The organism is Actinoallomurus sp. NPDC052308 (genome assembly GCF_040679195.1).
GTDB classification, from domain to species: Bacteria; Actinomycetota; Actinomycetes; order Streptosporangiales; family Streptosporangiaceae; genus Actinoallomurus; species Actinoallomurus liliacearum.
On record NZ_JBFAUM010000039.1, the window covers coordinates 1 to 42,807 of the forward strand.

General features: G+C 69.2%; 36 protein-coding genes and 3 pseudogenes. 29 read left to right on the forward strand and 10 right to left on the reverse strand.

Translation table 11 applies throughout. From position 1 onward, the window contains the following. The first annotated feature begins 453 nt into the window (after positions 1-453). Both AB0L00_RS42055 and AB0L00_RS42060 read left to right on the forward strand, forming a co-directional pair. Positions 454-1,110, forward strand: a complete 657-nt coding sequence (locus AB0L00_RS42055; protein WP_364443337.1) for an NUDIX hydrolase — start codon at positions 454-456, stop codon at positions 1,108-1,110. A gap of 34 nt (positions 1,111-1,144) precedes the next feature. Continuing rightward, positions 1,145-2,413, forward strand: a complete 1,269-nt coding sequence (locus tag AB0L00_RS42060; protein ID WP_364443339.1) for an MFS transporter — start codon at positions 1,145-1,147, stop codon at positions 2,411-2,413. Positions 2,414-3,275: 862 nt separating this feature from the next. Here AB0L00_RS42060 and AB0L00_RS42065 read toward each other — a convergent pair. Beyond that, a complete protein-coding gene (locus tag AB0L00_RS42065; protein ID WP_364443340.1) occupies positions 3,276-3,839 on the reverse strand; it encodes a TetR/AcrR family transcriptional regulator in 564 nt (187 codons plus the stop codon). Positions 3,840-3,891: 52 nt separating this feature from the next. Between AB0L00_RS42065 and AB0L00_RS42070 the strand changes: the two genes are divergently transcribed. Together AB0L00_RS42070 and AB0L00_RS42075 are read left to right on the forward strand one after the other, a co-directional pair. Next, positions 3,892-4,713, forward strand: coding sequence for an NAD(P)H-binding protein (locus AB0L00_RS42070; RefSeq protein ID WP_364443342.1), 822 nt, complete (start codon positions 3,892-3,894; stop codon positions 4,711-4,713). A 5-nt stretch (positions 4,714-4,718) separates the two neighbouring features. Beyond that, a complete protein-coding gene (locus AB0L00_RS42075) occupies positions 4,719-5,624 on the forward strand; it encodes an MBL fold metallo-hydrolase (protein WP_364443344.1) in 906 nt (301 codons plus the stop codon). Between the two features lie 195 nt (positions 5,625-5,819). Here AB0L00_RS42075 and AB0L00_RS42080 read toward each other — a convergent pair whose 3' ends face one another. Continuing rightward, entirely contained in the window at positions 5,820-9,488 is a 3,669-nt protein-coding gene (locus AB0L00_RS42080; RefSeq protein ID WP_364443345.1) for a glycoside hydrolase family 3 C-terminal domain-containing protein, read from the reverse strand. Between the two features lie 1,079 nt (positions 9,489-10,567). Between AB0L00_RS42080 and AB0L00_RS42085 the strand changes: the two genes are divergently transcribed. From AB0L00_RS42085 to AB0L00_RS42100, 4 genes are all read left to right on the forward strand, one after another. Beyond that, on the forward strand, positions 10,568-12,199 hold the full coding sequence (locus AB0L00_RS42085; protein WP_364443347.1) for a PHB depolymerase family esterase: 1,632 nt from the start codon (positions 10,568-10,570) through the stop codon (positions 12,197-12,199). Between the two features lie 769 nt (positions 12,200-12,968). Then, positions 12,969-14,084 carry a ricin-type beta-trefoil lectin domain protein gene (locus AB0L00_RS42090; RefSeq protein ID WP_364443348.1) on the forward strand — a complete coding sequence of 372 codons (1,116 nt, stop codon included), beginning with the start codon at positions 12,969-12,971 and terminating at the stop codon, positions 14,082-14,084. A 108-nt stretch (positions 14,085-14,192) separates the two neighbouring features. Beyond that, positions 14,193-15,551 (forward strand): ricin-type beta-trefoil lectin domain protein, encoded by a 1,359-nt coding sequence (locus AB0L00_RS42095; RefSeq protein WP_364443350.1) that lies wholly within the window; start codon positions 14,193-14,195, stop codon positions 15,549-15,551. Between the two features lie 513 nt (positions 15,552-16,064). Then, positions 16,065-17,888 carry an RICIN domain-containing protein gene (locus tag AB0L00_RS42100; protein WP_364443351.1) on the forward strand — a complete coding sequence of 608 codons (1,824 nt, stop codon included), beginning with the start codon at positions 16,065-16,067 and terminating at the stop codon, positions 17,886-17,888. A gap of 358 nt (positions 17,889-18,246) precedes the next feature. Here the strand turns inward: AB0L00_RS42100 and AB0L00_RS42105 are convergent, their stop codons facing one another. After that, entirely contained in the window at positions 18,247-19,266 is a 1,020-nt protein-coding gene (locus AB0L00_RS42105; RefSeq protein ID WP_364443352.1) for a LacI family DNA-binding transcriptional regulator, read from the reverse strand. A gap of 497 nt (positions 19,267-19,763) precedes the next feature. Between AB0L00_RS42105 and AB0L00_RS42110 the strand changes: the two genes are divergently transcribed. The 6 genes from AB0L00_RS42110 (at position 19,764) to AB0L00_RS42135 (ending at position 25,921) form a co-directional block, all read left to right on the forward strand. Continuing rightward, the gene (locus AB0L00_RS42110; RefSeq protein WP_364443354.1) at positions 19,764-21,020 is read left to right on the forward strand and encodes an extracellular solute-binding protein; all 1,257 of its coding nucleotides are present in this window, start codon (positions 19,764-19,766) and stop codon (positions 21,018-21,020) included. Beyond that, positions 21,017-22,048 (forward strand): sugar ABC transporter permease, encoded by a 1,032-nt coding sequence (locus AB0L00_RS42115; protein WP_364443355.1) that lies wholly within the window; start codon positions 21,017-21,019, stop codon positions 22,046-22,048. Before AB0L00_RS42110 ends, AB0L00_RS42115 begins: the two co-directional genes overlap by 4 nt. Next, positions 22,045-22,863 (forward strand): carbohydrate ABC transporter permease, encoded by an 819-nt coding sequence (locus AB0L00_RS42120; RefSeq protein WP_364443356.1) that lies wholly within the window; start codon positions 22,045-22,047, stop codon positions 22,861-22,863. Before AB0L00_RS42115 ends, AB0L00_RS42120 begins: the two co-directional genes overlap by 4 nt. Before the next feature lie 54 nt (positions 22,864-22,917). After that, on the forward strand, positions 22,918-24,645 hold the full coding sequence (locus AB0L00_RS42125) for a hypothetical protein (RefSeq protein WP_364443358.1): 1,728 nt from the start codon (positions 22,918-22,920) through the stop codon (positions 24,643-24,645). Between the two features lie 231 nt (positions 24,646-24,876). Then, a complete protein-coding gene (locus AB0L00_RS42130) occupies positions 24,877-25,014 on the forward strand; it encodes a hypothetical protein (RefSeq protein WP_364443359.1) in 138 nt (45 codons plus the stop codon). 355 nt (positions 25,015-25,369) lie between these two features. Further along, the gene (locus tag AB0L00_RS42135; protein ID WP_364443361.1) at positions 25,370-25,921 is read left to right on the forward strand and encodes an EF-hand domain-containing protein; all 552 of its coding nucleotides are present in this window, start codon (positions 25,370-25,372) and stop codon (positions 25,919-25,921) included. A 320-nt stretch (positions 25,922-26,241) separates the two neighbouring features. On the opposite strand, the gene AB0L00_RS42140 is transcribed toward AB0L00_RS42135, so the two are convergent. Continuing rightward, positions 26,242-28,554, reverse strand: coding sequence for a molybdopterin-dependent oxidoreductase (locus AB0L00_RS42140; protein WP_364443362.1), 2,313 nt, complete (start codon positions 28,552-28,554; stop codon positions 26,242-26,244). A 3-nt stretch (positions 28,555-28,557) separates the two neighbouring features. Next, positions 28,558-29,190, reverse strand: coding sequence for an alpha/beta fold hydrolase (locus tag AB0L00_RS42145; protein WP_364443363.1), 633 nt, complete (start codon positions 29,188-29,190; stop codon positions 28,558-28,560). 385 nt (positions 29,191-29,575) lie between these two features. Here AB0L00_RS42145 and AB0L00_RS42150 point away from each other — a divergent pair, with 385 nt between their 5' ends. The 14 genes and pseudogenes from AB0L00_RS42150 to AB0L00_RS42215 all read left to right on the forward strand — a co-directional run bounded on the left by AB0L00_RS42150 (position 29,576) and on the right by AB0L00_RS42215 (position 39,306). Continuing rightward, the gene (locus AB0L00_RS42150; protein ID WP_364443364.1) at positions 29,576-29,953 is read left to right on the forward strand and encodes a hypothetical protein; all 378 of its coding nucleotides are present in this window, start codon (positions 29,576-29,578) and stop codon (positions 29,951-29,953) included. A gap of 160 nt (positions 29,954-30,113) precedes the next feature. Continuing rightward, positions 30,114-30,803 carry a YcnI family protein gene (locus tag AB0L00_RS42155; protein WP_364443365.1) on the forward strand — a complete coding sequence of 230 codons (690 nt, stop codon included), beginning with the start codon at positions 30,114-30,116 and terminating at the stop codon, positions 30,801-30,803. Next, the gene (locus tag AB0L00_RS42160) at positions 30,800-30,967 is read left to right on the forward strand and encodes a hypothetical protein (protein WP_364443367.1); all 168 of its coding nucleotides are present in this window, start codon (positions 30,800-30,802) and stop codon (positions 30,965-30,967) included. The genes AB0L00_RS42155 and AB0L00_RS42160 overlap by 4 nt, the downstream gene beginning before the upstream one ends. Beyond that, positions 30,964-31,938: a copper resistance protein CopC gene (locus tag AB0L00_RS42165; RefSeq protein ID WP_364443369.1), complete on the forward strand. Its 975-nt coding sequence runs from the start codon at positions 30,964-30,966 to the stop codon at positions 31,936-31,938. The genes AB0L00_RS42160 and AB0L00_RS42165 overlap by 4 nt, the downstream gene beginning before the upstream one ends. 27 nt (positions 31,939-31,965) lie before the next feature. Continuing rightward, entirely contained in the window at positions 31,966-32,628 is a 663-nt protein-coding gene (locus AB0L00_RS42170) for a CopD family protein (protein ID WP_364443371.1), read from the forward strand. A gap of 105 nt (positions 32,629-32,733) precedes the next feature. Next, entirely contained in the window at positions 32,734-33,726 is a 993-nt protein-coding gene (locus AB0L00_RS42175) for a cytochrome c oxidase assembly protein (RefSeq protein ID WP_364443411.1), read from the forward strand. Positions 33,727-33,728: 2 nt separating this feature from the next. Continuing rightward, positions 33,729-34,226, forward strand: coding sequence for a DUF5134 domain-containing protein (locus AB0L00_RS42180; protein WP_364443372.1), 498 nt, complete (start codon positions 33,729-33,731; stop codon positions 34,224-34,226). 28 nt (positions 34,227-34,254) lie between these two features. Continuing rightward, positions 34,255-34,461 carry a hypothetical protein gene (locus tag AB0L00_RS42185; RefSeq protein WP_364443373.1) on the forward strand — a complete coding sequence of 69 codons (207 nt, stop codon included), beginning with the start codon at positions 34,255-34,257 and terminating at the stop codon, positions 34,459-34,461. Then, positions 34,458-35,783, forward strand: a pseudogene (locus AB0L00_RS42190) (HAD-IC family P-type ATPase); the annotation flags it as partial. The gene AB0L00_RS42185 and the pseudogene AB0L00_RS42190, both read left to right, overlap by 4 nt. 64 nt (positions 35,784-35,847) lie before the next feature. Then, the gene (locus AB0L00_RS42195; protein ID WP_364443413.1) at positions 35,848-36,042 is read left to right on the forward strand and encodes a copper chaperone PCu(A)C; all 195 of its coding nucleotides are present in this window, start codon (positions 35,848-35,850) and stop codon (positions 36,040-36,042) included. Positions 36,043-36,335: 293 nt separating this feature from the next. Then, positions 36,336-37,175, forward strand: a pseudogene (locus AB0L00_RS42200) (ABC transporter substrate-binding protein); the annotation flags it as partial. Continuing rightward, entirely contained in the window at positions 37,168-38,403 is a 1,236-nt protein-coding gene (locus AB0L00_RS42205) for an iron ABC transporter permease (RefSeq protein WP_364443375.1), read from the forward strand. The pseudogene AB0L00_RS42200 and the gene AB0L00_RS42205, both read left to right, overlap by 8 nt. Next, positions 38,289-38,990: pseudogene (locus AB0L00_RS42210) on the forward strand (ABC transporter ATP-binding protein). Before AB0L00_RS42205 ends, AB0L00_RS42210 begins: the two are co-directional and overlap by 115 nt. Positions 38,991-39,027: 37 nt before the next feature. Further along, entirely contained in the window at positions 39,028-39,306 is a 279-nt protein-coding gene (locus tag AB0L00_RS42215; protein WP_364443376.1) for an ATP-binding protein, read from the forward strand. A gap of 28 nt (positions 39,307-39,334) precedes the next feature. On the opposite strand, the gene AB0L00_RS42220 is transcribed toward AB0L00_RS42215, so the two are convergent. From AB0L00_RS42220 to rpmB, 5 genes are all read right to left on the reverse strand, one after another. Further along, positions 39,335-40,021 (reverse strand): class I SAM-dependent methyltransferase, encoded by a 687-nt coding sequence (locus tag AB0L00_RS42220; protein WP_364443378.1) that lies wholly within the window; start codon positions 40,019-40,021, stop codon positions 39,335-39,337. Between the two features lie 225 nt (positions 40,022-40,246). Next, positions 40,247-40,498 carry a type B 50S ribosomal protein L31 gene (locus AB0L00_RS42225; RefSeq protein WP_364443379.1) on the reverse strand — a complete coding sequence of 84 codons (252 nt, stop codon included), beginning with the start codon at positions 40,496-40,498 and terminating at the stop codon, positions 40,247-40,249. A gap of 11 nt (positions 40,499-40,509) precedes the next feature. Beyond that, positions 40,510-41,634 (reverse strand): GTP-binding protein, encoded by a 1,125-nt coding sequence (locus tag AB0L00_RS42230; RefSeq protein ID WP_364443380.1) that lies wholly within the window; start codon positions 41,632-41,634, stop codon positions 40,510-40,512. A gap of 25 nt (positions 41,635-41,659) precedes the next feature. Continuing rightward, complete coding sequence (gene rpsN, locus AB0L00_RS42235) at positions 41,660-41,965, reverse strand: 30S ribosomal protein S14 (RefSeq protein WP_364391008.1); 306 nt, start codon at positions 41,963-41,965, stop codon at positions 41,660-41,662. After that, positions 41,965-42,201 (reverse strand): 50S ribosomal protein L28, encoded by a 237-nt coding sequence (gene rpmB, locus AB0L00_RS42240; RefSeq protein WP_252783140.1) that lies wholly within the window; start codon positions 42,199-42,201, stop codon positions 41,965-41,967. Before rpmB ends, rpsN begins: the two co-directional genes overlap by 1 nt. A gap of 296 nt (positions 42,202-42,497) precedes the next feature. On the opposite strand from rpmB, the gene rpmF reads away from it, so the two are divergent. Beyond that, complete coding sequence (gene rpmF, locus AB0L00_RS42245; RefSeq protein WP_364443381.1) at positions 42,498-42,680, forward strand: 50S ribosomal protein L32; 183 nt, start codon at positions 42,498-42,500, stop codon at positions 42,678-42,680. Positions 42,681-42,807 lie beyond the last annotated feature (127 nt).

The following is a 42,807-nucleotide window of genomic DNA, read 5'->3' on the forward strand; positions in this document are numbered from 1 at the left end:
CTCCGCTTTCGCGGCCGGCCGCCCCGGTCATAGACCACGCTCGACCGTCTCGGCCACCGCACCGAGGTCGTCGGCTCGAAGGGAGGCAGTCTACGGCCATCAGAAAACCTCACCCATTTGGAGATCATCGACCCGTGTCGCCGTCACCAACCTCCGTGGTCAGTACAGCTAGCGCTCGAGACGGGCGACCGGGGTCGCCCCGTCAGGTTGGCGATCTCGCCCCACGTGCGGAACAGCACCGTCCTGCCGTGGCCGCTGCACCTCGCCGCACAGATCGAGGAATACCCCTTGCCGACGATGATCACCGATTCGTCCTGGGGGACGTGATCTTGACGCGGATGGGTCAGTCGCGTCACGGGTGGGTCGCGTGTAGGTCTACCCACGAGCGGTAGAGATCGCCGATGCTCTGGTGGCCGCGGCCGGTTTCTGATCCGCCTGGTAGAAAGAGGTTCCATGCCTGCCAGCAGGTCCGATATGCGCCAGACCGCCGCGTTGCTCCTCAACCGGCACGGCGAGTACCTGCTCCATCTGCGCGATGCGCACAAGCCCATCTGCGATCCTGGGACCTGGTCTATGCCGGGTGGCGCCTGCGAAGGTGATGAGACCCTTCACGAGACGATCAGGCGTGAGCTCTTAGAGGAGACCGGCCTGGTAGTCGACGGCCTTGCCCCCTTCACGGTCGTCGAGTGCACTGTGCCCGACGGGATCACGAGGGGGCGTATCCAGGTCTACCTCGGCCACTGGGACGGTGATGCCTCAAAGCTGCCCGTCACCGAAGGCGTCATGTCCCACCATTTCGACGCCGCGACCATCGGCCGGCTGACGATGTGTTCGTGGGCGGCCGATGCCATTGCCCGACACCAGGCCGGCACCGCTAGGCGCCGGCCGTCGGCTCAGCGCACCGACACCACTCCCGTGGCCGGTGGCCGGAGCGTGCTGAACGTCATCGGCGCCCACCTGTATCTGGAGGACGCTGACGGCAGGGTCCTGCTCGGGCTGCGACACCCCGGCTCGGCCTTCGCTCCCTCAACGCATCACTTCCTTGCCGGACATTGCGAGCAGGAGTCCGCCATCGCATGCAAGCGGATCGCCGAACCACCGGCACGATAAAGCGATGCGGCGCTTGCGCGGGCACGTCGCCGAGATGGCGGCCCAGCTGACGAACCGGCAGTTCCGCGTCTTCTTCGCAGCGCAGGTCATCTCATCGGCCGGGGGAGCTGTCGCGCCCATCACCCTCGCCTTCGCGATCTTGCAGCTGGGCGGCCGGGGCACGGGCATCGCCGTTGTCTTAGGGGTTGAGTTCAGCGTCTACATAGTGCTGCTCCCGGTCGCCGGCGTCATCGCAGACCGCATGCCTGGCAAACCGCTGCTGATCGCTTCCCAGATCCTCCTCGCGTTCTTCCAGCTGGCCGAGGCCACCTTGATCCTGTCCGGCGTGGCGAGGGTGTGGTCGCTGGCCGCGGTCTCCGGCGGAGGCGCTGCCGGGGCGGCACTGTTCACCCCGGTCGGGCGGCGTCTGCTCGCCCAACTACTGCCTGGGGCGGCCCTCGCCCGTGCGAACGCGCTCACGCAGGCCACCAAGCACGGGATCGCCGCCCTCGGGCCTGTGGCCGGCGGCGTGCTCATCGTCACGATCGGCGCGGGCTGGGGCATCATGTGGGACTGCCTCACCTACATCGCCGCCGCCGTCTTGTTCACGCGCCTGCCCACCGTACGGGCAACGGGGGAGCAGAACCTGGGCCGACCGGCCGGCGTACGTCTCGCTGAGCTCAGCGACGGCATCCACGCGATCACCAGCAGAACCTGGCTGTGGACCACGACCCTCGCCGACTGCGTCACCGGCGGCGCGTTCGCCGCCGCCATGCTGATCGGCCCGCTGTACGCGCGCGAGCATCTGCACGGCGCTCTCAGTTGGGGAACAATCACCGGCACGCTCGCAGCCGCGACCTCGATCGGCAGCATCCTCGCCGCCCGATGGCCAAGCCACCGGCCCGGCATCCTCATGAGCCTCGGCACCGCGTCTACAGCGGCCGGGTTCGCCGCGATGAGCGCCGACCTGCCCCTGCCGATCACAGTGGCAGGCACCCTATTGGCCGGCATAGCCTTCGGGCCCTCCCAGGTCGCCCGGGTGACCACACTGCAACAGCACATCCCGGTCAACCAACTCGGACGAGTGGCCGCCTGTCAGGAACTCGCCACCGTACTACCCACCCCGATCGTCTACGCCGTCGCGGGCGCCGTCGCCGACACGCTCGGATCCCGAACCGTCCTTGCGGTCTGCGCCGCCCTCATCGCCGGGCCCGCGCTCCTACCGCTGACGGTCCCAAGCGTGCGCCACCTCACCACCGGGACCATGCCCGGCGGCCGAGCCACTGCCAGGCCACGCTCGCCAGAAGCGCGAAAACGTCGTTGACCTTCATGCGACGGCTCTCGGGCGGGCCGATGAAGACCGGTTCGGCGGGGCCGGGTTCAGCACCGACCATCATCCGGGCCCGACTTACTTTGGCGGCCTCGTCGCTCTGCGCCGGGACCTATACAGGTGGGACCAGGACGGCCCGACGAACCGGGCCGGGTGCGGACCCGTACGTCCGGTGGCTCGTAGAGGGCCGAACGACCCGGCCGCCTACTCGACTGATCGATCACCACCAGTCGAATGGATGGTGTCAGGGGCACTCTGTTCGCGATTGTTAGCACCACATCGGCTGTCAACGACGCTACTAAGTCGCCAGCGCCTGGCCGCCAAGCCGGAATTGTCGGTGGGTGACGTTCTCGGCCGGGAGCCTGCCGGTGGGTGGCCGCGACGCGTTCTTGTGCAGCGCGGTGTGGGCCTCGATCGGACATTCGGTCGCCGCCGTCGGCGCATCGTTCGGATCGAGCCGACGGCCGCTGGTCATCTGCGGCGATGGCGGCTTCCACATAACGGCGCAGGCCCTCTCAACGATGGACTTCGTCGAATTCGCGAACGGGCTCGGTGTCCAGTTCGCCCAAGCGGTCGACACCGCGGCGGCGTTCGACTCACCGATGCCCGATCACAGCCACAATTGCGGTGACGAACCAGCGGACGGCCGACCACGCGTCGATGCTCGTCACCATCGTCGGGCTCTACCCAAGAATCGACCTTCGACATCGAGGGCGCGGCAGCCGAGCCGAAATGGCCGAAATCGATTCCCGCGAGGTCTGCTGACCAGGCTCGCCGTTGTTGAGCTCGTCGGCTCGGACCTCGGCAGACCCCGGTGCGCGCCGGTTAGAACCTCAGTACGGCCACCGGCGGTTCCTCAACGGGCCTCGCTGAGCAGGGCCTCGACGAGCCCGCGTGCCTGGCGCGCGGGCCCGGCGGCGCCGTGTGACTGCACGGACGCGTAAACGCCTTCCATGACGAGGAAGATCTGGTCGGCGAGCACCGCAGGATCCTTGATGGCCAGTTGGGCGGTCAGCTCGCCGATCTTCTCACGTACCCACGCCTTGGTCTCGACGGCCAGCGCGTGTGCCTTCGCCGACGCGTCCGGCAACTCGGCCATCGCCATCAGGAACGGACAACCACGGCAGTGTTCCGGCTGTACCTGCTCGATGAGCGCGTCGAACAGTGACGTGATCCGATCAGCGGGCGTGCCATCGGCCGTCGCCTCGATGAACCATCGCTTGTAGAGCCCACTGGCGCGCTCGATGTACGCGGCGACGAGGTCGTCCTTCGACGCGAACAGGCGGTAGAGGGTCGTCGGCGCGACACCGGCCGTCGCGGCGATGGTGTCGACGCCGGTGCCCTTGATGCTGTGCCAGTAGAAGAGGTCGTGCGCCACCGCCAGGATGTGCTCCCTCGTCTCCTTGGCAGTGCGTCTCATGATCGCTTAGTCTACACGTTAGGGAACGATCCCTAACATTCTGGGAGTGAATATGATCGTCGTGGCTGGGGCCACCGGGAACGTCGGGCGTGAAGTGGTCCGCCTGCTGGTCGAGGCTGGTCAACCGGTACGTGCCCTGACCAGGGACCCGGCGAAGGCGACGGTGCAGGCCGGTGCCACGGCCGTGGCGGGCGACCTGACCGACCCCGCGACGCTGCGGCCCGCGATCGCCGGGGCCACCGCGTTGTTTCTGCTCAGCGGCTACTCGCCGGACATCTTCACTGAGGCTTCACGAGCCGGCGTGCGGCGCGTCGTACTGATGTCCGGCGGCTCGGCCGAGACCGGCGACCGGTCCAACGCGGTCGCCAAATACATGATCGAGACCGAGGACGCGCTGCGCGCGTCCGGCCTGGGCTGGACGATGGTGCGACCGCGGATGTTCATGACCAACGCACTGCAGTGGGCTCCCCAGGTCAAGTCTGGTGTGGTGCGGGCACCGTGGCCGGACGTGCCGTCGGCGGTGATCGACCCGGCGGACATCGCGGCCGTTGCCGCGAAGGCGCTGATGTCGGCGGACCACGAGGGCCGCGAGTACCCGGTGACCGGCCCGGAGGCGCTACGGCCGGGGGATCGGGTGCGGATCCTGGCCGAGGCACTCGGCCGCGAGATCCGATACGAGGCGCAGCCCGACGACGAGGCCCGCACGGAGATGCTCACGCAGATGCCGGAGCAGTACGTCGACGCGTTCTTCAGCTTCTACTCGGACGGAAAGCTCGACGAGGCAACGGTCTTGCCGACGGTTCTCGAAGTGACCGGCTGTCCGCCGCGGACGTTCGCGGAGTGGACCCGGGCCAACGCGGGGCGGTTCCAGTGAGAAAGGTGACCGTCGCGCTCCTGCTGCTGATACTGGTCGCCGCGCCGGCGTCGGCCTCCCCTCTTCCGGTCGGGCGGTACGCGTCGCCGAACCCCGGCTCGGTCAACGTGCTGTGGATCTCCGCGCCACGTGGTCTGATCGTGGTCGACTCGGGCCGCACACTGTCCGAGGCGCACAAGACGGTCGCCGCGATCCGTGCCGTGCACCGTCCGGTGGTCGGGATCCTGATCACGCACGCGCACCCGGACCACGTCGGCGGCCTGGGCGTGCTGCACGAGGCGTTCCCACGCGCGCCGATGTACGCGACGGCCGCGACCAGCGAGGAGATCAGGACCGACTCGAAGGGCTTCTACGCGCTGACCAGGCAGATCGACGGCGACGACTACCCGGCCGTGATGACCACGCCAGACCACGTGCTCCAGCCGAACAAGCCGATCACGATTGGCGGCCTGCGCTTGGAGACGGCCGAGTTCGGCCCAGGAGAAACGGACGCGGAGACGGCGTTCTACGAGCCGACCCACCACACGCTGTTCACCGGGGACATCGTGGCGAACCACATGACGCCGGCGCTGCTGGAGGAGCACACCTGCGGCTGGTTGTCCGACCTCGACCGGCTGCGCACGCGCTTCGCCCGGGCGTGGACGCTGTACCCGGGGCACGGCGCACCAGGCTCCCGCGACCTGATCGACAAGCAGGAGCGGTACATCCGCGACTTCCGCGCGTTCGTGGCACCAGCCGCGGCCGTGGACTCACCGGGTGGTGCGACGGTCACGCCCGAAGAGTTGGCGGAGGTCAAGGCCGAGGTGGCGGCGAAGTACCCGGACTACCCGAATGTGGCGTCTCTGCCAACCCTGATGGACGTCAACGTCACCGCGGTGGCACACGAGATCGCGACCGGTACGCCCTGCTAGTTGTGCTGACCCGTGAGGCTGGGCACGAGGCATCCGAGCAACCATCGAGCGACCACGGTCGCCGAACCATCCGAAATGGACACTGGGCGTTCCCGGTCGTTACCGAGAACGCCCAGGTCCGGGCGGGTGCGCCGCTAGGGACTCGAACCTCGCACCCGCGGATCAAGATTCCGCTGATCGCAGGAACGACTCCGGTCAGCCGATGGCGACGGTGAAGATGTGCATCGCCGCTGTGCCGGCGACCGCGCCGTCGCTGATGTCCGGCAGCGTCAGGTATCGCACCGTTTTGCCTGTCTGGAGTGGTATCGCGGCGTAGTACAGGCTCACCTGTTGGTTCTCCCGTCCGCCGGCGGTGTTGATGTACGGGACCGTGGTGACGATGTCGCCGCCGATCGCTGCGTTGGCCCACCAGTCCGCGAAGCTGATGGTGTGTGAGTCGGTGGTGCCGTCGGTGTAGGTCACGGTCGCGGTCCCGGTCGAGCTGCCGTAGTCACCGGTGCCGATCAGGCCGAGTGTGTGGCCGGAGCCGGAGATCGCGATGGTCTGCCCGCCGGCCGCTCCGCCGGCGACCACGTTGTCCGGGGTGCCAGGTTTCGCGTTCGGCCAGGTGAAGGTCAGTCCGTCATGGGTGAATGTGGCGCCTGGGGTGAGGCTGGGCGTCGCGTTCGCCAGCGCCTGGGCGGAGAGGCTGGCGCCGCCGCCGTCGATGTCGCCCGCACCGGGGTCGGCGTCATCGCTGACGGCCACGTTGTTGTACGCCGCCGGGAACGATGGGTACGGCGGATGCGGTAGCAGCGTGGTGGTCGCGTCCATGGAGGTGCTCCGCCCGTTGACGGAGGTGAATGTCGCCTGCGCCGACATGGCGAACTTGCCGGGTTGAGCCGAGACCGGCACGCCCACGCGCCAGGTCGTGCTGACCGTCTGGTCGGCCGCCACGGTGGTGAAGGTGGACGGTGAGGTGGCCTGGGAGGTCCAGCCGCTGGGCACGGTCAGCGCAAGGCTCACGTCGCGCAATGGCCGAGCACCCGCCGGGTTGGTCAGCGTGGTGGTGGCGGTGAATGCCGTCCCCGGCTGCACCTGGGTCGGTGCGCTGAGCGTGAACGGCTGCTTGACCACGACCGGGGTGGAGCCGGTCACCCCGTTCACCGTGACGCTGATGGTCGCCACGCCGGGGGCGACCAGGGCGACCTTGCCGGTGGGGCTCACCCGGGCCACCCGCGGGTTGCTGCTGCGGTACCTGACCCGAGTGTGCGCCAGGTCGACGAACGACTCGTCGTTGTTCACCGCCTCGACGATGTGGTCGGCCGGGACGTGCTGGGATGCCTGTGCCGTGTCATCGGCTATCCACGGGTTCTTGCCGGTGAGGTCGATGCTCTGGCCCGGTGCGAACACCACGTGATCGGGCTGTACGGTCACGTACCGCGTCCTCGGGGTGATGGTCCCGGTGACCTTCACCGTGCTGGTGGCGACGATGTGGTCGGCGTCGGTGCCCACCCTGAACCGGTAGGGACCGTCGTACACCACGTCGCGGTGCCGACTTTCGTCCCAGAGCGCCAGATCGCTGATGCGCACCGGAATGCTCAAGTGCTGGGTCTGGCCGGGCGCCAAGATGATCGTCTTCTGGAATCCGGCCAGTCGTTCGCGCGGGAGTTCCACGCCGGGCACGGTGAATGGCGTGGCGACGTAGAGCTGGGCGACGGTGGCACCGGCTTTCCTGCCGGTGTTGGTCACGTCCAGCCGTACGGTCACCTCCCCGTCCGCGCGGACGGTCCTGGTGTCGGTACGCACGTGCGAGTAGGCGAAGCGGGTGTAGGAAAGGCCGTAGCCGAACGGATACGTCGGTGTGCCGGTGAAGTACTGGTAGGTGCGGCCGATGCCACCGGTCTGGGACGGGGTGAGGCCGTAGTTCTTCATCCCGGGCAGTTGCGCGTCGTCGGCGTACCAGGTGAAGTCCAGGTGCCCGCTGGGGTTCTGCTTGCCGAACAGCACGTCGGCCAGCGCGGTGCCTTGGCTTTCCCCGTTGTAGGCACTGAACACGATGGCCGGGAAGTCGTTCTTGATGTTGTCGATAGTGACCGGGCCGTCTGCCTGGACGGCCAGCGCCGTGCGAGGATTGCCTACCGATTTGACCTGGTCGATCAGCGAGTCGTAGTTGCCCGGCATGGCGATCGTGGTGCGGTCCTTGCCCTCGGTGGCCAGGTTCGTGTCCGTGCCGGCGAACACCACGACCAGGTCGGCGGTTCGGATCCCCGCCAGGGTCTGCGCCGGGCATTTCGCGGGAGTGGTCGCGCTGGTGGACGTGCCGCACGCGTCGAACGTGACCGTGGCCTTCGGGTTGGCCGCCTTGATCGCGGATGTGATGCCCTGGACCGCGCTCACCTGGAGCGCCGGTTCGCCGGAGTAGTCGCCGAGGTTGACCGTGCCGGCCAGGTCACCGACGACGACCACGTTGTTGAGCGTGGCCGGATCGGCCGGTAGCAGCGGGGCACCGGTGTGGGGCACCGGGTCGTTCTTCAGAAGTACCAACGAGTTCGCCGCGACCTTCTCGGCCAGCGCCTGGTGTGCCGGGCTCTGGATCTGATCCTTAGTGATCTTCGTGTAGGCCACCTTGCTCGGTGGGTCGAACTCGCCGGTCTGCATGCGCATGGTGAACAGGTGCACCAGTGCGTCGTCGATCACGCCCTCGGACAGCACTCCGGCCTGGATTGCCTCCTTGATGTTGGCGCCGGTGTCCTCCGAGCCGGTGCAGTTAAGCTGGGTGCCCGCGCGCAACGCGTACGCCTGGCCACCGGCGGCGCCGGAGATCTGTCGGCCGGTCGCGGTGTTCGTCCACTGTGGCGTGCCGTTGGTGGTGGCCGCGGTCCAGCCCGGCGGTGCCCAGTCGTGGCTGCCCGGCGCGTAGATGTCGCCGACGGCGCCGCAGTCGGACGTGGTGTAGCCGTTGAACCCGTAGGTTCGCTGCGCCAACTCGTTCGCCGTGTAGGTGTCGGCCGGGGCCGGCGTGCCATTGATCGCGTTGTACGAGGTCATCAGGCCGGACACGTGGGCGTTCTGGATCAGATCCCGGAACTGCGTGGTGTAGTAGTCACGGATGTTGGCGTCCGTGGTGTTCGAGGAGTCTGCGTGCCGGTCGTTCTCCACGTCGTTGAGCGCGTAATGCTTGGCTGTGGCGGCGACCTTGAGGTAGGGCGTCATCGGCCGGCCGGATTGGGTCTCGCCCTGGTATCCGTCGACGAACGCACCGGCCATCCGGCCGACCAGGTACGGGTCCTCGCCGAACGCCTCGTCGGTGCGGCCCCATCGGGGGTCGCGGTCCATGTTCACGGTCGGGGCCCAGTAGGTCAGCGAACCGTAGTCGCTCGCAGAGGGGCCGATGTTGTTCTGCGCGACACCCCACAGCGACTTGTCCAACATGCCGCGGGCTTCGTCGGAGATCGCCGTGGTCTCCTGGTAGATCAGGTTCGGATCCCAGGACATGGTGCTGGCCAGGTTGGTCGGGAAGCTCGTCGCGTGCACCCCGCCGCCGACCGTGCCGTGGTCGGTGTTAGCGCCAAGCGTGTTGAGCCCGTGCTGACCCTCGCTCCAATACGTGTACTGCTGTATGCCGAGTCGGGGAATGGCCGGAGCGCTGTTCGTGTGCAGCTGCTGTACCTTCTCGTCGAGCGTCATGCGGGAGACGAGGTCGGCGGCCCGCTCGGCGAAGCTGTAGTGGGTATCGCGGTAGTTCGGGAGCACCGACGCGGTCGGCCGGGCCGCTGTGGCCCCGGACGCGGACGGGACGAGCGTGGCCGTGGTCATCGCCGCGACGAGCAGAGAGGCGGCGATGAATCGTGTGCGCCGCCGGCCGGGGGAGGCTGAGGACATCGGGATCTCCGTCGGGGTTCGGCGGCACGTCGGCTGCGGCAGTCATACGTTCGCCGGTGCCCCAGCCGGTACCGCGAAGAGGCTGTTGACGGTCTGGTCGCCGGCAGCGCGCGCGCCACCGGGCGTGGAGGTGGTGGTGGGCGCCGAGGTCGGCGGCGCGACGCTCTGGAATCGCGTGACAGAGTTCCACGCCACGTCCGAGGTCCAATCCACGAAAGCGGCTCTACGTTTCAACGCCACCCCCCGCCCGAGGAGCCGTGAGGTTTGCTCAAGGAAGCCGGGCATATGCATTGCTTATAGCCCGATCTTGCGCAAATGTTTGCGATCTCATCGATAGCAGCTGATCGGCCGTGCGGCAAGCAGCCGAATTCGAGTTCGTGTCGGGGCGGTGACGGACTATGGGCCGGGAGAGGCGTCTCGAAAGCAGGAGGAATGCTGCTCTTGCATCGATGCGTATATCGTCCCCTGCGAGGTTCGTACTGGAGTTCGTGGATCACCTTAAGTCGTGGTTCTTCCTGCTGTAATGAGGATGTTCTATCGTCGGACTGAACTCGGCCGGTGAGTTGTCTGAGCCCGGCAGCGGACGGGCGGCGGTCGGCGGCTTCCGCGATCGCGATTCCCCGGTGCGGTGGCACGCTCATGACATCGCAGCAGCTGAAAGTTTCATGGGACCGCCATGGGCGGAACGCGCGGCGGTCTTGCGCAGGATGCCGCGTCCGCAGCGGCCTCGGCGCGGCAGACCTTGCCGGGCAGCCGCGGTGACACCGGCGGCGAAAGCCCAGATGATCGCGGGTGCCATGAGCTTCGACAAGCGCCTTGCGGTCGGCCTGGCTCTCAGGCCGACCGGCTCGTGCAATGAACAGATGTAACTTTCACTGCGTATGGCCGGGTCTTCGCCGCTGCCGGGCGGCGAATCGGCAGGCTGCTCGGCTGCTCTGAGACGGTGCCGGGCGGATCTGCCGTTCCTACCCGGGCGGGCCGTTGACGCGCTGGACCGGCAGGATGAATATCTGGGGATTCGCCGGTAGCGGCGCTAACTGGTGGTTGCGCTAACAATGCCCGCCGGGCGAGGAGGTCCCATGCTGCGATGCCGGTCCCTGAAGTCCTGCCTGCTCGGCATAGTCCTGGCGATCGCGGCTGCGGTCGGTGTGAGCCTGCCCGCCGCACCCCAGGCCGCCGCCGCCTCCTTGCTCCAGATAACGAACTTCGGCACGAACCCTAGCAACCTGCTCATGCACCTTTATGTGCCGGAAAGCGGCAAGCCCAATCCGCCGATCCTGCTGGCTTTGCACGGTTGTCAGGGCACTGGGCCCTACCTGTACTCCAGCACCGATTTCGGATCACTGGCCGACAGGTATGGGTTCATCGTCATCTACCCCTCGACCAATCCCAGCGGCAGTTGCTGGGACGTCTCGTCCAACCAGGCGCTGACGCGTAACGGCGGCAGCGACCCGGTCGGGCTGATGTCGATGATCACGTACACCGAGCAGCACTACGGCGGGAACCCCAACGCCGTGTACGTCACCGGCGAGTCATCGGGCGGGATGATGACCAACGTCATGCTCGCCGACTACCCCGACGTGTTCAAGGCGGGCGCGGCGTTCATGGGCGTGCCCTACCACTGCTTCTACACCGGAACGGTCCGCGGATGGAACGGGGCCTGTGCCGGCGGCCAGGTCAGCATGAGCCCGCAGCAGTGGGGCGATCTGGTGCGCAACGACGCCTACCCCGGTTACACCGGTCCGCGGCCGAGGGTGCAGTTGTGGCACGGCACCGCCGATACCACCCTGAACTACAACAATCTTGGTGAAGAGATCAAGCAGTGGACGAACGTGCTCGGGGTGAGTCAGACCCCGTCGTCGAGTGACATCCCAGTCACCAACTGGAACCGGGCCCGCTACAACGACGGCTCCGGCACCACGCAGGTCGAGGCGTACAGTATCGCCGGCGCCGGGCACCAGCTGCCGGTCCAGGGCACACAGATGGCCGCCTACGCCATTCACTTCATGGGTCTGGACGGCAGCGGCTCGACCGGCGGCAACACGGTCACCGTTACCAATCCCGGCAACCAGACCGCCGCTTCCGCCGCCCCGATCAACGCGCTGCAGATCCACGCCACCGACTCGGCGAGCGGGCAGACGCTCACCTACAGCGGCACCGGCCTTCCGCCCGGCCTGTCGATCTCCTCCAGCGGCCTGATCACCGGCACTCCCAGCAGCGGCGGTAGCTTCTCCACCACCGTCAGGGCCACCGACACCACCGGTGCCGCCGGCTCCACGTCGTTCACCTGGACCGTCAGCGGCGCCGCCGCCGGCAGCACCGGTGCGCTGCATGCGGTGGGCGCGGGTAAATGCTTGGATGATCCGAACTCGACCACCACGCTGGGAACGCAGCAGCAGATCTACTACTGCAACGGTGGGGCGAACCAGACCTGGACGCACAACTCCTCCAAGGAGTTGACGGTCACGGTCGGCGGCAGCAGCCTGTGCCTGGACGCCAACGGCCAGGGCACCGCCAACGGCACCAAGGCGGTGATCTGGTCCTGCAACGGCCAGGCGAACCAGCAGTGGAACTTCAACTCCAACGGCACGATCACTGGCGTCCAGTCGGGCCTGTGCCTGGATGTGACCGGCGCGGGAACCGCCAACGGCACCCTGGTCGAACTCTGGTCGTGCAACGGCGGCAGCAACGAGCAGTGGAGCCTCGGATAGTCGAGGCCTGACGCAGACCTCCTGGTGGAAAGGGGCAGCAGCATGCCCGTACCGACAGGACGCACCGGTCGCCGCAAAGGAGATTCCTGCGTGGGAGGGGCACCTTTGCCGAGTGTGCGGTACGGCCCCTGCGGCCCGCCGGGACGTGTCCAGTTAACGGGCGTGCGGTGTGAAACTCTCGCGGTACCGCATGGTCGGGGAGGAATTTGCCCGCGTTCACCGGCATGCAGGAAGGAAACGCACACCGACGCGTGTACCGGAGCCTCCCCGTCGGTGACTGGGCCTCGCCGGTACCCGCTGCATAGTCGGTATGCCGATGGCCGGCGGCCCGCCGCCCGGCTTACATGCGTTTTCATCGGCGCGACGTCGAAGCCGCCGCGCTGCTGACCACCCGCGCGGCGCCGAGCGGGGGCCATCGCGGGGGTCGGTGCGGGAGGCGTTGCGGCCCCGATGAAAACCGCGGTGAAAGAACGCCGACGCCCGGGGGCGGTCGCTGGACGCGGTTCGGCCGACTCACCAGGGCGAATAGATGGTGCGCGACTTTCCGTCTCCTTCTGTATGGAAGGGCCTTGGAAGCGGCATTGACCTGGTTCGACCCCCGGTCGTAGCCTCCGGTCGAATCGATTCGACACATCAGCGACACCGCCGAAGAGATGCGGCGACCGGGAGCGCGGCCGTCCCATCTCCCACAGTGCGCGAGCGCTGAAGGGCGAAGGGATGAGCCGATGGTAGGCACCGCGTCGCCGAATGTACTGCTGAGGGGTGAGTGATGCGCAGAGCCTTCCTGCTGTGGGCCGGCCTTCTCGCAGTGATGGTCCTGGCGGCCGCCGGCGCCTTCGTCGGTGTCGGCACCGCCTACGCCGAGTCGAACGGCGGCGTGCGGGTCATGCCGCTCGGCGACTCGATCACCAATGGCGAGACGGTGCCTGGCGGGTACCGGATCGGTCTGTGGCAGCGGTTCGTCAACGCCGGTTATCGGGTCGACTTCGTCGGCTCGCTGTCCAACGGGCCGGCGAGCCTGGGTGACCACGACCACGAGGGACACTCGGGCTGGCGCATCGACCAGATCGACGCGAACATCGCCGGCTGGCTGCACACCTACACGCCGCACACCGTCCTGCTGCACATCGGCACCAACGACGTCCTCCAGAACCACGACCTGGCGAACGCCCCCGTCCGGCTGTCGGCGCTGATCGACCACATCACCGCCGCAGTGCCCACCGCCGAGGTCTTCGTCGCCACGATCATTCCCGTCGGTAACTCCAGCCAGGAGGCGAATGTCCGTACGTTCAACGCCGCGATCCCCGGCATCGTCCAGAGCAAGGCCGGCGCGGGCGAGCACGTGCATCTGGTGGACATGCACGCCGCGCTGACCAGCGCGGACCTGGTCGACGGCGTCCACCCCAACGCCGCCGGATACGACAAGATGGCCGCCGCCTGGTACACCGCCCTGAAGTCGGTCCCAGGCAGCATCGGCGACGCGGGAGGCGGGGGCACCACCTCCGGACCGATTCACGCCGTCGGGGCGGGCAGGTGCCTGGACGTTCCAAACGCCTCGCAGACCAACGGGACGCGGGCGCAGATCTGGGACTGCAACGGCGGTTCCGGCCAGACCTGGACCTCCTCGGGCGGCCGGCTCACCGTCTACGACGGCGCCAAGTGCCTGGACGCCTACGACAACCAGACAACGGCCGGCACCAAGGTCGAGATCTGGGACTGCAACGGCGGGGCCAACCAGCAATGGCAGATCAACACCGACGGCACCATCACCGGCGTCCAGTCCGGACTGTGCCTGGACGTGACCGGCGCCTCCACCGCCAACGGCGCACCGGTCGAGCTATGGCCCTGCAACGGCGGAAGCAACCAGAAGTGGAGCCAGACCTAGGCGCACCCGCTAGGGACGCCGGGCGACCTGCTGGTGCGCGGTTCGCCGTCGATCGCCGACCGGTCGGCATCGCCGGTCGACGTCCCCCGGATGAAGAAGGAAGACCGGATGAAACCCAAGATCCTCCTCGTACCTGTCGTGGTCGCGGCATTCGTCGTCCTGGCGATGGGCGGAGTGGCGCTGGGAAGCGGCCTCGGCCGAACGCCGTCGTCCACGGCTCTCCACCCTGCGGCGGCGACCGCCGGATGCGGCAAGGCCCCGACACTGGCAAGCGGTACGCATTCGATTCAGAGCAGCGGTCAGAACCGGAGCTACATCCTGCGGGTGCCCGCAGGCTACGACAACAACCACCCCTACCGGCTGATCTTCGGGTTCCACTGGGTGGGCGGCACCGCGAACGATGTCGACTCGGGCGGTACCGACGGCTACAACTGGTCGTACTACGGGCTCAGGCGGCTCGCGGACAACGCGAACAACAGCACGATCTTCGTCGCGCCCCAGGGCATCAACAACGGCTGGGCCAACTCCGGCGGTCAGGACGTGACCTTCGTCGACGACATGCTCCGGCAGCTCGAGGCGGGCCTGTGCGTCGACACGGCGCAGATCTTCTCCACCGGTTTCAGCTACGGCGGCGCGATGACGTACGCGCTCGCCTGCGCCCGGCCGACAGTCTTCCGCGCGGTCGCGGTCTATTCCGGCGCGAATCTCAGCGGGTGCAGCGGCGGAACGCAGCCCGTCGCCTACATCGGGCTGCACGGCATTAGGGACAACGTACTGAACATCTCTTCCGGGCGGGCGCTGCGTGACACGTTCGTCCGGAACAACGGCTGCACCCCGCAGAACCCGCCCGAGCCGGCGTACGGGAGCCTGACGCACATCGTCACCACCTACTCCGGGTGCCGGTCGGGGTATCCGGTCGTATGGGCCGCGTTCGACGGAGCAGGTCACGACCCCGGGCCGATCGACGGGTGCACCTGCGACGGCTGGCGGACCTGGACCTCCGGAGTGGTCTGGAGCTTCTTCACCCAGTTCCAGGGCGGCGAACCGCCGACCCCCACCCCGACCCCGACGCCGACCCCGGGGACTTCGACACTGGTAAACGTCGGCGCCGGCCGGTGCCTGGACGTGCCGAACCTCTCCCAGGCCAACGGCACCCAGGTGGAGTTGTGGGACTGCAACGGCGGCGCCAACCAGAAGTGGACCCTCACATCCTCCAAGCAACTGCAGGTGTACGGCGGTAAGTGCCTGGGCGCCGAGGGGGCCGGTACCTCCCCTGGCACGAGGGCGGTCATCTGGGACTGCAACGGCCAGCCTGACCAGCAGTGGAACGTGAACGCCGACGGCACCGTCACCGGCGGGCAGTCCGGTTTGTGCCTCGACGCCAACGGCGCCGGGACCGCCAACGGCACACAGATCATCCTGTGGACCTGCAACGGCCAGAGCAACCAGAAGTGGACCCAGAACTGATCCCGTGACCCGAGTCACGCCTCCTACGGAAAGGACGATCATGCGCGATCCACCCTCGGCGTGGCAGCCGTTGGAGAGCGGCCGTCGCCACGACGGCCGTCGCCTGCGCGGCCGTCACCGCCGGTCTGGTCACCGGCAGCGCCCGGGCCGGCACGCTGTCCGGCACCCTCTATCGCGACCCGAGCACGCAGGTCGTCCGCTGGGTCGCGGCCAACCCCAACGACGCGCGCACCCCTGTCATCCGTGACAAGATCGCCAGCCAGCCGCAAGCCCACTGGCTGTCGGCGTTCAATCCCGGCACGGTCACCTCCGAGGTCTCCCTCCGTCACCTCGGTCATAACATCCCCGCGAATCGATTCGCGAACCGGTTCGACATGGTTGATCACGTCAGCCCGACCCGCCGTCCCGCCCTCTACGCCGCTGCCGCCTCGTCGGCTGCCCCGGCCGAGAAGGGCGGCCGTCAACCTCCTCGATCGCGTCAGACCCGCGTCGCCCCAGAGCGGAGTTAGTTCAATGAGTACGAGAGCAAGACTCGGCCGCCTCGTGACCGCGGCCGGAGCGGTGCTGGCGCTGATCATGGCCCCGTCGGCGCCCGCCCAGGCCGCCACCGAGTCGATGAGCGTGAACCTGGCGGCCACGACCGGGCCGTCGACCGGTGTCGGCGAAGGCTTCCTGTACGGCATCAACCAGGACGGCACGCAGCCACCGGACCAGTACCTGCAGCCGCTTCGCCCCAACGCCTACCGGGCCGGCGGGCACGTGAACCGGGCCTGGATCGGGGACGGTTACAAGTACGGCTCCCAGACGCAGACGGACGTCAACACGGTGATCGCGCAGGCCCGGCGCCTCGCCCCGTACAACACCGAGTTCCAGGTACTGGTCACCGACCTGTACGGCCTGGACGGCGGGCAGCCGTCCAACACGGTCTATCCGTGCGATAACGGGGACTGTTCCAACTGGGTGAGCTTCATCGACGCGACGGTGGGCGCGCTGCAGGCGTCCGGGCTGAGGTTCGCCTACGACATCGACAACGAACCGGACATCTCCGTCTTCTGGACTCGGGGCGTGAACAGCCCTCAGTACTTCCAGATGTGGGACACGGCCTACCGGGAGATCCGGCGCATCGCCCCGGGTGCGAAGATCGTGGGGCCGTCGTTCGCCTTCACCCCGCTGGGAAACCGGAGCGAGTGGCAGACGTGGCTGGCGCACGTCAAGTCCGCCGGGACGGTGCCGGATGAGATCACCAACCACGACGAGGGCGACGTCGACGACCCGGTGGCCGTGTCGCAGGCCCTGGGCAGTGCCCTGGACTCCGCCGGCATCTCTCGCCGGCCGCTGTCGGCGAACGAGTACCAGCCGGCGGACCGGCAGACCGCCGGTGTGACGGCCTGGTACCTCGCGCGCTTCGCCCAGTCCGGCTACACCAATGCGATGCGCGGCAACTGGGTCTGCTGCCTGATCCCCAACCTGACCGGGATCGTGGCCGCGAACGGCGGCAGCTTCGCCGCCACCGGCAACTGGTGGGCGTTCCGCACCTACGCCGACCTCACCGGAAACCTGATGTCCACCTCCGGGCAGGTCGGCAGCACGGCGATCTCCGCCGCCGAGGACAGCGCGAACAAGCGGGCCGTCGCCATCATCGGGGACTCGAACGGCTACACCGGCAGCGCATCGGTGACCTTCAGCGGACTGCCGTCGGTGCCCTGGCTGGCGAACAACGGCAGCGTCCACGTCACCGTCTACCGGATCCCGGACCAGTCTCCGCTGAACGCGCGGCAGGTGGTCCTCGATCAGGACATGAGCGCCGCCGGTGGCTCCATCGCGGTACCCGTCACGTTCCAGGCCTCGCACGACGCGTTCGGCATCTACCTGACGCCGGGCTCGGGCGGCGGTAACGGTGGTTCCTTGCCGGGCGGTTATCACCAGTTGGTAGTTGGTAGCGACGGGTTGTGCCTGGATGTGTACGGCGACTCCAGCGCTTCGGGTGCGGCGATCGACCAGTGGTCCTGTAACGGGCAGAGCAACCAGCAGTTCCAGTTCGTGCCGGGGTCGAATGGCTTTGGCGAGTTGCAGGCGCAGCACTCGGGTCTGGTGGTCGCGGTGGCGGGCGGTTCGACGGCGCAGGGGAGTCCGGACATCGTGCAGCAGGCCCCCAATGGGGCGGCGAGTTCGATGTGGAAGCCGGTCGCGCAGTCCGATGGTTCGTGGTCGTTCCAGAACGGCAGCAGCGGGTTGTGCCTGGACGTCTATGGGGCCGGCGGCAATCAGGGTCAGCAGCTGGATCAGTGGCCGTGCAAGAACGCGGCGGGGACCAACCAGGACTTCACCCCCCGCTGACCACCCGGACGACCCGGCCTGACCGGCCGTCTCGCGATCGATCGGGCCGCCTCCGACGACGGCGGGCGGGCGCAGACCGCGCGCGTCGCGCCCGCCCGCCGGAGTACGACTCCGCGCAGCGAGCGGAGGGAGATCCTCATTCGGAATGGAGGTCGAGTGTGACCGTGAGTCAAAGCACGTTCGGACACGGGGGTGCCCGGATCAGCGGCCGCGCCGCCGTGGTGGCCATCGCGGTGGTGGCGAAACGAGCCGGACGCCGAGGCGGCCGGGCCTCCCGCCCGGCCGGCCGGCGAGGGACCGTTGACCGACGGCCGCAGGCCGCCGGGGGCGGCCGTCCGGTCTGCGCCGGACGCGGCCGCTACGGCGCGACGCGGGCAGCCGTCCCCGTGCTGGCGCGCAGGACGACCGGCGGCATGAGCAACCGGTGGCGTGCCGGCGCGTCGGCGTCGGCGATGCGCTCCAGCAGCAGGTCGATGGCGATCCGCCCCATATCGCGGGCGGGCACATCGGCGGCGGTCAGTGCCGGGGTCACCGCTTCGGCCCACCGGGCGCCGGCGATGCCGGTGACGGACATGTCGCGGGGGATCGTGCGGCCGGCGGCGGCCAGCCCCCGGTACAGCCCGCCCAGGGACGCCTCGTTGATGGTGACGATCCCGGTGGTCTCGGGGTGGTCGGTCAGGATCTGTTCCGCGCATCGCTCGCCGCCCATGGCGTCGTCGTCGCACGGGTAGGCGGCACCATTGAGCCCGAGTTCGCGAACGGCGATCTCGAAGCCCTCCTGCCCGTGGTGGGCCGACTCGTACCCCGACCGCAGCAGCGCCTCAGACCGGTTGACGAACGCCAGATGCCGGTGGCCCAGGTCTGAGAGGTGCTGCACGCACCGGCGTACGAGGGTCCGGTGGTCCAGGTCGACCCAGGCGGTTCCGTCGGGACGGCCGGTGCGGCCGATCGTGACGAACGGGAAGCCGATCGCGCGCATCCGCTCGACGCGAGCGTCGTGCAGCCGGATCTCCATGAGGATGGCGCCGTCGACGCGCCGCTCACCGACCAGGCGCTGGAAGGAACGCTCCTCGCCCGCGTCCGCCACGGATAGCAGCACGTCGTAGTCGCGGGCGGCGGCGGCCTCGGTGACCCCACCGATGAAGTCGAGCTGCATGTCGGTGTAGTGGCTGCCGGCGGGCGGGAACACCAGGCCGAGGGTCTTGGTCTCGCCGCGGGCCAGTGCGCGGGCGAAGGCGTTCGGCCGGTAGCCCATTTCGTCGATTACCTGTTGGATGCGCCGGCGGGTGCTTTCCGCGACCGGCCGCTTGCCCGATAGGGCGTAGGAGACGGTGCTGCGCGACACCTTGGCGCGGCGTGCCACCTCACCGATGTTCACCGACGAAGCTTCGAGCCGACTCAAACAGGCCTCCGGAGCAGAGTTCGTGGACGGCCGACCGAGCGCGCTATAGCGAACCGGTTCGGGGACGGCGACCAGTCTATGCGCGGCCGCGACGTCCGCCCAAGGGATGGCGGCGCCGACGGTACGGCCGCCGCCCGGGCAGGTGGGAGCGCCGGGGCCGGCCAGATAGGCGTCTCACCGATCCGCCGTACGGTGCGGTGACTCTGAGAGGCCGCCGTCGTAGGGCGTCGATCCGGCCGCCGGTCGCCGTGTCCCACGACTGAGGGCCGCGGCCCATTGACCCCGCCGGGGGAGAGGCTTATGTTCGGTCGAACCGATGCGAACCGGTTCGACCCGACGCGATCCGAGATGGGCGATCTCCCGGCGGAGACGCGCCCTGGCGGGCCGTTCGCGCGGCGCACCCATGGAGGACCGGCGTGGGCACCGTCCGGTCCGGCAGGCACCGAACGCCATCGCGTGAGAGGAGAGATCCCGTGAGGACTTCACCGTTGCGGCGACGCATCGCCGGTCTCGGGCTGGTCGCCGTCGCGCTGTCCGGCGGCGTCGCCGGCTGCGCGTCGTCGAACGACGACGCGGGGGGCGGGACCGGCGGCGGCACGTACACGATCTGGGACCCCTATCCCCAGTTCGACAACGGGTCGGCATGGGTCCACCTGCTCGACAAGTGCGGCAGCGACGCCGGGGTGACCATCAAGCGAACCGGCTTCGACACGACCGACCTGACCAACAAGGCGCTGCTCGCGGCGCAGCAGGGCAACGCCCCCGATGTCCTGGTCGTCGACAACCCGGTCGTCTCCACTTTCGCCGAGGCCAGCGTGCTCGTGCCCGACGACGAGGCGAAGATCGATACGTCGGCGATCGCGGCGAACCTGCTCGGCGCGGGGCAGATCGGCGGAAAGACGTACGGCATCCCGATCGGCGCGAACACCCTCGCCCTCTACTACAACAAGGCGGTGCTGAAGAGCGCCGGCGTCGACGCCGCGTCGGTGAAGGACTGGGCCTCGCTGACCGCCGCGCTGGCCAAGGTCACCGCGGCCGGCAAGAAGGGCATCACCTTCTCGGCCATCGGCACCGAGGAGGGCAGCTTCCAGTTCCTGCCGTGGTTCTGGGGCGCGGGCGCGCAGCCGATGCGGCTGGACTCCCCGGCCGGCGTGTCGGCGCTGTCACTGTGGGCCGGCTGGCTGAAGAAGGGGTACGCGCCGAACTCAGTGATCAACAACACCCAGACGACGAGTTGGCAGGAGTTCGCGACCGGACAGTACGCGTTCGGCGAGAACGGCACCTGGCAACTCGCGAACGCCAAGAAGGCCGGGTTCGACTACGGCATCATCCCCATCCCGGCCGTGCACGGCGGCACCGCACCCGCGCCGACGGGCGGCGAATTCGTCACGGTGCCCGTACAGAAGAAGACGAGCCGCTATGCCACCTCCGAACGGCTCGTGGCCTGCCTGACCAGCACCGACAATCTCTATACGACCGACACGACCCTGTCCTACATCGCGCCGACCGCCGCGGTCCAGGCGAAGCAGGTGGCCGCGGCCCCCGACCTGAAGGTTTGGGTGGACGCCGTGCACGCGGCGAAGGCGCGCACCGGCGACGGCCTCGGCACCAAGTACCCCAAGATCTCTCAGCCTCTCTGGACGGCCGTGCAGGCGGCGCTCAGCGGGTCGAAGTCGCCGCAGGCGGCGCTGTCGGCCGCGCAGTCCACGGCGGCCACCGCGACCCGGTGAGCGAGCCGATCGTGACGAGCGACGGCGGAATGAACGACCTGATCCGGGCGCCGGGACAGGGATCGGGACGGCGGCTCGCGGACGGACGTGACGAAACGGCGTCGGCCGCGGCCGGCCGGATCCGCCCGCGGGCCCGCTCTACGCGGGCGCGTTCGGGCCAGTGGGCGGCCTGGGCGTTCCTCGCCCCCATCACCGCCTACCTCCTGCTCTTCTACGCCTACCCCCTCTACCGCAACCTCGATCTGAGCCTGCGGAACTACACGGTGCGGTCGTTCGTGCAGGGCGGCGCCCCCTTCACCGGCGCGAAGAACTACGCCACCGTCGTCCAGGACCCCGCCTTCGTGCCCGCGCTGGTGCACACCGTGGCGTTCACGCTCGTGTCACTTGCGTTCCAGTTCACGATCGGCATGGCGCTGGCCGTGTTCTTCAGCCGGCACTTCCGGCTGTCGGTGACGCTGCGCGCGCTGTTCCTCGTGCCGTGGCTGCTGCCGCTGATCGTGTCGGCGTCGACGTGGTCGTGGATGCTGAACAGCGACTCCGGCGTCGTCAACGCCGTGCTGCACCGGCTCGGCGTCGGCCCGATCGACTGGCTCACGTCGCCACAGTGGTCGCTGACCTCGGTGACCATCGCCAACATCTGGATCGGCATCCCGTTCAACCTGGTCGTGCTCTACAGCGGCCTGCAGACGATTCCGGCGTCGCTGTACGAGGCCGCCGCGCTGGACGGTGCGAACGGCTGGCAGCGTTTCTGGCGGGTGACCTTCCCGCTGCTCCGGCCGGTCTCCGCCATCACCCTGCTCCTCGGCCTCGTCTACACGCTGAAGGTGTTCGACGTGATCTGGATCATGACCAGGGGCGGCCCGGCCGACTCATCCACCACGTTCGCCACCTGGTCGTACCGGCTCGGCTTCGGCAACCTGCTGCCCTCCTTCGGGCGCGGCGCGGCCGTCGGCAACCTGCTGATCGTGATCGCCCTCATCTTCGGTCTGGTCTACCTCCGGCTGCAGCGAAGGCAGCAGCAGGCATGACCGGCAGGACGACTTGGTGGAAGACGGGCATCGGCCTTGTACTGACCGGTCTGATGCTCTTTCCCGTCTACTGGATGATCAACGTGTCGCTCACCCGGGACCGGGACATGCGCAAGAGCCCGCCCGACTGGTTCCCGATCCACGGCACCGTGGCGGGATACCGGGCCGTCGTCGACCAGCAGCTGCCCTACCTGGGTACGAGCCTGCTCATCGGTCTCGGCACGGTAGCGCTGACCGTGCTGGTGTCGGCGCCGGCCGGGTACTCGATGGCCAAGCTGCGCCCGCGCGGCGCGGGCGTGCTGAGCTTCATGCTGCTGATCGCGCAGATGATCCCGGGGATCATCATGGCGATGGGCTTCTACGCCGTCTACCTGTCGCTCGGCGTGCTCGACAATCCGGTCGGCCTCGTCGTGGCCGACTCCACCATCGCCGTGCCGTTCGGCGTACTGATCTTCACGGCGTTCATGTCCGGCATCCCCGACGAGCTTCTCCAGGCCGCCACGATCGACGGGGCCGGCCGGTTCCGGACGTTCTGGTCGATCGTCCTGCCGGTCAGCCGGAACGCGATCGTCACGGTCTCGCTCTTCTCGTTCCTCTGGGCGTGGTCGGACTTCGTCTTCGCCAGTTCGCTCGACGGCGGGGGCGACCGCCGGCCGATCACCCTCGGCATCTATCACTACATCGGCAACAACAACCAGCAGTGGAACGCCATCATGGCGACCGCCGTCGTGGCCTCGATCCCCGCCACCGTGCTCCTGATCATCGCCCAGCGCTACGTCGCCGCCGGCGTCACGGCCGGAGCGGTGAAGGACTGATGGCGCGCCGCCAGAGGACGATGGCACGCCCCAGAGAGATGAGAGAGCCCATTCATGACGGTCCTGGCCTTCTCCGTCCAGGAAATCCCCTTCAGCTACCACGGCTCGTGGTTCGGCGTCTCCCCGGTCGTCGCGCAGCACGTGTACGCGAACGACCTGCACCTCGTCTCGCACCAGACCGGAATGCACCCGGTACTCCGGTTCGTCCCCACGGTCGGCGGAGCTCGCGTCGAGGCGGCGGTCGAGGCGACGCCGGGCCGGCTGTCCTGGGTACGCGACGGCGGCGGCCGGGTCGACCTTGCCTACGAGCGGGCCGACGTGATCCGGCTGCGCGGGCGGGGACTCGGCCTGCGCGTCACCGCGGCCGAACCCGAACTGACGCCCTTCAGCGGCACCTACTTCTACCGCGACCCGGTGGACGGCGCGCACGTGTTCACCTCGTACGAGACCGGGCGGCGCTATCGGGTGACCGTGCTGACCGGACACCCGCCCGAGCCGGTGGGTGTCCAGGCGCTGGGACGGGCCGAGCGCGGGCTCCACCTGGCCGGCGACCGCGGTCCCTGGGAGATCGCCATCGAGGAGGTCGACAGCGCCCGTGCGCCGTACGCACCGTCCGCCACGTTCGACCAGGTCACGGCGTCGGCGGAGGCGGAGTTCGGTGCATTCGCCGACGCGGTCGCGCCGTGGCGCAGCCCCCGCACGCCGGCCGCGGAACTCGCCGCGTACGTGCTGTGGTCCGCCACGGTACGCCCCGCCGGTTTCCTGAAACGCCCGGCCGTGCTCATGTCGAAACACTGGATGGACAAGGTCTGGAGCTGGGACCACTGCTTCAACGCGCTCGCGCTGGCCGCAGGCGCCCCCGAGCTGGCGCTGGACCAGTTCCGCCTCGTCTTCGATCACCAGGACGACGCGGGCGGCCTGCCCGACTCGGTGACCCACTCAGAGGTCCTCTACAACTTCGTCAAACCCCCCATCCACGGCTGGGCCCTTCGCCGCCTCAGGGAACGCCTTCCGCAGGACGTCGACCGAGCCGTCCTGCCGGTCGTGTACCGGCAGCTCGAGGCGTGGACGAACTTCTGGCTCACCGCCCGGCGCGCCCCCGGCGACGTGCTCCCGCACTACCAGCACGGCAACGACAGCGGCTGGGACAACGCGACGACCTTCGACCCCGACCACGTCATCCAGACCGCGGACCTGGCGGCGTTCCTCGTCCTGCAGATGCGCGAGCTGTCCGCCCTCGCCCGAGAGCTCGGAAACGGGGCGGACGCCGCCGCCTGGCACCGGGCCGCGGACCGGATGTGCGACGGGATGCTACGGCAGCTCTGGACGGGGGACCGGTTCGTCGCCCGGGCGCCCGGGTCGCGGCGCACGTGGACCAGTTCCAGCCTGCTCGACCTCATGGCGATCGTACTGGGCGAGGCGCTGCCCGCCGGTCCGCGCGCCGCGCTCGCCAAGCGGATCGAGGCCCACCTCACTCCGTACGGTCTCGCCTCCGAGCTGACCTCTTCCGACCACTACCGGCCCGACGGCTACTGGCGCGGTCCCATCTGGGCGCCGTCCACCGTGCTCATCGAGGACGGCCTGCGCCGCAGCGGGTTCACCGACCTCTCCGACGACGTCAGCGCCCGCTTCCGCGCCCTGTGCGAGAGGTCCGGCTTCGCGGAGAACTTCGACGCCATGACCGGCGACGGGCTTCGCGACCGCGCCTACACCTGGACCGCGAGCGCCTACCTGATCCTGGCCGAGGCGTACGAGCGGCGCCGCGGCGCGGCGCCGCGCTGACCTCGGTCCGCCCACCGGTCGTTCCACCTCCGGCGTGCTCGCCGTGCCGCCCCGCCATCCGCCGATCGGCGGATGGCGGGGCGGCAGGAGGGCGCCGGCCGGACGCGCGTGATCAGGAGTTACACCGAAAACCGGGCTCTGCCGTCCGGCCGGTCCGTACCACGGGATGGTGTCCTGGACTACTGCAGGTCGATCCACCCTTCCGCTACGCCGGAACTGAGGGATGCCGAGTTGGATGCGCTGGTCGAAGAGGCCATGGTCGACGCCTATGACGAGTACGAACACTTCACAGGGTTCGAAGTTATGGTCACCGGCCATCTGGAACTGCCCTTCTCGCAAGAGAGCCCCTGGGTAAGCGGTGGTCACTGACTGTGACATCTGCGGGAACTCTTCCTTCCCGTGAGTGTCGACCCGGGGGTGACCGTGCGGCGGGGCCAGGTCTGAACCCTGCGCGTCACCGCCGTCCCCGCCGTGTACCGCCAGCTCCTCGCCCGCTGCCAGCCGCTCGACGGTGGCCAACGCGCCCCGGTCGTCCCGGCCCAGCGCAAAGCCCGCCGCGGGTATGAGAACCGGGTCGGCGCTCTCGCGCCGATCGGAGCATGATCGTTCTCACCGATAACGGCTGTACCGATGTTCCCCGAGGTCGGGGTCTTCCGCCGACGACCACGGCCATATCCACCTGGCCCATTGCAAATCCGTGACGAAGCATTTACGGTTTGTAGTCGTGACTGAGCTTCGAGATCTCAAGTACCGCCAGTGGTTCAGGGGTGCCGATGTCGATGGCGACGGGGCCATCACCCGGCAGGACGTGCTGCTGATGGCCGAGCGTTATATCGCTGCTCGTGGCGACGCGGCACAGTCCGCGACCGCCCATCGGCTTACCGCGGAACTGGACGCGTTCTGGACGCACGTGATCATGCCGATGGATCAGGACGGTGACGGGAAGGTCGACCTGCGGGAGATGATTGAAGGGTTCCGACGGGCGCTGACCGACTCCGATTTGTACCCGCAGCAGATCCAGCGGGTGGCCGACTGCTACTTCGACCTCGTCGATCTCGACGGGAACGACCGGATCGACCAGTCGGAGTTCGAGCAGATCTTCGGCCTGGCCGCCAACCTCCCCTTCGAGGACTGCGCCGCCGTCTTCGCTACCTTGGACCTGGACGGCTCAGGCGCGCTGGACCGCTCCGAGTTCCACCAGGCACTCGCGGAGTTCTTCTACGGCAACGACCCCGACGCCCCCGCCAACCACTTGTTCGGCAGGGTCACCGACTGACGACCCCCTTGCCCGGCCGAGATGTTCCATCCGGGAGGCTGCGGCCAGCGGTGACAATCCCGCGCGGGGGAAACTTGAGCGGGTGAGGGCCTTTCGGGTTCGGTGTGGATCGCGACGTCCCACCGGACCCGCTGGGCTCCTGCCCCACCGCAATGCACCCCTGACCGAGACCGGTCGTCCGCCTCTGGCGCGTTGCGTAGAAAATGACGGCAGGTCACTACCGTGCCTCATCTGGGTGAGGAGCGTAACCCGGGGCCCGCGCATCATCAGCGCGTCCGCCATTGGGTGCCGCTACTCCCCGCCGAAGGAAGCTTCTTGTCTCAATGCTCGAGGCTTGGCGGTGAAAAGGCGAGCACATCGGGAAGGGGATCGCCGTAGACCTCGACGTCGACCAGCGCGCTGTTAGCACTCGGTCCCTGCGACAGGCGCGAGCACGGCCGATCCGCCGTGAGAACGTTCGGATTGCCGTGGCGGTCCAATGTTCCGCTCAGGCCTGGCTGGACCGGATCCCACCACGCTCCCGTGGACAGTTGTACGACGCCTGGCATGACGTCGTCCGATAGGACTGCGCCCGCGAGACAGCTACCTCGGTCGTTGTAGACGCGCACGATCATGCCGCTCTCGATGCCGCGCGACGCAGCGTCCAACGGATTGATCGTCACGGGCTCACGGCCACGGATCTTTGAACTGAGGCTGCGGCCACCGTTGTCGTATTGACTGTGCAGGCGTGAGGCGGGCTGGTTCGAGATCAGGTGCAGCGGGAATCGGTCTGAGTGATCGGCGCCAAGCCACTCCACTGGTTCGAACCACATTGGATGCCCGGCGCAGTCGTCGTAGCCGAACGAGTCGATCTTCTCGGAGAAGATCTCGATTCGGCCGGACGGCGTCAGCAGGGGGAAACGCTGCGGATCTGAGCGGAGGGCCTCGAAACTGCCGGGGAACGGTCCGGTCAACGCCGGCAGCTCGACGATGGAGCTTCGCCAGAAGTCGTCGAAGCTCGGCAACGCGGCATCGCCGCCGAGCTCGGTTCTGGTCTGCTCGTAAAGGTGTCGGACCCATTCGATCTCGGAACGTGACTCCGTGAACTCCTGCTCGTATCCGAGCCGGGAGGCCAAGGCGGTGAAGATTTGGTGATCGGTGCGCGACTGGCCCGCCGGCTCGCGAACTTTCGGCATCGCGACGAGGCGGGGGTCCGCGAATCCGGCGGCGAAGTCGTCGCGCTCCAAACTGGTGGCAACGGGCAGGACGATGTCCGCGAACTTTGCTGTGGTGTTCCACCAGGCTTCGTGAACCACCACCGTGTCAGGGATCTGCCAGGCGCGGGTCAACCGATGGAGATCTTGGTGGTGGTGGAACGGGTTCCCTCCGCACCAGTAGATCAGGTGAAGCTCGGGCAGCGTGAGGCGCTGGCCGTCGTAGTCGATGATCTCACCCGGATGCAGCAGGGTATCGGCGATCCTCGCAACAGGGATGAAATCCGGAACGGGGTTGGAAAGCTCGGGTATCTTCGCCACGAAGGGGCGGCCTCTGGCAACGCCTGTCGCGTCCATCGTCGCGTAACCTGCGCCCCAGCCGCAGCCAGGCCGACCCATCGAGCCCGCCATGGCGGCCAGCACGACAGACATCCAGATCGGTTGTTCGCCGTGGTCTGCCCGTTGCACCGCATAGTTGACCATGATGAGAGAACGTTGGGTGCTGAGGCGGCGAGCGAGGTCGATGATCGCGTCGCGACTGATGCCCGTGATCTCCGCTGCCCACGCAGCGTCCTTCCGGATGCCATCGAGCTCGCCGACCAGGTAGGAGGCGAAGCGATCGAAACCGACGCAGCATCGGCGAAGGAAGTCCTCATCGTGCCACCCGTTGACCAGCATCGTGTGTGCGATGCCGAGCATCGCGGCGGTGTCGGTGTGGGGGATGACGGGCAGCCACTCGGCGTTGAGGGAACCGGCGACGTCGCTGCGGATAGGGCTGATGTTCACGAACCGCACCCCAGCCTCACGGCACTGGCGCTGTAGGTTCTGCGTCTGGTGCCTGGCGAGCCCACCAGGGTTGATTTGGCTGTTCTTGAGGGCCAGCCCTCCAAACGCCACCACAAGCTCACAGCTTTCGGCTATCTCGTCCCACATCGGCATCCGGGACTGGTAGCTCCACGGATGGCCGCCGATCACATGGGGGAGGATGACCTCCAAAGCTGCGGTGCTGTAGGTATTGCGAGCGTCGGTGTATCCCCCGCCTAACGCCAGGAACCGGTGGAGTTGCCCCTGCGCCTGGTGGAACATGCCCGCACTCGCCCAGCCGTAGGATCCGCCGAACACCGCGCTGTTCCCGTGCTGTGAACGAACTCGACGGAGTTCATCGCTCACCAGTGTGATCGCATCGTCCCAGCTCACCTCCACGAAGGCGTCCGTGCCTCTGGCCGTGTCGTGGGCGCGCGGCTCGCCGTTCAGCCAGCCCTTGCGCACCGCGGGGCGCAACACGCGAGCGCTATCGTCGGCGGCTGCCACCATTCCGGGGCCGATAGGCGATGGACTGGGGTCATCGCGCCTCGGCTCGATTCGCACCAACTGGCCGGAATCGACTACGGCGATGAAACTACCCCAGTGCGTCGCAACCGACATGCGTCGTTCCACCATGCATCAACTCCGCTGGTAGCAGTCCCCGCCGTGCCAACCGGGGTCGTCTGTGATGGCCTTGATCTGGTTGTAGCCCTGCGCGATCATCTCCGCCGTCGTGTACGCGCCGCAGCCGATGGCCAGGAGAGACACGACGGGGTCAGGATGGGTGATGGCCCACTCCAGTGCACGGCACCCGCCCATCGAACAGCCGATCACAGCGGCCCAATGGTGGATGCCCAGCACGTCGGCCAGCAGCACGTCCGCGGCGACGGTATCCCGGAAGGACAGGCGGGGAAACCGACTGCCCCAGGGGGCGCAGTCCGGGCCTGTCGAACCCTGGCAGCCGCCCAGGATGTCGGCCGCCACTGAAGTACCGCAAGGTGTCGATCGCCCGGCCGGGCCCGACCACATCGTCCCGCAGCCCGGAGTCGGATGGGTCGCGTCGGCTTCGCCGGCGACGTGGCTGTCGGCGCTGAAGGGATGCCCGAGCCAGATCACGTTCGAGGCATCGGCGTTCAGTTCGCCCCACGTCCCCAACAGCAGCGGAGAATCCGGCGGGACCTGATCTCCTTCAAGTGCCAGGTCACCAGGGCACCGGATGAATCGCCGGTGGCCGGGCGCGTCCCCTTCGCGCCAGGCCCCAGTGACCGGCATGCAGTCGAGTGGAGCGGATGCGAGGACAGCGCGCGAGGCTAACGGTCGATCACCAGCCACCAGAAAACCAGCTTTTCACTCTCGGTGAGCGGATACACGAAAATTGTAGACGAGAGGCCTCTGGCCTACTAGACCGTGTATAGGTCTGTCCGATTAACGGCTCTGCCGCACTTTCGGTGGTAACTGGTGCCCGTTCGTCCGCCTACCCCTACGTCCTCGCCGCCCGCCTACGACCACGATTCGCGCCTATGACCTCTACCTGGCCTGGCACGTTTCGCTCATATTCCGGTCCCGTCCCTACGAGGCGGCGGTGTACGCCGGCCTGCACCTGTGGTTCAGCTGGTGCACCCCACCCGATCCCGGTACGGCTCCGGCGCATATGACCATGACGATGCACGGCGGCGTTCATCACGTCGCGGGCGCCAGCCCGGCCATGACGATGAGTCATGGTGACGGCATGTCCGGCCTGGGCATGATCGGCGCGCACGTGCTCGCCGGCGTGCTGGTGGCCCTCTGGCTGTACGCCGGTGAACGGGCTCTGTGGCGTGCACTGGGCGTGATCGCGGAGTCGTTGCTCGATCCCGCGCTGCGGGTGTTCGCCCTGCTGATGCTCGCCGACATCGGGGTGGACGGGCGTCCCCGCGGTGCGGATGGTCGGCGGGATGAGGACGCGGTCCGGCCGGCCGTCGCCGTCCTGCGCCATGTCCTCGTACGGCGTGGCCCTCCTCGGGGCGCCGGTGTTCTCGTCCACGCCTTTATGTGATCACGGCCCTCAACGGTGCCGTGACGCTCGTACGCGTCATGGTGCCGTCTCCACCCGGTCCCGCCCTGCGGGAGGTGACCGGGATGTTCGCGATGCCCGCGGGATGAGGGACGGGTCGTGGTCGCCGTCTCCCTTTTCGCATGTCCTCCCGAGGAGCATCGTGTCCTTCTCTCGTACAAAGCGCCTGCTGACCGGCGCCGGAATCATCACCACGACCGTCGTCGCGATGGCTCTGCCCGCCGCCGCGCACGTCACCATCAACCCGAACACCGCCGAACCGGGTGGCTACGCCGCCTTCAACGTCCGGGTCCCCAACGAGGAGACCGACGCCGACACGACCCAGGTGCAGCTGTTCCTGCCCACCGACCACCCGATCGCCTCCGTTTCGGTGCAGCCGGTGCCCGGCTGGACGGTCCAGTCGGTCAAGGGGCCACTGCCCGAGCCGATCAAGACCGACGACGGTGAGGTGACCCAGGCCGTCACCCAGATCACCTGGTCCGGCGGGAAGATCCAGCCGGGGCAGTTCCAGCAGTTCGGCATCTCGATGGGCTCGCTGCCCACCGACACCGCGAAGCTGTACTTCAAGGCGCTGCAGACCTACACCGACCACAGCGGCAAGACCCATGTGGTGCGCTGGATCGAAATGCCCAGCGGGAACACCGAGCCGGAGCACCCGGCACCGTCGATCACGTTGGCCAAGGCCGCCACGCAGCAGGCGACGAAGGTCGTCGAGAAGAGCAGCGACGGCATGGGTACCGCGTTCGGAGTGGCCGGCCTGGTGGTCGGGTTGCTCGGTCTCGGCGCGGCCGTCTTCGCGCTGCGCCGGTCCGGTAGGTCGACCGGCGCATGAGCCGGGTTCCCGCCCGTCCGGCGGCCAAGCCCGCCGGACGGCGTGTCCGCATGCTCGCGCTCGGAGGTCTGCTGCCGGTGCTGCCGGCCGGCTGTGGCGGCGGCGTCTCCGCGCGGGACTACGCGGCCGACCTGCCCAAGCTCCTCCAGCAGGATGCCCGGTGAGATCGGCCGCTCCCGCATCACGCCGGGTGGCACGGCTGGGCGCGTCGATCGGTGCCGCGGTGCTGATCCTCGTGCTGGCGGCGTCGCCGGCGTCGGCACACGCGACCCTGTCGTCGTCCTCGCCGGCCGACGGCGCCATCGTGTCGACGCTGCCGTCGGCGGTGACGTTGACGTTCGACGAACCGGTACGCCCGGTCGCCGCCGATGTCCGTGTCCTCGATCCGACTGGTACGGGCGTGGCGGGCACGGTGACCGGCGCCGGCCCGAAGGTGACGATCGGGCTGCGCGGGAGCGGCGCGCAGGGCACCTACACGCTCACCTGGCGGGTGATCTCCGCGGACTCCCACCCGGTCGGCGGTGCGATCGCCTTCTCCGCCGGCCACCCCAGCAGACCCGCCACCGCTCGGTTCGCGCGGACCGACACCACCGTTTCGGTGCTGTTCGCAGTGATGCGCTTCGCCGGGTTCCTCGGCTTCGCGTTGTTCGTCGGGGTGCTCGCGTTCTGCTGGTACGGCCGGCCCGATGCCGCCCGGCGGCGTGGTGTGGGGCTGCTGATCGTCGGTGGGTGGGCCGCTCTGGTGGCGGGTACGTTCGGATCGCTGCTGCTGCAGGGCCCGTACGCGGCCGGCGCCGGTCTCGGCGCGCTCGTGCGGCCGGAGCTGATCTCACAGACTCTGGCCACCGTCTACGGCCGGGCGCTGACCGCCCGGCTGCTGATCCTGGGCTGCCTGCCGTTCCTGCTGGCCTTCGGCCTGGCGAGGCTGGGCGACGGCTCCCGGATGAGGCGCCTCGCCTTCGGCGGGGCAGGGGCGATCGCGGCCGTGGGGATCGCGGTGACCTGGTCGGTCGGCGGGCATGCCGCGACGAGTTCTCAGCCGTTCGTCACCGTGCCGGCGGACGTGGCGCACCTGTGCGCGATGGCGCTCTGGCTCGGCGGGCTCGCCGCCGTGACGGTGACCATGCGGACATGACGGGACGATCCGGGTGCCGCGGTCGGCGTGAAGCGGTTCTCGGCCGTCGCCGCCGGGAGCGTGGCCGTGTTGGCCGGGACCGGCCTGTACCAGGGCTGGATCCGCGTGCAGACTCCGCAGGCCCTGCTCACCACCGCGTACGGGCTCACGTTGACGGTGAAGGTGGCGCTGGTAGGCGCGGTTCTGGCCGTCGCGTTCTTCTCCCGCCGTGCGCTGCGGAACCGTGCCGGCCTGGTACCGGCTCGGCTCGCGCGGCTGGTCGCGGTCGAGGCTGCCGGAGCGGTGGCGGTCGTTGCCGCGACCTCGCTGCTGGTCGCGTTGGAACCGGCCGGCAAGGCGCTGGCCGCCGAACCGGCGACGCTCACCGCCCGGTACGACACCGGCGGTCCGAACGGGACCGGGAGCGTGAGCATGCGGTTGCCCTCCCGCGCCCGCGGGCTCACCCGCGCAACCGTCCGGGTCCGCGACGCCGCGGGATCGCCGGGCGACGTCCCCGGGTTGGACGTGGCCTGGTCACTGCCCGCACGGAGGATCGGCCCGATCGACGCCCGCATCACCCGCACCGGGGCGGGCCGGTACGAGGCGGTGACCGCTCCGCTCGCCGCCGCCGGGCGGTGGCGGATCGCGGTCACCGTACGCACCAGCGACATCGATGAGACCACCGTGCAGCTGTCGGAGACGCTCCGTTGAACAGACGACGAGCTCCTTGGACCGAGTTCACGCCCGTGGAGTCCCCGGCGGCTGTCGACCGGGGCGTCACCTGGGCCAGGACCTGATGGAGAGCCTGTGACGGACATGCCCATGCACGACGCGCTCGCCCCGCTGACCTGGGCCCGCGCGTTCACGACCTGGCGGTTCGCGCCGGTCACCACCGCGCTGCTGATCGCGGCGCTGCTGCTGTATCTGGCCGGCGTGCTCGCCGTCCGGCGCTGGTCCCCGGCCCGCACGGCCTCTTTCGTGGCCGGACTGGGTGTCGTGGCCGCCGCGATCATGGGCAGCCCCGGCGTGTACGGCGACGGCGGCCTGTTCTGGGTGCACATGATCCAGCACCTCATGTTGATCATGATCGCGCCCTGGCTGCTTTGCCACGGCCACCCCGTCACGCTGCTGCTGCGCGCCACCGGCGGCACCACGCACGCCCGCGTGCAGGCGATCCGCCGGTCACCGGCGGCCGCCGTCGTGTTCTCGCCGATCACCGGTCTGGCCCTGTACATGGCGGTGCTGTTCGGCGTGCACCTGTCCTCGTTCATGGACGCGATGATGCGCTCACCGGCGTTGATGGTGCTGGAGCACGTCCTGTACATCGGCGCGGGATACCTGTACTTCGCCCCGATCCTCACGACCGACTCCCCGGCCTACCCGATCCGGCTGTTCGGCCTGTTCATGGGCATGTCGGCCGACACCATCGTCGGGATCGTCCTGTTGCAGGCGACCCGGCCGCCGTTCCCCGCCTACGCCCGGATGCACCCGGAGTGGGGGCCCGGCCCGCTCGCCGACATCCACGGCGGCGGCGCGGTGATGTGGATCGGCGGCGACGGCCTGATGTTCGTGATGATGCTCATCGTCGCCGCGATGTGGGTCCTGGACCGCTCCCCGCAGGCCGCCCGCGCCGGAATCTTCCTGGAGGCGGCCCGCCAGTCGGCCCTGGCGGGGACCGGCCACGCGGTCACCGACGGAGAACCCGCCCGCGAACACCTGCGGGCCAGCGCCGACGTCGACGCCGACGAGGCCGCGCTGGACGCCTACAACGCGCTGCTCGCCCGGATGAACGAGCGCCAGGAGCGCTGACCGTGGCCGAACAGGGAGAACCGCGTGATCGGGGGGGATTCGCCGTATTGACCGCGGGCATCGCCGGCCTCCACGCCTACCGCCTGGCGACCACCCGGCGCCGTCCACGGGAGCGGCTCGCGCACGTCGCGATGGGGCTCGGCATGGCGGCGATGTTCGCTCCGGCCGCCCCCACCATCCCCCGGCCGGCGGCCGGGCTCTACCTGGCCGCCGCCATCGCCTGCCTGGCATGCGGCCGGCCGCGCGACGCGCACGCGGTGACGGGCTGCCTGGCGATGGCCTACATGACGTGCTTCCCGGCCATGCGGCACATGGCCGGCATGACGATGAGTCCCGGCGGTGCGTCCGCCTGGCTCGGTCTCGGGCTCGTCGGCTACTTCATCGGCGAGGCGGCCTGGACCGCCCGGTCGCTGGCGGCCGCGCACGGCGACCGGACCGATGTCGCCTGCCACATGGCCACCGGTGTCGCCATGGCCTACATGTTCCTCGCCGCGCACTGACCACCCCATGACGTTCAAGGACATGAAAATGATCAACCGATCTTCGACGAAGCGACCGGCGGCGCCGTCCCCGCTGGTGCTGTGCTTCGCGGCCCTGCTGGCCGTACTGTTCGCGGTCGCGTTCGCCGCCGGACGGCTGGCCGGGCCGGTCGCACCCGGCATGCACCACACCGGGCCCGGCACCGCGGATGAGCGCGACATGGGCGGCATGACCATGCCAGGGCGGCACCGGTGAGCGCCCGGACCACCGACCTGGCCATCGAGGGGATGACCTGCGGTGCGTGCGTGTCGCGCGTGGAGAAGCGGCTGGGCCGGATCCACGGTGTGAGCGCCGCGGTGAACCTGGCCACCGGCCAGGCCCGCGTAACCCACCCGGCCTCGGTCACCGCCGAAGAGCTGATCGGCGCGGTGGAACGGGCCGGGTACAGCGGACGGCTCGTACGCGACCCATCAAAGGAAACGCCTCCTCCAGAGGACCCGACCGGTCGGCGCGCCCGCGACCGCGTCGTCGTGCTGACCGCGCTCACGCTCCCGGTCCTCGTCTTGTCGATGGCGCCGGGCCTGCAGTTCCGTGACTGGCAGTGGCTGTGCCTGGCACTGGCGGCCCCCGTGGCGACCTGGGTGGCGTGGCCGTTCCATCGGCGGGCGGCGGCCGGGCTGCGGCACGCCACGGCGACGATGGACACGCTCGTCAGCCTCGGCGTGCTCGTCTCCTTCGGATGGTCGGTGTACGCGCTGTTCCTCGGCGGCGCGGGCACACCCGGAATGCGGATGCCGTTCGCGTGGACCGCGACACCGGACGGAGCCGGCGCGCACCTGTACCTCGAGGCCGCGACGGGCGTCACCCTGTTCGTGTCGGTCGGCCGGTATCTCGAGGCGCGGGCCCGGCGGCGTACCGGGTCCGCGCTCACCGCCCTGGGCGCGCTGGCCGCTAAGGACGTGCAGCTCGAAGACGGCGGGCGGATACCGATCGGCGAGCTCAGGCCGGGCCGGCGCTTCGTGGTGCGGCCGGGGGAGACCGTCGCCACCGACGGCGTCGTCGTCGAGGGCGGTTCCGCGATCGACGCCCGCCTGCTGACCGGCGAGAGCGTTCCGGCCGAATGCGGCCCGGGCGATCGGGTGACCGGCGGGACGACCAACGTCGGCGGCGCACTCGTGGTCCGTGCCACCGCCGTCGGCGCCGACACCCGGCTCGCGAAGATCACCGCGCTCGTCGGCGAGGCGCAGCTCGGCAAGGCGCGGGCGCAGCGCCGCGCTGACGAGATCGCCGGGGTCTTCGTCCCGATGGTGCTGTCCATCGCGGTCACCGCGCTCGGGTTCTGGCTCGGGGCCGGCGCCGACACCGGCGCCGCTCTGACCACGGCCATCGCCGTCCTCGTGGTGGCCTGCCCGTGCGCGCTCGGGCTGGCCACGCCGCTGGCGCTGCTGGCCGCCACCGGGGCGGGCGCACGCCGGGGCGTCCTGATCAACGGCCCCGGCGCCCTGGAACGCCTCGGCCGCATCGACACGGTCGTGATCGACAAGACCGGGACGCTCACCAGCGGCGACATGGCGCTGCTGGAGACCGTCGCGGCACCGGGCGAGGACACCCGGCAGGGCGGCAGGCGTGGGACGCATGACCATGCTCGACGCCGTGACCGTCCCGGCCCACGCCGACGTGCGCATGACCCCTTACACCACCAACGTCATGATCCGGCCGCTCCGCCCACTGCCCGTCGGGCGAAGAGTGCCGTTCACGCTGACCTTCCGGCACAGCGGCACCCTCCGGGTCACCGCCGTCATCGCCCCACCCGGCGGCGGCCCCACCGCAGGATGACCCCGCCGCACGACTGTCCCCCTGCCGGACACCGAAAGGAACACCTCATCATGAGCGTACGTAAGCCGAAGACGATGGCGCTGTGCGCGTTCACCGCCGCTGTCATCGTGACCGCCGCCGGATGTGGGAGCTCGCCCCCGGAAGACGAGGCGTCCACGACCCGCGACAGCCTGCCCGGAAAGACCTCCTATCCGCTGACCATCACCAACTGCGGGCAGAAGGTGACATTCACCAAGCCACCGACCCGGGTGCTGATCCTCAACGGAACGTCCGTGGGCGAGGTCGAGAGCTTCATCATGCTCGGACTCACCAGGAACATCCTGGCCAACGTCCAGCACTACGGGGTATCCGACGACCCGTCGATGGTGGCCGCCATCAAGGCGCTGCCCACCGGCGGCCTGACGATGAACAAGAACCTCGACGTCCCCGCCGAACAGGTTCTGGCCGCCAAGCCCGATCTGGTGGTCTCCACCTGGTCCGGTGGGTTCGATGCCCGCAACGGCTTCGCCACCCGCGAGCAACTCGCGGCGGTCGGCATCAACTCACTCGTCAACCCGGTCAACTGCGCCAGCGGCAAACCGGACGCCTCTCCGGCGGAGAAACAGGCTCTCCGCAATGAGTCGATCGAGTCGTCCTTCCAGTTCATGACCCTGCTCGGGCGGATCTTCGACGTGCAGGCCGAAGCCGCGCGGGTGGTCGGCGGCCTGCGCGCCCGGGTGCGGGCCGTCCGGTCGAAGGTCGCCGGCAAGCCGCCGCGGAAGGTGCTGATCGCCTATCCGGGGATGTCGATGATGAACGCCAACGGCCTGCCCGCGGTCATGACCGGTGGTATCTACGACGACGTCATCAAGGCCACCGGTGGGACCAACTCCTTCGCCGGGCGCACTGAGGACACCACCCGCACCCTCAGCAAGGAGCAACTGGCCACCGCCCAGGTCGACGTCCTCGCCGTCGGAGTCTTCACGCCCAACGAGAAGCCCGCCGAAGAGGCCAAGCGGCTCTTCGCGGCCTATCCGCAGTGGCAGGCGTCCAAGACCGGCACCTACGCCGTCATCTCCGACGGCGCGTACCTCGGGCCGATGAACGCCTGGGCCGTCGAGAAGCTCGCCAAGGTCATCCACGCCGATGGCTGACCGTACCGCCCGGCCGCATCTGGTCTCCGGCCCCGCGACCGGCGTGCTGATCGCCGGGCTGGCCGTGGCACTGCTCGTCGTGTCGCTGGTCGCGATCTCGATCGGTTCGGTGACATTGCCCGTCGGCGCGGTCTGGCAGGTGATCGGCGCGCACCTGACCGGCCGCGTGGACTCGGTGGATCCGTTGCGGGAGCAGGTCGTCTGGGACATCCGCAGACCGAGAGTCCTGCTCGCGGCCGTCGTCGGCGCCGGGCTCAGTGTCGCCGGCGTCGCCCTGCAGGCCCTGGTGCGCAACCCGCTCGCCGATCCGTACGTCCTGGGTGTCTCATCAGGTGCCTCGCTCGGCGCCGTACTGGTCGCCGCGCTCGGAACGACGGCGCTCGGCGGCCTCGGGACGGCAGGCGCGGCGTTCACCACCTCCCTGCTGAGCGTGCTGGTGGTCTACCTGCTGGCCCAGCGCGCCGGCCGCCTGCTGGACTCGCGGCTGGTGCTGGCCGGGGTCGCCGTCGGGTACCTGTGCTCGGCGGCGACCAGCTACGTCCAGCTGCAGATCGATCCGAGCGAGTTGCAGCGCCTGATGTTCTGGCTCATGGGCAGCCTGGCCGGCGGCACCTGGCACGACCTCGGCATACCCGCCGCCGTGATGAGCGTCTGTGTGACCTACCTTCTTCTGCAGGCCCGGAACCTGAACGCACTGACGACCGGCGACGACGCCGCAGCGGGTCTGGGCGTGCCGGTCCAGGCCCTGCGGATCATCCTGCTGATCGTCGGATCGCTGCTGACGGCCACGGTCGTCAGCGTCGCCGGAGGCATCGCCTTCATCGGGCTGATGGTGCCGCACATGACCCGCTTCATCGTCGGAGGCGACCACCGGCGGGTGCTTCCCGTGGCGCTCCTGCTCGGCGCCGTCTTCCTGGTCCTGGTCGACCTCGCAAGCCGCACCGTCGACCGGCCCGACGAACTGCCCATCGGTATCTTCACCACCGCCCTGGGCGTCCCCTTCTTCCTCTGGCTGCTGCGGCGCCGAGCGGGAGGGAACGCCTGGTGCGGCTCGAGATCGCAGGACTGTCCGCGCGGATCGACACCCGCCCGATCCTGTCCGACATCGACCTGGTGGCCGCCCGCGGCGAGTTCGTCGCCGTCGTTGGCCCCAACGGCAGCGGTAAGTCGACGTTGCTGCGCACCGTCTACCGGGCACTCCGCCCCACGGCCGGAGCCATCTGCCTGAATGGTGAGGACCTGTGAAAGATGCCGGCCCGCCGGGCCGCCCGCTGACGGGCGGTCCTCACCCAGCACGGCGACGTCGACGCGGAGCTGTCCGTGACCGAAGTCGTCACCATGGGCCGGACACCTCACAAAGGGCTCCTGGACCGGGAGAACGACACCGACCGCGCACTCGTCGAGACCGCTCTCGAACGGGTCGGGATGGATCGGCAGGCCGGCCGGCTGTTCTCGACTCTGTCCGGCGGTGAACGCCAGCGCGTTCTCCTGGCCCGGGCCCTGGCCCAGCAGGCACCCCTCCTGGTCCTGGACGAACCCACCAACCATCTCGACGTCCGCGCCCAACTGGACTTGCTCGACCTCGTACGGAACCTCGGCCTCACACTGCTCGCCGCCCTGCACGACCTGGACCACGCCGCCGCCTACAGCGACAGCGTCGTGGTGCTCCACGACGGCCGCGTAACCGGCAGCGGGCCGCCGCTGGAGGTCCCCACTCCCGAGCTCATCGCGGCCGTCTTCGGTGTCCGCGCCCACGTCGGCCCGCACCCCATCACCGGCCGTCCGCACATCTCCGTCGCCTCACTGCCGACCTGAGCGCCCCGCCCGGCGGCCCCGCCGCCGGGGCGTCCTCGTGAGCTACGCGTCGTCCGCCCGCGCCCCCGCCATCGGACACCACGGCCGGCTCAACGCACCTGAGCTGCTGCGTGAACGCCTTCGTTGCGCCGATCGGCCTTCGGATGGCCGCCTCATCGCAAACGAGCAGGATCCGCGGAGGGTCCTTCCGGACGCGGAATCCGGCCGTGGCCTGTTCATCGTCGACGCCTGCTCGAACGCCTGGGGGTGCCGGCCGGGCAAGGACGGCACCGGCAAGGTCATCTGGGCCGCGCTGGGTCCCAAGAGTGCGGACTGAGGGTCGCGTGCCGGTAGCGGACCCCGCTTCACGCGAGGCGGTGAACTCGCAGGATGGTGTCGTCGCGGGTCCCGGCCTCCCCCTCTGGACCGGTCAGCTCGCGGGTGAGCACCTCGTCGGTGTCCACCGCCCATTCTCCGGGACCGGCCGCCACCACGTCGAGGACGTCGGAGTTCGCCGGCAACCGGAAGTCCATCGGCGGCTCTTCGAACCACGACGGCCACCCGGCGTGGCCGATGACCAGCAGCGTTCCGCCCGGTCCGACGGCGGCGGCCGCCGAGGCGAGGATCGCCTCCCACTCGCCCGCCCCGGCCACCGGCGAGTGCAGGAACTGCGCCGACACCAGGTCGAAGACTCCCCCGGGGAACGACCGGGACAGATCGTGCTGCTGCCATTCGATCTGGTCGGCCATGCCGGCCTCGGCCGCGGCGGCGGCCGCCCCGCGCAGCACCGTCGCCGACACGTCGACCGCGGTGACCCGCCACCCCCGTTCCGCGAGCCAGATCGCGTCCCCGCCCGTCCCGCACCCGAGATCGAGCGCCGTTCCGGCCGGCAGTGCGGCGGCCTCCCGGGCGAACAGGGGGTTGGCCCGGGCGACCCAGTCGGCAGGTGGCTGCCAGCCTCGGTAGAACCCTTCCCAGTAGGTCTCTGCGGTATCGGTCGGAGCCGGGACGGGCATCGTCCACCGCGGTGTCCTCGCAGCGCTATCGGTCATGGAGCCATGGTCACCGGACCGGCCTGCTACTAGCAAACCAAGTTGCTGGAACGGCAAAATCGTGCCTCCAAGGTGTGTTTTCGCGCCGCAAGGAACATCGCTCCAGATCGGGAGATAGAGCTATAGGGGCCGGTTGGTTCCCCCGCCTTCAGGCGGGGGAAGGACGTCGGCGTTCTCCTGTCGTCTTGGCGGCCCGGCCGCCGGGCCGGGAAGGGGCGCGGGGGCTCACGCGTGGCCTGTTCCGTAGCGGCGCCGGAACTGCTCGACGCGGCCGGCGGTGTCCAGGACGCGGCTGCGGCCGGTGTAGAAGGGGTGGCTCGCCGAGGAGACGTCCACGTCGATGACCGGATAGGTGTTCCCGTCGGTCCACTCGATGGCGGTGTCACTGGTGGCGGTCGAGCGGGTGAGGAAGGCGAAGCCGGCCGAGCGGTCGCGGAAGACGACGGGCCGGTAGTCGGGGTGGATACCCGGTTTCATGACACTCCTGATCAGCAGGCGCGGGCGGTGGGCCCGAGCCACGGGGTGAAGGGGTCGGCCAGCCGGGCCCAGGCCCGCTCGCCGAAGGCCATTTCGGGCCCGGTCAACACTGCTTCGTCCAGCACCGAGCACAGCTCCCGGTCGAGCAGGTCGGTTCCCGTGAAGCGGATCTCGCTGCGGCGGTCCCCGTGCTCGGGATGCCAGTCCAGGCACGCCGCGGTACGGCGGATGGGGGAGACGCGCTGCCACTCGTCGGGGCCGGCGGCATGCAGCCATCGCCCGGCCGGCTCGATCGACAGCGTCGCCCCGGCGATCTGCCACGACAGCAGGGTCAGCGGGCGGCTGGCGAGCCACAGGTGGCCGCGGGCGCGCCGTACGCCGGTGTTCATCACCCGATCGAGGGCGGCGTACAGCCGTTCGGGGTGGAAGGGGCGGCGGCTGCGCCAGATCAGCGTGCTCACTCGGCCGAACGCCGCCGGGCAGCCGGGGAGCGCGCCACCGGGCTGCGTGCGCTCCAGGACGGCTTGCAGCTCGAACGCCTTTCCCGCGTCCACGCCGATGCGGTCGGCGGCGGCGTCGATGTCCGTGAAGCCCGCCCCTGGGGACAGGTGGGTCAGCAGCGCCCGGCCGAGCCCGACCTGGTCCGGATCCGCGTCCGACCCGGTCCAGGTCAGGAACACATTCGCCGTCTCGGCCTGGCGCGCCAGCAACCCGGCGAGCGTACGGTGGTCGGTCACGCCGGCGGCCAGGCCGCGCTCGGCGAGCGTCTCGGCGCCGGCCAACGCGTCCGCGACCGACCCCAGGTCGACGATCATCGCGACGGTCTCCACCGTGGCACCCGCTCCCTCGGACGCGATCGCGACGTCCAGGGGATCGGCCGTCTCGGGAAGCACGAGCATCAGCCGGCCACCGGGCAGACCGACGAGGAAGTCCGGCAGGTCGGCGCGGAGCGCGCAGCTCGCGCAGTGGTCCACCGGAACCGACGTCCGTTCGCCGTCATGGCTGCGCAGCAGGGTGCCGTCCTCGTGCCGGTAGCGGGCGACGGGGACGCCGAGCGCACGCATCCGGACACACAGCAGATCCGACAGCGCGGCGGACGTTCCGGTGATGATGGTGACACGCAGCGGTTCGCGCACCCGCGCCTCCTTTCCGTTACGTGGCCTACCAGCTGGACTTGCGGACGCCGGGCAACTCGCCGCGGTGGGCCATCTCCCGGAACCGGATGCGCGACAGCCCGAACGCCCGCAGGTGACCGCGAGGCCGCCCGTCGATCACGTCACGGTTGCGCAGCCGGGTCGCGCTGGCGTCCCGGGGCTGACGGCTCAGCTCGCGCACCGCCTCCGCCCTGGTCGCGGCGTCGGTGTCCGGCGACTTGATGATCCGTTTCAGTTCGGCGCGCCGGTCGGCGTACCGGGCGACCACGGCCCGGCGACGCTCGTTCTTGACGATCTTGCTCTTCTTGGCCATCAGACCTTCTCTCCCCGCGCCCGGATCTCGGCGACGACGGCCTCGATGCCGCGCTTGTCGATCGTCTTGATGCCCTTGGCACTCACCGTGAGCCGGACGTACCGCCGCTCACTGGGCAGCCAGTACCGCTTCGTCTGGATGTTGGGATCGAAACGGCGACGCGTGCGCCGGTGCGAGTGGGAGACCTTGTTCCCGAATGTGGGCTCACGCCCGGTGACCTGACAGCGGCGAGACATCGCGCTCCTTCCGGTAGGGGGCGCCGCCGAGCTTACTGGAAACGATTTTCGTTTTCGACCAATCCGGTGCAGTAGACAATGAAAATCATTGTCGATAAGTTGGTCATCGTCCCTGGCGCTGCACGCACCCCGGCGATCATGGTCGGGCCGATTCTCACCCGCGGCGACGCCAAGACCGTCACGCGATGGCTGACGGCGGTGATCTGGACGTCGGCCGGCTCGATCCCCGGCTCGGCGGCCGGCCCGCCGCATGCCGCCTCTCCTGACGCCCCTCATCCTCGTGAAAGGAAACGCTCATGGCCGTGCCTAAACGGCGTACCTCCCGGGCGAACACCCGCTCCCGGCGTTCCCAATGGAAGGCCCGGCGACCCGACCTGGTCCCCATCGTCGTCGACGGGCGACGTCATCTCGTCCCCCGCCGGCTCGTACGCGCCTACGCCACCGGCGTCCTCACGCCCGAGGACGACGCGCGCCGGTGATCGGCGTCTGAGGACGTGTCATGGGGCGGGGGGGGGCGGGGGGGGGGGGCGGCGGCCCCGCAGGGGGGTGGGGGAGAGGTGGAGTGGTAGTTTGTTGTTTGATTGTGAGAGGGGGGGGTGTTGGAGG

Coding starts and splice junctions, on each gene's coding strand:
- AB0L00_RS42055 (WP_364443337.1), top strand. CDS start 454: ATGCCTGCCAGCAGGTCCGATATGCGCCAGACCGCCGCGTTGCTCCTC.
- AB0L00_RS42060 (WP_364443339.1), top strand. CDS start 1,145: ATGGCGGCCCAGCTGACGAACCGGCAGTTCCGCGTCTTCTTCGCAGCG.
- AB0L00_RS42065 (WP_364443340.1), bottom strand. CDS start 3,839: ATGAGACGCACTGCCAAGGAGACGAGGGAGCACATCCTGGCGGTGGCG.
- AB0L00_RS42070 (WP_364443342.1), top strand. CDS start 3,892: ATGATCGTCGTGGCTGGGGCCACCGGGAACGTCGGGCGTGAAGTGGTC.
- AB0L00_RS42080 (WP_364443345.1), bottom strand. CDS start 9,488: ATGTCCTCAGCCTCCCCCGGCCGGCGGCGCACACGATTCATCGCCGCC.
- AB0L00_RS42085 (WP_364443347.1), top strand. CDS start 10,568: ATGCTGCGATGCCGGTCCCTGAAGTCCTGCCTGCTCGGCATAGTCCTG.
- AB0L00_RS42090 (WP_364443348.1), top strand. CDS start 12,969: ATGCGCAGAGCCTTCCTGCTGTGGGCCGGCCTTCTCGCAGTGATGGTC.
- AB0L00_RS42095 (WP_364443350.1), top strand. CDS start 14,193: ATGAAACCCAAGATCCTCCTCGTACCTGTCGTGGTCGCGGCATTCGTC.
- AB0L00_RS42100 (WP_364443351.1), top strand. CDS start 16,065: ATGAGTACGAGAGCAAGACTCGGCCGCCTCGTGACCGCGGCCGGAGCG.
- AB0L00_RS42120 (WP_364443356.1), top strand. CDS start 22,045: ATGACCGGCAGGACGACTTGGTGGAAGACGGGCATCGGCCTTGTACTG.
- AB0L00_RS42125 (WP_364443358.1), top strand. CDS start 22,918: ATGACGGTCCTGGCCTTCTCCGTCCAGGAAATCCCCTTCAGCTACCAC.
- AB0L00_RS42140 (WP_364443362.1), bottom strand. CDS start 28,554: ATGGTGGAACGACGCATGTCGGTTGCGACGCACTGGGGTAGTTTCATC.
- AB0L00_RS42145 (WP_364443363.1), bottom strand. CDS start 29,190: ATGCCGGTCACTGGGGCCTGGCGCGAAGGGGACGCGCCCGGCCACCGG.
- AB0L00_RS42150 (WP_364443364.1), top strand. CDS start 29,576: ATGACGATGCACGGCGGCGTTCATCACGTCGCGGGCGCCAGCCCGGCC.
- AB0L00_RS42160 (WP_364443367.1), top strand. CDS start 30,800: ATGAGCCGGGTTCCCGCCCGTCCGGCGGCCAAGCCCGCCGGACGGCGT.
- AB0L00_RS42175 (WP_364443411.1), top strand. CDS start 32,734: ATGCCCATGCACGACGCGCTCGCCCCGCTGACCTGGGCCCGCGCGTTC.
- AB0L00_RS42185 (WP_364443373.1), top strand. CDS start 34,255: ATGATCAACCGATCTTCGACGAAGCGACCGGCGGCGCCGTCCCCGCTG.
- AB0L00_RS42195 (WP_364443413.1), top strand. CDS start 35,848: ATGCTCGACGCCGTGACCGTCCCGGCCCACGCCGACGTGCGCATGACC.
- AB0L00_RS42205 (WP_364443375.1), top strand. CDS start 37,168: ATGGCTGACCGTACCGCCCGGCCGCATCTGGTCTCCGGCCCCGCGACC.
- AB0L00_RS42220 (WP_364443378.1), bottom strand. CDS start 40,021: ATGACCGATAGCGCTGCGAGGACACCGCGGTGGACGATGCCCGTCCCG.
- AB0L00_RS42225 (WP_364443379.1), bottom strand. CDS start 40,498: ATGAAACCGGGTATCCACCCCGACTACCGGCCCGTCGTCTTCCGCGAC.
- rpsN (WP_364391008.1), bottom strand. CDS start 41,965: ATGGCCAAGAAGAGCAAGATCGTCAAGAACGAGCGTCGCCGGGCCGTG.
- rpmB (WP_252783140.1), bottom strand. CDS start 42,201: ATGTCTCGCCGCTGTCAGGTCACCGGGCGTGAGCCCACATTCGGGAAC.
- rpmF (WP_364443381.1), top strand. CDS start 42,498: ATGGCCGTGCCTAAACGGCGTACCTCCCGGGCGAACACCCGCTCCCGG.